Genomic DNA, 57401 nt, shown 5'->3' with positions numbered 1-57401 from the left:
AACGATTTACCACTATGATGAGCGTCTTGCGCCGTCATTACGACTATATTATTGTGGATACGCCGCCTATTGGTATGGTGGTAGACGCAACCTTGATTGCCAAAGTTTGCGATGCTAGCCTTTTAGTCGTATCGACAAATGAAGTCAAACGGAAAATGGTTCAGAAATCTAAAATGCAGTTGGAACAATCATCTACACCATTCCTTGGCGTGGTCTTAAATAAATACAATGTCCAAGCAGACAAATATGGTTTCTATGGTTCCTATGGACACTATGGGGATAATTTGAGTAAAGAATAGAAAAAAATAAAGGGATATTATGGAATTAACACGATCACAAAAAAGAATTATTCTGATGATAGCAGATGCTGTTTTAATATATTTTAGTGGTTTTGTGGCATACTTCTTTTTATCTGAATATGTTTTGCTGTCAGATTTGAGTTTTGTACAAACCTTAACAATGACAGTAGTGCTCTATTTTTTAATTGGAATCAAAACGAAACTTTTTTCGATTATCAATCGTTACACGGACTATAAAACTCTCAGCACGATCAGTCTAACCTTGGTAGGTGCTTACTTTATTGTTTTCTTAGTAGAACTTGCGCTATCCTTGCATACAAGCTATCGTTTTTTATTGCTTAGTTGCATGTTCTCTGTTTTATTTACTATGTCCATGCGTCTTGGCTGGAGAATGTGGTTTAGTTTTAAAAACGGAACAACCTATACAGAGGTTGAAGAAAGCAAAGTAAGTAGAACGCTGGTTGTCGGAGCAGGGGATGGTGGAAGCCTATTTATTAAAACGGCTTTAAAAGAGTCACCTGAGTTAAAGATTGTTGCTGTTGTAGATAGTGATACCAGTAAGCAAGGCTCGTTTTTGCACGGTGTCAAAGTTGTTGGTACGGATAAGCAAATCCCTGAAATTGTAGCAAATTATGAGATAAGTCAAATTGTCCTAGCAATTCCTTCTCTAAAACCAGATGAGTATGAACGACTTTTTTCTCTTTGTAAAAAGACAGGTGCTAAAGTTAGTGCCATGCCAAAATATGAAGAAGTGGTTACAGGAAAGCTAAAAGTACATAAATTACGGGAAATTGATATTGCTGATTTATTGGGAAGAAAAGAAGTTAGACTTGATCAAACGAGTTTGCAATCCAATATTGATGGTAAGACAATTTTGGTAACAGGAGCAGGAGGCTCAATTGGTTCAGAGCTTTGTCGTCAGATTGCTCGTTTTTCTCCTGCAAGGTTGCTACTTTTAGGTCATGGAGAAAATTCTATCTATTTAATTCATAAAGAATTACTTGCTCAATATGGAGATAAAGTCGAAATTGTGCCTCTTATCGCGGATATACAAGATCGAGAACGGATATTCCATATTATGCATGAGTATCAACCTGATCGTGTTTACCATGCGGCAGCTCATAAGCATGTCCCACTGATGGAATACAACCCAACTGAAGCAGTAAAAAACAATATTTATGGAACCAAAAATGTGGCTGAAGCTGCGAAAGCAGCTGGAGTTGCAAAATTTGTAATGGTTTCTACAGATAAGGCTGTGAATCCTCCAAACGTCATGGGAGCTACAAAACGTGTGGCAGAAATGATCGTTACGAGTTTGAATGAGGAAGGGAAGACCTTGTTTGCAGCGGTTCGCTTTGGGAATGTTTTAGGCAGTCGAGGTAGTGTAGTGCCTTTGTTCAAGGAGCAAATTGCGAACGGTGGTCCAATTACCGTCACAGATTTCCGAATGACACGGTATTTCATGACTATTCCTGAAGCAAGTCGTCTTGTTATTCAAGCGGGTGCGCTAATGCATGGAGGAGAAATTTTCGTGTTAGATATGGGTGAGCCAGTTAAAATTTTAGATTTAGCTAAAAAAATGATTACCTTGAGCGGTCATACGGAAGAGGAAATCCAAATTGTAGAAGCTGGAATTCGCCCAGGAGAGAAATTATATGAGGAATTGCTCTCTACCGAAGAGCGAGTTGACGAACAAATCTATGAAAAAATATTTGTAGGAAATGTTCAAGCTTTACCTAATTCAGAAGTAACAGCTTTTATTGCTTCTATTTCCAAATTAGATGGAGCAGAATTGAAAGCTAAATTAATAAAATTTGCGCAACAGTAGGAGTATAAATGATAAAGTTCGAAGATTTGCCAGTTCAGCTTAGAAATGAAGATGTAGAACGTTATTATAAATTGTTGAATAATAAACGAACATCATTGTTTTGTAAATTATTAATGGACCGTTTACTAGCTTTGGTACTTCTCATCCTATTTTCTCCTGTTATCTTGATAATTGGGATTTGGATAAAAATAGATAGTTCAGGCCCAGCTATTTATAAACAAGTCCGAATTACACAATATGGCAGAGAATTTAAAATTTGGAAGTTTCGAACTATGGTAGTGGGAGCGGATAAAAAAGGTTCTCTTGTAACTTCTCACAATGATAATCGCATTACTAAAATTGGAAAATTTATTCGGAAATATCGGATAGATGAACTGCCACAATTGGTTAATGTATTATTAGGAGATATGAGTTTTGTTGGTACCAGACCGGAAGTTCCTAAATATACCGATCAGTATACAGATGAAATGAAAGCAACTTTATTATTGCCAGCTGGGATAACCTCTCCAGCAAGCATTTCGTTCAAAGATGAAGATATTATAATCAATAGATGTGTCGAACGTGGTTTAACGGTTGATGACGCATATGTGAACGAAGTTTTACCCGCAAAAATGCACTATAATTTAGAGTATTTGAGACAGTTTAGTTTTATTAATGATCTAAAAATCATGATTCAGACAGTAGTGGAAGTAGTTAAATAGGAGAGTAATCCATTATGACAAAATATAATATCCCTTTTTCACCCCCAGATATTACAGAAGAAGAAATTGCTGAAGTTGCAGATACCTTACGTTCAGGTTGGATTACAACCGGACCTAAAACAAAAGAATTAGAAAGACGCTTATCAGAGTATACCCATACTAATCGTACGGTATGTTTAAACTCTGCTACAGCAGCTTTGGAGCTTATTCTGCGAGTTTTAGAAATTGGTGAAGGAGATGAAGTCATTGTTCCGGCGATGACTTATACAGCTTCCTGCAGTGTTATCACTCATGTAGGTGCGACTCCTGTTATGGTTGATATTCAAGAAAATTCTTTTGAAATGAATTATGACTTGCTTGAAGAAGCCATTACATCCAATACGAAAGCGATTATTCCTGTAGAGCTAGCAGGAATTATATGTGATTATGATAGAATTTTCGACATTGTTTTTGCAAAACAGCATCTATTTAAAGCGACTGGTAAGTTGCAAGATGTCTTTAATCGGATTGTAGTTATTTCTGACAGCGCTCATGCCTTAGGCGCAACGTACAAAAATGTTCCTGCTGGTAATATTGCTGATTTTTCATCATTTTCTTTTCATGCTGTAAAAAACTTTACAACAGCAGAAGGAGGCAGTGTCACATGGAAAGCACATCCTGGTATTGATGATGATGAATTGTATAAAGAATTTCAGATTTTATCACTTCATGGTCAGACCAAAGACGCATTAGCGAAAACTCAATTAGGAGCCTGGGAATATGACATTGTAAAACCGGCCTATAAGTGTAATATGACAGATATCATGGCTTCAATTGGGTTAGTACAATTAAAAAGATATCCTCAATTACTGGAACGAAGAAAAGCGATTGTTGCTCAATATGATAAGGCATTTGAAGGTACGCCTATTTCACCCCTGAAACATGAGGAGGCGTACTATCAGTCATCTAGACACTTGTATGTTACACATGTTGAAGGAATCAGTTTAGAAGAACGTAACTTGATTATTCAGAAGATGGCAGAAAAGGGTATTGCCTGTAATGTACACTATAAGCCACTTCCAATGTTAACAGCCTATACGGATTTAGGCTTTGATATCAAAGATTATCCAAATGCATATCGCTATTTTGAAAATGAAATTACATTACCTCTACACACTAAGCTCAGCGATGAGGAAGTTGAGTATATTATTAATGCATATAAAAATATAATATTTGAAATTTTAAGATAAGGAGGACATAGATGATAGATGGTTTAGTATCAATTATTACTCCTACATTTAACTCTGCTAATTTTATAGAAGAAACTATAGAATCGGTTTTGTCACAGACATATCACAATTGGGAAATGATAATTGTTGATGACTGTTCCAGTGATAATACAGAAGAAGTGGTAAATCAATATGTTATAAAAGACAACCGGATTAAGTATATAAAGTTGGATAAAAATTCTGGTGCAGCTGTTGCTAGGAACAAAGCAATGGCAGAAGCCAAAGGGGAGTATATGGCTTTTTTAGATTCAGATGATGTGTGGACTGCTGAAAAATTAAGTGAACAACTGTCCTTTATGCATGAGAATAGTATCTCTTTCTCTTGCACTGATTATGAACAGATTAGTGAATCAGGGGAAAAAACAGATAGAATTATTAAAACGCTTCCCAAAGCAAACTATAATAGAATTTTACTGGATTGTCCTGTTGGTAATTCTACAGTTATGTATAGTGTAAGGGAACTAGGAAAGTTTGAAGTACCCGATATAAGAAAAAGGAACGATGATGCACTTTGGCTTCAAATTCTGAAAAAAACAGAGTATATTTATGGTTTGAATCAAGTACTTATGCAGTATAGAATTCGAAACAATTCGATATCAAGCAACAAAATATCACTGATAAAGTATCATTGGGAATTATATAGAGAAATAGAGAGTTTAAGTAGAATAAGGAGTGCTTTTCATATTTTCTTATGGGGAGTAATCAAAATATTAAAAATAAAATGAGGAAATGTTGAGTGAAAATTCTCCAAATATATGATCATGCTGGTATTAGTTCAGGTATTGTATCAGTACTAGTGGCATGGCATAAATACAATATTCATAAGAATGTAGAATTTGATTTTTTGTTTACTAAAAAAATTTCACCTTCATATGAAAGTGAAATATTAAAATATGGAGGTAAAATCTTTTATATTAATGAAGGAGAAAAGAAACTATCTCCATTAAATTTTATATACAAAGTGAGAGGTTTTTTTAAAAAGTATAGTAATAGATATGATGGTGTTCATTTACACTCAGCGAATTTTGCTTTTCCATTTTTATATTATGCAAAAAAATATAAAGTTCCTTTACGAATTTTACATGTACATAGTGCAGTGTTAGGTAATAAAAAAATTAGCAGTATTCGCAATATACCATTAGTTTATTTAAATAAATTTTGGGCAAATAAATTTATTGCTTGCTCAACAAATGCAGCTAAAGTTTGGTTTGATTTGTTGAGAGTTCATGATTTCGATATATTACCTAATCCATTAGAAGTCGAAAAATATAGTGAAAATATAGAACTGAGAGAGAAGGTTCGTCATCAGTTAGGTATTGAAGATAGTACAATATTACTGGGTCATATTAGCAATATGACTCCTTTAAAGGAAGTTCCATTTGTTATTGATATATTACATGAGATGGTGAAAAATAATCATAACTATAAACTTGTTTTAATTGGTAAAGATTCTTTACCATCCGCGGTAAAAGAAAAAATAACTAAAAATAGTTTGGATGAACGGGTAATTAATTTAGGCGTAAGAAATGATTTAGATGTATTGATACATGCGATTGATGTATGTGTGATGCCGTCTAAATCAGAAGGATTTGGGATGGTTCCTTTAGAATGTCAAGCAGCAAATGTACCTGTAATTATATCTGATAATTTTCCTAAAGAAATAAATGTAACAAATAAAGTAAGTGTATTAGAGAATAACCTAGAAGTTTGGTGTACAGCTGTAAGTAAATTTGCATCTGAACGTTTTGTGCCAAATGATTTAAATGAATTAAAAATAAATTTTTCATTACAGACAATTGTTCCTCAATTGTATAGAATTTATGGCAATAAAATTAATGAGTAGAAAGAAATTAAGTTGAAACATAGATTTAAAATTGATATTACTTTTTGTCTTTTACAAATTTTAGTAATGCTACAGTACATTAATATAATATCTGATTTGCTTCCTCAATTTGTACAAGTAATTATTTTTATTTGTTGGTACGTTTCGGCAATTAGAATTAAAGGTTTTTTTCATAAAACTTTTAACTTAAGTATTTTGAGTTTAGGTATATTTTTATTAACGTTATTGAGAACGATTATTGCAGATCAAGTTAATTTGAATTACTATAGTCCTATGCAAGCAGTAATACAGAGATATCAGTTCCTTATCTTTCCTATTATATATATATATATAAAGGGGTTGCCTGCATACAAACAAAAAAGGTTAGTCCATTTGGCCTTACTGTCTATTTTAATAACGATTGGTGTATCTTTTTACTATATATTTAAAGTTGATCCTCAAGCTATTAGAAATACGCAACGAAGTATAAAATTAATAGGTGTAGGAGATTTTCAGCTTATGTATGCTTTGTCTTTTATGACTGGACCGTTATTAATGTTGATATTTAATAGATTTAAAAAAACTGATTTTAAAAGTGTTTTTGGTTTGTTTTTTATATTCAGTTCAGTAATGTTATGCTTGATTCTATGTAATTTAGTTACATCGGTTGTTGTGGCAATATTATCTATAGGAATTTCTGTTTTTATAAATAAAAGAGGGGCAATATTTCGTCTAGCTTTTCTTTCGATAAGTGGATTGTTATATGTATTGAGAGGTATTATATCAGATGAATTGTATGCACTGGCTAATAGAAATATATTTTATTGGAGTACTAATAACAAAATAGTAGCGATAGCTAATGTGTTAATTGGAAATTATGAGCATACTGATACACTATCCAGAAGAGAGATGTTAGCATCACAATCTATGGCGTCATTTTATAGTAGTCCGATTTTAGGGATTAATTTTAAAGATCATGTTTCAGGGCGTATAGGTGGTCATATGCAGTGGGCAGATGATTTAGCTAGATTTGGTATTTTAGGAAATTTAATAATAATTTTGAACTATGCGATTATTGCTATATATACAATAAATACTAGTAAAAATATGTTAGAGAAAAATTCAATGATAGCTACATGGATAATATTTACTATTTTAGGTTTTTTAAATCCATTATTGTCTGGTCCTATTCTGATGATGATTTTTGTTGTCATACCAATATTAAATGAGTATTGATAAAAAATTAGTAAGAGTGTATCCGTTTGAAAGGTAAAGTTATGAAAAAAGTTCTATTAATAAATCAGTTTAATAGTGATAATTTGGGTGATAATCTTCTAAGTAATATGCTTAGCAGATATCTTGAGAAGAAAAATATAGAAGTCAATAATATTGGTTATGCGTTAGATAAAGAGCAGAGAGTGAATTATAATGTTACTACCGTCACTAGTTATCAAAAATTCAAACGAAAAGCACCTAATTTTTTGAAATATCATTTTCTCTTTAAACGAAATCTTAAGAGGACACTTTCTCGCATTAATTTGGCTGACTATTCAGGAATTATCATAGGTGGAGGGCAGCTAATAAAACATAAAACAGTTTTTTCATATTGTTTTAATTTTTGGTCTAGTATAGCTCGAAAAAATAATATTCCATTATTTATTTATGGAGTAGGAGTGGATTCCAATTTGTCTCAGAGTGAAATCAATAGATATTCTAAAGGAATAAAATATGCGAGGTTTATTAATTGTCGTGATTTAGAAAGTCAACAAGCTTTTGAGGAGCTGTTTAACGTTAAAGCAGTAGTATCTCCTGATGTTGCATTTAGTCTTATCGTTCCAAATAAAAGAAAAGAGAATATAATGGTAGTTATGCCATATAATTACGAAGTTGCGAGACATTCTTTTGGTTATGAGATAACTGAAGATAATTACTATACTGACTTGTATGATAAAGTAAGGCAATTCTATAATAACGATTATAAAATAGTGCTGTCAGCAACTACAACGTCGGATGCTAGAGAATGTTTGAATTTTAAAAAATATTTAGAGACAAAAGAAATTTCGGTTGAACTATGCGAGGCACAAAAAATAGATGATTTAATTAATTTATTCAGTCGCTCAAAAGTAATACTAACGGGACGTATGCATGCAATGATTATGGGACTATGTAGTGACAATAAAATAATACCAATTGTAATTTCTCATAAAATTAGAACATTTGAAAAAGAATACTTAAATGATAATTATAATTATGAGCAAATTAAAGAGTATAGTGATTTAGGGATAGAGCAATTAATAAGTAAGTTGTAGGATAAAATATGAGTGATATAGATATTTCTATTGTTATTCCAACGTATAATAGAGAGAAATTTTTACAAGAAGCTATTGAGAGTATTATTCCACAGAGAAAAGTTAGTTTAGAATTAATTGTCATTGATGATGCTTCTACTGATGGGACGGAACGAGTCATAAAAGAAATGTCTCAGCGGCTTCCCTCTAATATTTGTATAGTTTATAAAAAAAATCATGCAAAACAATTTGCCCATATTTCTCGTTTTAAAGGATTATATATTGCTCGAGGAAGTGTAGTTGCTTTTATGGATGATGATGATTTTTATATTAATTCTAGTATTTTTGAATTAGTCAAAGAAGTATTTGAAACTAATAAGGATATAGGAGCGTTTATAGCTTCAACAATCCCATATTCTAATGGATGTTTTTTAAATAAAGTAGATTTAAATATAGAAGGACTAGTAAAGAAAGAGAAATATTTACAATATTTTGATTATAACTATCCGAAGCCTCAGTCAACCCTAAGTAGTTTTTTTAATACCGACTTATTAAAAAAATCGGGAATAGATAAATTCAAAATGGTTAATGATACCTGTATATATTTGAACGGCATTCTATCTGGCGATGTATATATATTTAATGAAGCGGTGGCTGCTTATCGTATTCACGATTCTAATATATCTAAAAAAGCGTTTCCAATAAGTTTCATTATTCAAACCTTGGAAGAAAAAAGGCGTATATATAAAAAAGTTGAAGCGGAACACTTGTTGATTGATTCAGCTGAATGGTATTTTAGAAATTTAAAAAAATCAGTTTATTATTTTATATACAGTTCGAATTATAATTTAAAGATAATGTTTTATCAATTTATGTGGCTGATTTTTAGAGGGAGAGGCGCTAGATTATTATTTTTAAAAGATTTTTTTAAAAGAGTTGTCTGATAAGAAAGTGAGAATGTTATTACTTTGAGAAGAAATTTTATATATAGTTCTCTCTATCAAGTGCTACTATTAATAATTCCTTTGTTAACTACACCTTATCTTTCAAGGGTGTTGGGGCCTCAAGCGCTTGGAGAATTTTCTTACCATAATTCAATAGCATATTATTATGTGATATTTATTATGCTTGGTCTTAATAATTATGGTAGTCGGGAAATTGCTAAGAATAGAGATGATATTACAAGGTGTAGTCGGGTTTTTTGGAATATATATAGCTTACAATTGATATTAGGGGTATTTATAAACTGTATTTACTTATTTTATATATTTTTTATATCTAATAATATTTTATTGAGTTCTCTCTTTTTTATGTATACATTGTCAGCATCTGTTGACATAAATTGGTTTTTTTGGGGAATTGAAGAATTTAAAAAAACAACTATAAGAAATATGCTTTCTAAGTTAATAGTTACAGCATCTATATTTATATTTGTTAAAAAATCATCTGATTTACCAATGTATACATTTTTACTTTGTAGTAATCTCCTACTTACCCAGATTATTTTATGGCCGGATGCGATACGCAAACTTTCATTCTATAAACCTAACTTGAAGGAAGTATTGAGTCATTTAAAACCAAATCTATTTCTTTTTGTAACAGTGCTAGCTGTGAGTATTTATAAAATAATGGCTAAAATTATGTTAGGGGCTATGAATTCTAATGAACAGTTGGGATTTTATGAATCGGCTGAAAGAATTATTCAAGTTCCGATGGCTTTTATTACTGCCTTGGGAAATGTTATGTTGCCCAAGGTTAGTAATCTTGTAAAAAAAGATGAGAAGCAAAGTAAAATCTTAATAGGAAAAAGTATCAGATTTGTAATGTTTCTTTCTTCTTCAATGAGTTTTGGAATTATGGGAGTATCAAAAGAGTTTGTTCCTATATTCTATGGAAAGGGATTTGAAATCTGTGTTATATTATTTTTGATTTTATTACCTAGTTGCTTATTTTTAGCTTTTTCAAATGTTTTTAGAACTCAGTATCTTTTGCCGCTTCAAAAGGATTCTATTTTAATTCAATCTGTAATGGTTGGAGCGTTAGTAAATGTTATAATTAATTATTTTTTGATTCCTTCTATAGGTGCAGTTGGTGCAGCGTTTGCTACTTTGGGAGCAGAAATTGCAGTAACAGTATTTCAGACTATTAGAGTGAATAAAGAATTTAAAATTCATAAATATATTTTAGAAGCTGTTTTAATTTCTATCACGGGACTACCGCTCTTCATGTTTTTATATAATATAGAGTGGCAAGGTATTTCTTTATTTTATAGTCTATGTGTAAAAATAGCTATAGGAATCTTTTATTATTCTTGTATTTTTTCGATGCTTTATAGAAGAAAATTTAAGAGAAAATAATATTGTATTGGTTTTATAGAAAAATAGAAAAAAGAAAATTATGAGAAAACAAATAGCAGTAGCAGGAACAGGTTATGTCGGTCTTTCAATAGCTGTATTATTGGCACAGCACCATCAGGTAACAGCTGTTGATATTATTCAAGAGAAGGTTGATTTGATTAATGCCAAGAAATCGCCCATACAAGATGATTATATTGAGCAGTATTTAGCCGAGAAAGAGTTGGGATTGGTAGCAACCGTAGATGCAGAGACTGCTTATAGAGACGCAGACTTTGTCGTCATTGCAGCTCCGACGAATTATGATCCGAAAAAGAATTTCTTTGATACATCTGCCGTAGAGTCAGTTATTGAAACAGTGCTGAAATATAATCCTGAGGCAATCATGGTGATTAAAAGTACGGTTCCTGTGGGCTATACAGAGTCAGTACGAAAGAAATTTCAGACTGAAAATATCTTGTTTAGCCCTGAGTTTTTGCGGGAGTCAAAAGCGCTTTATGATAATCTGTATCCGAGTCGAATTATTTTAGGAACAGATAAAAATAATGAGCGCTTGGTAAGTGCTGCCGAAACTTTCGCTGGACTGCTTCAAGAAGGGGCTTTAAAAGAAGATATTGATACATTGTATATGGGTTTTACAGAAGCTGAAGCAGTAAAGCTTTTTGCGAATACTTATCTTGCTTTGCGTGTTTCTTATTTTAATGAGCTGGATACTTATTCTGAGATGAAGGGGCTGGACACTCAAGCTATTATTGATGGAGTTTGTTTGGATCCACGGATTGGTTCTCACTATAACAATCCTTCCTTCGGTTATGGTGGCTATTGTCTTCCTAAAGATACCAAGCAACTTCTTGCAAATTACTCTGATGTTCCTCAGGATATGATGACAGCGATTGTACAAAGTAATCGTACAAGAAAAGATTATATTGCTGATCGAATTTTAGATCTTGCTGGTGCTTATGTTGGCAATGAGTCTTATGAACCAGCTAAGGAGCGAGATATTACTGTAGGTGTCTATCGTTTGACAATGAAAAGTGATTCAGATAATTTCAGGCAATCTTCTATTCAAGGTGTTATGAAACGTCTGAAAGCCAAGGGTGTCACCATTATTATTTATGAGCCAACGCTTGAGGATAGCGTTACTTTCTTTGGTAGTAAGGTAGTTAATGACTTCAAAAAATTTAAAGAACTTAGTCAAGTAATTATTGCTAATCGTTTTGATGAAAGCTTAGAAGATGTAAAAGAAAAAGTCTACACTAGGGATATTTTTAAGCGAGATTAAGATTATTCACATTGCTTGAAAAAAATCCCAACCCCCAAATGTCAAAAATATTCCCTGAAATGTCATTTTCTAGTGACTAACCCTACCTTTCAGCTCTAAAATGAGACAGGATAAGATTCTTGCCCCAAAACCTCTCCTTTTTGCGATAAACTAGTGTTAAAGCAAAAAGATTGGAGTTATAATGGAAATTCAAGAAATTTATAATCAGTTCAGAGATTACTATGGGGAGCTTGAGGATGAGTATGCTCATTGTCAAAAGGCTAGTATGGAGTGGGAAAGTCTGCATCTGCGTTATCTGATTTACTATTTGATGCGCTATGGTATTGGGGAGATGAAGTTTTTTAATGCCTATCACTATCGGGTGGCTTATCGCTGGTATTTGCAGTCCTTGATGCCGAGCTCGGCCTGATATTTAGAGAGTGGGACAGAAATCGGTAATTGGTTAGAATTCGATTTCGTCGTCCCACCTCCGCACAGTTGAGTAGGGCTGTAAAAGCTGATGAAATCAGCGTAGTAGAGCCCACTCAACCACTGCGTCTTGCTCGACAACCCAAAGACAATTGAGAGGCTAGGACTTTTGTCCCAGACTCTTTTTTATTCCCTTGGGGGGATAATTTATGATAAAATATAAGTAATACGGAGGTTGGCAAAATGGAGAAAAGATCTGGAACCAAGCGACAAGTAGCATTAAGCAACCGTGCCTTTATCCTTGCCCTGCTGGGAGCGGTATTTGTATCAGCGACTGCCATTTTATTCTTCCAAAGCATCATGGGGCTGCCTAAGGGAAGAGATAGGAATGTTGCTAAAGATGCTTCCAAGTCCTCCTCGGTAGCAGGAAAGAAGGATGACTCAAAAACGGTTCGCATTATGGCGAATGGCGACCTTTTGTACCACGATGGGCTTTATATGAGCGCTCAAAAGGTAGATGGCAGCTATGATTTTTCGGAAAATTTCACCTATGTCAAGGACTGGCTCCAGCAAGGCGACTTGGTCTTAGGGGATTTTGAAGGGACCATTCGTTCGGACTATCCTTTGGCAGGCTATCCGCTTTTCAATGCTCCAGAGGCTGTTGTTCCCGCCATCAAAGATGCTGGCTACCAAGTGGTGGATCTAGCCCATAATCACATCCTAGACTCAGGGCTGGAGGGAGTCTTTACGACTGCCAAAGCCTTTGAAGATCACGGGATTAGCCCAGTCGGTGTCTATATTCACAAAAATAGGGATAAATCGCCTATCCTGATCAAAGAAGTAAAAGGCATCAAGATTGCTATTCTGGCTTACTCCTATGGTTTTAATGGCTTGGAGTCCAATCTCAGACAGGAGGAGGTCGATCATCACCTGTCTACCTTTGATGAAGAGAAGATGAAGGCGGAGATTGAGCAGGCGGAGAAAGAAGCGGACATTACAGTAGTCATGCCACAGACGGGTGTCGAATACCAGCTGGAGCCAAATGAGGAGCAGATCGAGCTCTACCACAAGATGGTGGACTGGGGAGCGGACATCATTTTTGGCGGGCATCCGCACGTGGTGCAACCTTCAGAAGTCCTTGAAAAAGATGGTCAGAAGAAGCTGATTATCTACTCCATGGGGAATTTTATCTCTAACCAGCGGATTGAAACCATGGCTGGTGTGGACACGGCTGAATGGACCGAGCGTGGCGTCTTGATGGATGTGACCATTGAAAAGACGGACAAGGGGACCATTATCAAAACAGCTCAGGCACATCCAAGCTGGGTCAGCCGTGTGGAAAAGGGAACTTACTCACCAGAGGGTTACCCGCTTTACACTTATCAAACCCTTATCTTAGAAGATTTCATCGAGGGTGGAAAATATCGCAATCAGCTGGATCAGGCGACCAAAGATCGGATTGATACGGCCTATAAGGAAATGAAAGAGCATGTGCATCTGAATTGGAAATAAGCACAAAAAAGGACACTCCCTTTTGTTTCTTTACTTTTCTTTGATGAGAAACGAACTATTATAAAGCCTACGAGCAAAATAGTTTCGTTATCAAAGAATTTTATATATAATATAGGATACAAAAGGGGACAGGTATGTACAGCGTAATAGAAATGTATGGCGATTATGAGCCCTGGTGGTTTTTAGACGGTTGGGAGGACGATATCATTGAGAAAAGGTATTTCGATGATTATTATACTGCCCTCAAATACTATAAGAACCGCTGGCTAGAGATGTCTGAAGCATCGCCACTTTATAAAAGCCGCAGTGATCTTATGACGATTTTCTGGGATCCGGCCGATCAACGTTGGTGTGAGGAGTGCAATGAAGATATTCAGCAATACCACTCCCTGCTTTTGTTAGAAAATGAAAGCAAGATCCCCAAGAGCAAGTATCGTCCAGGCTACCGCAAGCAAAATGCTACTGAAAAACACCGTATTTGCAAAATTAAAGTGCGGGCTAGATAAGATAGAAGTCAAAGAATGAAGAAAATTTCTTCATTCTTTTTTTATTTTTTCTTATTTTGTGCGAATAGTAAGGTGAGGAGGACTTATGGTTCAAAAAATTGCAAAGGAAATGATTCAATTGGCCAGGCAGGAAGCAGCTCAAGATGTCTATCTGATTCCCAAGAGTTCCTGCTATGAGCTTTATATGCGGGTGGGAGATGAGCGGCGCTTCATTCAGACCTATGATTTTGATTTATTATCGTCAGTCATCAGCCATTTTAAGTTTGTCTCAGGCATGAATGTTGGAGAGAAGAGGCGCAGCCAGTTAGGGTCCTGCGATTATGATTGTGGAGAGGTCACAGTTTCGCTCCGTCTTTCGACCGTCGGCGATTACCGTGGCTATGAGAGCTTGGTGATTCGGCTCTTACACGATGAGGAGCGTGAGTTGCGTTTCTGGTTTGACAATCTGCCTGATCTTCGTAAAAAAGTAAATTCTCGCGGCCTTTATCTGTTTTCAGGGCCAGTTGGCAGTGGAAAGACGACGCTGATGCACCAGCTGGCTCAGATGAGATTTGGGCAGCAACAGGTCATGTCTATCGAAGACCCTGTGGAAATCAAGCAGGAAAATATGCTCCAGCTTCAATTGAATGAAACTATCGGGATGACCTATGACAGCCTCATCAAGCTATCTCTGCGTCACAGACCGGACCTCTTGATTATCGGTGAAATCCGAGACCAAGAAACGGCTCGTGCGGTGGTAAGGGCTAGTTTGACAGGGGCAACGGTCTTTTCAACTATCCATGCTAAGAGTATTCGCGGAGTCTATGAGCGGCTGTTAGAGCTGGGTGTCAGTGAGGATGAGCTGCGCATGGTATTACAGGGCGTTTGTTACCAGCGTTTAATCGGGGGAGGAGGTGTGATCGACTTTGTCAACCAAAACTATCAAAAGCACGAAGCCAGTCTCTGGAACCAGCAGATTGACCAGCTTTTTGCAGATGGACATATCACAGCTGATCAGAGGCAGGCGGAAAAAATTATCTACGCCTAAGCAAAAGAAAATTATCGAGCTGTTTCGTAATCTCTTCACCAGTGGTTTTCATTTGGCGGAGATTGTTGATTTTCTGCGGCGGAGTGCCCTTTTAGAGGAGGCCTATGTCGCGGAAATGCGTTCGGGTTTGGCTGCTGGCCAGTCATTTTCCCAGATTATGAAGCGTTTGGGCTTTTCCGATAATGTGGTCACCCAGCTATCTTTGTCTGAGTTGCACGGAAATCTAAATCTTAGTTTGGGTAAAATCGAAGATTATCTGGAAAATCTATCCAAGGTCCGTAAGAAATTGATTGAGGTGGGGACTTATCCCCTGATGCTGCTTGGGTTTCTAGTACTGATCATGCTGGGCTTGCGTAATTATCTCTTGCCTCAGCTGGACAGTCAAAATATGGCCACTCAGTTCATTCATTATCTACCGCAGATCTTTCTGGGAGGCGCTCTGGTGAATTGCTTGCTGATTTGCGGTGGCTGGCTCTATTATCGCAAGAGCTCTAAGATGAGATTTTTCAGCCGTTTGGCCAAGTTTCCTTTTGTTGGCACCTTAGTGCGGGCTTATCTGACGGCCTACTATGCGCGTGAATGGGGAAATATGATTGGGCAAGGATTGGAATTGAGTCAGATCTTTCTCATCATGCAGGACCAGCCTTCTCAGCTCTTTCAGGAGCTGGGACGAGACTTGGAGACGGCTCTGGGTGCAGGTCAGGGCTACGCCGAGAAGGTCAGCACCTATCCCTTCTTTAAGAAAGAGCTGGCCTTAATCATCGAATACGGCGAGGTCAAGTCCAAGTTGGGTGACGAATTGGAACTGTATGCCGAAAAGACTTGGGAGGAGTTTTTCCTGAGAATCAATCGGGCCATGAATTTGATTCAGCCTCTCGTTTTTGTCTTTGTCGCCCTTGTTATTGTTTTGCTTTATGCAGCCATGTTGCTGCCAATTTATCAGAATATGGAGATTCAATTATGAAAAAATTAAAAACTTTGAAAGTTAAAGCCTTCACTCTGGTGGAAATGTTAGTCGTCCTTTTAATCATCAGTGTCTTGATGCTCTTGTTTGTCCCAAATTTGACCAAGCAGAAGGATGCTGTTTCAGATACGGGCAATGCGGCTGTAGTCAAGGTGGTAGAAAGTCAGGCTGAGCTTTATGAATTGAAGAATGTTAATGAAAAAGCTACTCTAGGAAAATTAGTTGCCGATGGTCGGATTACCGATAAGCAGGTGGCATCCTATAAGGCTTACTATGGAAAAAACAGCAGTGAAGTTCGTGCAGTTGCGGATTAAGGCTTTTACGCTGTTAGAAAGTCTCCTGGCTTTATTTGTGGTCAGTTTCATTTTATTAGGTTTATCTGGCTCTGTCCAGGCTGGTTTCAATCAAGTACAGGAGCAGCTGTTTTTCATGGAATTTGAGTATCTTTATCAGGAGAGCCAAAAGCTAAGTGTGGCTGGACATGAAAAGATCAAATTGACCATTTCGGAGCGCAATATCTCCAACGGCTACCAGCAGGTGGAGTTTCCCAAGACTTTACAGGAACATGCTCCTCAGACCATTCAGTTTGACCAGGCTGGCGGGAATTCTTCGCTCAGCAAGATTGTTTTTCAAACGGAGGATAAAAAGGTTGTTTACCAGCTTTATATGGGCAATGGAAAATTTAAAAAGACGACGAATGAAGGCTAGCATTTTGCTGGAGGCTCTGGTGGCAATGGCGGTTTTTGCGGCTATTGCCAGCCTCCTGCTTGGCCAGATTAGTCAGTCGCGGCAGGAGCAGATTCGCTTATTGCAGGAGGAGGAAGTGCTGCGGGTTGCTCGGATGGCCATGCAGACGGGACAGGAAAATCTGACAGTCAACGGCATCACAGTCCGCCAGGTTAAAACAGACCAGCAATTAACCGTCTATCACCAAGAGGAGAAGGTGCTCAGTGTTAAAAAACGTTAAAATCAAAGCTTTTACACTTTTAGAGACTCTAGTCGCCCTGCTGGTCTTGAGCGGTGGTATATTGGTCTTTCAGTCGATGACCAAGCTTCTGGCTTTTGAACTGCGACATCAACAGGAAAATAAGCAGCAGGAATGGCTCTTATTTGTCGATCAGTTGGAGACGGAGCTATCGCGCAGCCAATTTGACCGAGTCGAAAACGACAAAATCTATGTCAAACAGGATGGCAAAAATATAGCTTTGGGCAAATCTCGGAGTGATGATTTCCGCAAGACGGATGCTTCGGGACGTGGCTATCAGCCCATGGTCTATGGGCTCAAGGCTGCTCCGATCAGTCAGGAGGGGAACCTTGTTCGCTTTCGCTTCCGGTTTGAAAATAATTTAGAAAGAGAGTACATCTATCGTGTTCAAGATAAAAGTTAAGGCAGGCATTTTGCTCTATGCCCTCTTCATGGCAGCGGTCTTCAGCTTGCTCTTGCAATTTTATCTGAATCGGCAGGTGGCCAATCAGCGCCTCTTTCAAGCCAATCGGGAGCGGACAGAAGCCTATGCCTTGGCTGTTTTGACCAAGGAGACTGCCACAGAGGAGAGCGGGCAATTAGTCTTCGACCAAGGGAGCACCCATTATCGCAGGCAGGGAAATATGCTGGAAGTCAGTAGCCAACTCGCCAATCAGAAGAGCTATTCTTTCTATTTTGAGAGCAAAAAGGAGCCAGAGAAGAAGGACAAAGAAGCTAAAGACTCCAAAGATACTAAAAAAACTAAAGCGCCCTCTCCTTCAACTGACAAGAGAAGCAACTAATATAAATGTAAAAGATTTGTAATCCGATAGCCCTTGGAAAGAGGGCTTCTTTTTGGTATCATAAGACAACGGAGGATGCCATGAAATTTGAAAAAATAGAACGAGCTTTTCATCTACTTTTAGAAAACGTGCAAAATATCCAAAATGTGCTGGGGACTAATTTTTATGATGCCTTGATTGAGCAGAATGGAATTTATCTGGACGGAGATACAGAATTACAAGAAATTCTGAAAAATAATGAGAAACTTCGTGCCCTGCATTTGACCAAGGAGGAGTGGCGTCGGGCTTATCAGTTTATTTTCATGAAGGCTTCTCAGACAGAGCCACTCCAAGCTAATCACCAGTTCACACCGGATTCGGTCGGCTTTTTGCTGAGTTTTTTGATTGACCAGTTGGCCCAAGACGAGAGAGTCGATTTGCTGGAGATCGGCAGTGGGACAGGCAATTTGGCGGAGACTCTGCTCAACCACACACAAAAAACCATGGATTATCTGGGCCTAGAAATTGACGACTTGCTGATTGATTTGTCTGCTAGCATTGCCGAAGTTATGAATTCTAAGGCACACTTTGCTCAAGGAGATGCGGTGCGGCCTCAGGTTCTGAAAGAAAGCGACTTGATTGTCAGTGATTTGCCGGTGGGCTATTATCCAGATGATGCCGTGGCGGCTCGTTATGAGGTTGCCAGTCCAGACGAGCATACTTACGCCCATCATCTCTTGATGGAACAATCGTTAAAATATTTGAAACCGGGGGGCTATGCTATCTTTCTCGCGCCAAATAATCTGCTGACGAGCCCTCAAAGTCATCTGCTGAAAAAATGGCTGCTTTCTAGTGCCCAGCTCTTGGCAATGATTTCCCTACCAGAGAAGATTTTCGCGAGCCGACAGAATGCTAAGACGATATTTGTCCTGAGAAAACAAGGCGAATCAGACATCCAGCCTTTTATCTACCCTTTGCAGGACTTGCAAAGTCAGGATGAAATCTTGAAGTTTCGTGAAAGTTTTCAAAACTGGGTCAAAGTTAGTGAAATTCGAACAAATTTCTGATATAATAGTTTGAAAACGCTTAAAGAGGTGACGAGATGTCAAAAACTATTTCTATCAATGCTGGAAGTTCGAGTGTAAAATGGCAACTTTATTCAATGCCAGAAGAAAAGGTGCTGGCTAAAGGTTTGATTGAGCGGATTGGTCTCAAGGACTCAATCTCTACAGTTAAATTTGATGGTCGTTCTGAACGCCAAACCTTAGATATTGCTGACCATACACAAGCTGTGAAAATTTTATTGGATGATTTGAAACGATTTGAAATTATTCAATCTTATGATGAAATCACAGGTGTTGGGCACCGTGTCGTAGCTGGAGGCGAGTATTTCAAGGAATCAGCTCTTGTGACGGACGATGTGTTGAAAAAGATTGAAGAGTTGTCTCTGCTAGCTCCTCTACACAATCCTGCCAATGCTGACGGTATCCGTGCTTTCAAGGAAATTCTTCCAGACATTACCAGTGTGGCTGTTTTTGATACATCTTTCCACACAACTATGCCAGAAAAGGCTTACCGCTATCCACTGCCAACTAAGTATTATACTGAAAATAAAGTTCGTAAATACGGAGCGCATGGAACTAGCCATGAGTATGTAGCCCACGAAGCTGCAAAACTTTTGGGTAAACCGATTGAAGAATTGAAACTCATCACTTGCCACATCGGAAACGGTGCTTCTATCACAGCAGTTGATAAGGGGCGTTCGGTGGATACTTCTATGGGCTTCACGCCTCTTGGTGGGGTTATGATGGGAACACGTACGGGTGACATTGATCCAGCGATTATTCCATACTTGATGCAGCATACAGATGACTTCAACACGCCAGAAGATATTAGTCGAATTTTGAATCGTGAATCTGGACTGTTGGGCGTTTCAGAGAAATCAAGTGATATGCGCGATATTCATGAAGCTATGCGTGCGGGTGATGAAAAGGCACTATTGGCAAATGAAATTTTTGTGGATCGCATTCAAAAATACATTGGTCAGTATTTAGCTGTTTTAAATGGAGCAGACGCCATTATCTTTACAGCTGGTATCGGTGAAAACTCTGTGACTATCCGTCGCATGGTTATCGAAGGGATCTCTTGGTTTGGCTGCGATGTTGATCCAGAGAAGAATTTCTTTGGTGCTACAGGAGATATTTCAACAGAAGCTGCTAAAGTCAGAGTTCTGGTCATCCCGACAGATGAAGAGTTAGTCATTGCGCGTGATGTAGAACGTTTTAAAAATCAATAATCAAAAAGCTCAGCTAGGCTGAGCTTTTTCTTGTGACTTTGTGATTATTCTTTGGTTAAATAGGATGATTCAAAGCGAGGTGGAGGTGCTAGTAGTCAAAGATGGACTGGGTAGCAATTTGGCATAAGGCATATGACCTATCAAGATAAGATTGCTGCTTGTTGATATCTGGCGTGCTAAGTTGCTAGATAGATGAGAAGAAAAAGACGATGTCCGGTAGGGAATCGTCTTTGAAGCTACTTATATTTTTTGGTAAAAAATCTGACTCTTCTAGAGGCTGCAGCTAGTTGAGTGTCTGGAGTGCTAGCCTTGGAGACTCGGCAATCAGGCAAGCTATCGATTTCTAGCCTTGCTTCTGTGCCGTTTGATTTCTGCTTCAAAACTCTCTGACGGTGCTTCCACGTTGATGGTTTCTAGGCTGAATGGATGAGTCAATGTTAGGCGATGGGCATGGAGCATGAGGCGACCTTGGGGTTGGGGATGGTAGAGAGGGTCACCGATGATGGGATGGCCGTGATGGGCGAGATGGACGCGGATTTGGTGAGTCCGTCCTGTTTTCAATTGACATTTGAGCAGAGTCGTGTTGCCAAAGTCCTTGAGTCGGGCTACATGAGTCTCGGCGTAGAGCCCCTTTTTCGGATCAACGAGGCGTTTCCGTCGGTCATGGCGGTCGCGTCCGATTTTATCTTTGTATACGATGGTCTTGCTGGGGAATTTCCCTTGGGCAAGGGCCCAATATTCGCGGGAGATTTCTTTGTTTTCCAAGAGGCGGTTGAGAATGGGGAGGACAAAGGGATTTTTGGCAAACAGGATAGCGCCGCTGGTTTCTTTGTCCAGTCGGTGGACGACATAGCAGGTTTGGCCGACATAGCTTGAAACATGATTGAGCAGAGCGACTTCCGTCGGCTCATTGGCATGGCTTTTCATGCCGTGGGGCTTATTGACGATGATGAGATGCTCGTCCTGATAAAGCTCCTCGACCAGATGAGGCTGGCCTGCAGGTAGTTCTTTTTCTGGATAGTCCTCTTTGTCAAAGGTCAGTTGAATGCTGTCGCCAGGCTTGACCAAAGTTTGCCAATGGATGGACTCACCGTTGACCAAGACATGTTTCTTGGTTCGGAGAAAGTGACGAATCTTACGAGGAATGAGCAGTTGGCCTTCTAGTAATTCTTTGATGGTCATTGAAGGTAGACTTGCGGGAATGGTAATAGTAAATTTCATGTTTTCATTGTAGCAAAAACTAGCCCATTTGGAAATGCTTCGTTGGAAAGAGGAAAGCAGATCTGCTATTTCCTTAAAGAAAGCTAAAAGGAGTAGAAAGTAGCGGAGTCGTGCCTTGTGTCTGCATGGATAAGGTGATAAAATATGTTTTATGAAGAAATTAAATGATATATTTGAAAAATTAGTCAATATGTTTAAAACGGATCATCCTCAGAAAAAAGTTGCTGAGGAGTTGGAAGGCGAGACACCTGAACCTAGCTATAGCCGCTCTGGTAAGAATCGTAAGAAGCCCCTGTCTCAGCATCCCTTCCGCCGCTTTTGGCGCAGGTTCCATCTGACCAAGATATTCTTGATTCTCGGCTTGACCTTTGGTCTAGTGGTTGGTGGCTATCTTTTTTATGTAGCCAAGACGACCAATGTCAAAGACTTGCAGAATGCTCTTAAAGCCACGACTTTGATTTATGATAAGGATGGAAATGAAGCGGGCAGCTTGTCTGGGCAAAAGGGCACCTATGTCGAATTGGAGGCCATCAGTCAGGACTTGCAGAATGCCGTGATTGCGACAGAAGACCGATCATTTTATAAGAATGGCGGGATTAACTACAGTCGCTTCTTCCTAGCTATTTTAACTGCGGGGCGTTCGGGCGGTGGATCGACTATCACGCAGCAGTTGGCCAAGAATGCCTATCTTTCTCAAGATCAGACCATTGAGCGCAAGGCCAAGGAATTTTTCCTAGCTTTGGAAATTAACAAAAAATACAGCAAGCAGGAAATCTTGACCATGTACCTCAATAACTCTTATTTTGGAAATGGGGTTTGGGGCGTGGAAGATGCCAGCAAGAAATATTTTGGTGTATCTGCCAGTCAGCTCAGCCTAGATCAATCAGCGGTCCTAGCTGGCATGCTCAAAGGACCAGAGCTATATAATCCCCTGTATTCAATTGAGAATGCGACCAATCGTCGTGACACCGTTCTTCAAAATATGGTAGCGGCAGGTTACATTGATCAGGCGACGGCGGATCAGGCTGCGACGATTGGTATTGGAGGTCAGCTAGTCGATGCCTACGAAGGTAAGTCAGAAGACTATCGCTACCCATCTTATTTTGATGCGGTTATCAATGAAGCGGTCAATGATTACGGTCTGACGGAGGAAGAAATCGTCAACAACGGCTATCGGATTTACACCGAATTGGACCAAAATTACCAAGCCAGCATGCAGGTCATCTATAGCAATGTCGATCTCTTCCCACTAGCTGAAGACGGGACGCGGGCCGAGTCAGGAAGCGTAGCACTGGATCCTAAGACGGGTGGTGTTCGGGCTCTGGTTGGCCGTGTCAACAGTGCTGATGGCTCTGCTTTTCGGACTTTCAACTATGCGACCCAGTCTGCTCGTAGCCCAGGCTCAACCATCAAGCCTTTGGTGGCCTACAGTCCAGCTATAGCAGCCGGCTGGTCAACGGATAAGGAACTAGATAATAGTCGGACAGTTTTTGGTGACTATAAGGTTAATAACTACGGCAATATCCAAAGTTCACCAACGGTTCCAATGTATCAAGCCTTGGCTGAATCCCTCAATATCCCCGCGGTTTCAACGGTGGATGAATTAGGCGTGAGCAAGACCTTTGAGTACGGCAAAAAGTTTGGCCTTAATATGGACAAGGTAGAACAGAATCTAGGTGTGGCTCTGGGAAGCGGAGTGACGACCAATCCGCTTCAGATGGCTCAAGCCTATTCAGTTTTTGCGAATGATGGAGTTATGAATGATGCCCATCTTATCACTAAGATAGAAAATGCCAGTGGTCAGGTTGTCAAAACCCACCGGCAGACTTCAACCCGCGTCCTCAACCGCTCGACTACGGAAAAGATGACCAGTATGATGCTGGGAACTTTCTCAAACGGGACGGGAGTCTATGCAGCTCCGTATGGCTATACAATGGCTGGAAAGACAGGAACGACAGAGACTGATTTTAACCCTGATTTGTCAGGAGACCAGTGGGTCATCGGCTACACACCAGATGTGGTTATCAGCCAATGGCTGGGCTTCCCTAAGACGGATGAAACTCACTATCTGACTGGAACCAGTGCCAATGAAGCTTCGGCTATTTTCCGCAATGTAGCCAATACGATCCTGCCTTATACGGAAGGAACTTCCTTCTCGGGTGAGAAAAATGCTTACGCGGAAAATGGAATTTCCCCAGTCGATACCTACGGAACTGGTCAAACGAATACGACTAGCGAAAATAAAGACTTCCTGAAAGATGTCCAAGAGCGGGCGCAAAACCTGGTAGATGATGCCAAGAAAGCTATCGATGAGTCTGGGATTACTGAAAAAGCCAAAAATCTATGGGATACCATTACTGGCTGGTTCCATTAATCGTCTAAACGGCTTGTCAAAGAAGTAGAAAACTGCTATAATAAGGGGAATGGAGGCGTCATGGCATTAAAAAAAGCGAGTCTAGCGTGTACAGTTTGTGGGTCACGAAACTACTCAATCAAACTTAGTAGCACTCCAAAACCTACGCGTCTAGAAGTGAATAAATATTGTAAACACTGCAGTAAATATACACTGCATAAAGAAACCAGATAGGAGATAGTTGTGAAATTCATTAAAGATGTTTTTGTTTTGCTACGAGATACAACTTGGCCTACCCGTAAAGAAAGATGGACCGATTTCCTTTCCGTAATGGAATACACAGCATTCTTTGCTGTTGTCATCTATATTTTTGATAAGGTAGTTGCCAGCGGTCTCTTCCGCATAATCAACATGTTTTCATAAGAAAGATGAGGCTGGGACAAAAGTCCTAGCCTCTCAATTGTCTTTGGATTATCGAGCAAGACGCAGTGGTTGAGTGGGCTCTACTAGGCTGATTTCATCAGCTTTTACAGCCCTACTCAACTGTGCGGAGGTGGGACGACGAAATCGAATTCTAACGAATTACCGATTTCTGTCCCACTCTCATTTGTCTGTAAAATATTTATCAAAATGCTTTGTAATTTTAGATTTTATGGTATAATAAGGCTAGATATCAAGCAGAAGCCTTAGGCTTTTTTATTTAGGAAAGGACAAAACATGGACAGTTTTGATAAAGGCTGGTTTGTACTGCAAACCTACTCAGGCTATGAAAATAAGGTAAAGGAAAATCTCTTGCAACGTGCTCAGACCTATAATATGCTGGAAAATATCCTGCGCGTGGAAATTCCGACTCAGACCGTGCAAGTCGAGAAAAACGGTAAGAGCAAGGAAGTCGAAGAAAACCGCTTCCCAGGTTATGTATTGGTTGAGATGGTTATGACGGACGAAGCTTGGTTTGTCGTGCGGAATACACCAAACGTAACTGGATTTGTAGGTTCACACGGAAACCGTTCGAAACCAACGCCGCTCTTGGAGGAAGAAATCCGTAGCATTCTGATTTCTATGGGACAAACGGTTCAAGAATTTGACTTGAATGTTAAAGTGGGCGATACAGTTCGCATCATTGACGGTGCTTTTGCTAACTATACTGGCAAAATCACGGAAATTGACAATAATAAGGTCAAGATGATTATCTCTATGTTTGGAAATGACACGGTTGCCGAAGTCAACCTCAGCCAAATTGCTGAATTATAATTTTGAAATGCACTAAAAGGAGCCGGAAAGCATTTTCCGCTCTTTTTTGCTAGCAGCGCTGAGGTGTTAGACAAAGACTGGTGCTTCTGGCATCTTTGCAACTCATTAAACTTGACCAATGACGTAAAAAAGACAAACAAAAAAAGCCTGAAAAATCAGGCTTTTAGGTTAGTATAAAGTCGGATTTAAACCGATAAAAAAGGCGGTAGACGGATTTGAACCGACGATCAAGCTTTTGCAGAGCCGTGCCTTACCACTTGGCTATACCGCCACAACTCTTACTATTCTACCTTAAAACGGCCTGTTCGTCAAGAGCTTGACCCGACTTAAGTGAGAATTTCTTGAAGGATGGCTAGCAGATGGGCTGAATCAAAGCGAGAAAATAGTGTCCAAAGACTTGTCAAAAGCGAGAAAATTTGATATGATAGTAGATGCCGTTTAAACGGCAAAAATACTCATTTTAGATGAATTGTGGAGCCGTTGCCGATTGGTAGCTCTGCGAGCTGAAATCTAAAAGAGGAAAAAAACAAAAAGGAGAATTTACTCATGGCAGTAATTTCAATGAAACAACTTCTTGAGGCTGGTGTTCACTTTGGTCACCAAACTCGTCGCTGGAACCCTAAGATGGCTAAGTACATCTTCACTGAGCGTAACGGTATCCACGTTATCGACCTTCAGCAAACTGTAAAATACGCAGATCAAGCTTATGACTTCATGCGTGATGCAGCTGCAAACGATGCAGTTATCTTGTTTGTTGGTACTAAAAAGCAAGCTGCTGAAGCTGTAAAAGAAGAAGCAGAACGTGCTGGTCAATACTACATCAACCACCGTTGGTTGGGTGGAACTCTTACAAACTGGACAACTATCCAAAAACGTGTTGCTCGTTTGAAAGAAATCAAACGTATGGAAGAAGAAGGAATCTTCGAAGTTCTTCCTAAGAAAGAAGTAGCACTTTTGAACAAACAACGTGCTCGTCTTGAAAAATTCTTGGGTGGTATCGAAGATATGCCTCGCATCCCAGATGTAATGTACATCGTTGACCCTCATAAAGAGCAAATCGCTGTTAAGGAAGCTAAGAAACTTGGTATTCCAGTAGTTGCGATGGTTGACACAAACACTGATCCAGACGATATCGATGTGATTATCCCTGCTAACGACGACGCAATCCGTGCCGTTAAATTGATCACTGCGAAAATGGCTGACGCTGTTATCGAAGGTCGTCAAGGTGAGGACGCTGTAGCGACTGTTGAAGCAGAATTTGCTGCAACTGAAACTCAAGCAGACTCAATCGAAGAAATCGTTGAAGTTGTAGAAGGCGACAACGCATAATTTTCATAAGTCAATTAACCTAAAGGGGCGGGGCTCAGCCCAGCCCCTTTATTTAAAAATAGTAAACATAGGAGAAGAAAAATGGCAGAAATTACAGCTAAGCTTGTAAAAGAATTGCGCGAAAAATCTGGTGCTGGTGTCATGGACGCTAAGAAAGCATTGGTTGAAACAGATGGTGACATCGAAAAAGCGATTGAATTGCTTCGCGAAAAAGGTATGGCAAAAGCAGCTAAGAAAGCTGACCGTGTTGCCGCTGAAGGTTTGACAGGCGTTTATGTGGATGGTAACGTTGCAGCTATCGTTGAAGTCAATGCAGAAACTGACTTTGTTGCGAAAAACGCTCAATTCGTTGAATTGGTAAATACTACTGCAAAAGTTATCGCAGAAGGCAAGCCAGCTAACAACGAAGAAGCGTTTGCATTGACAATGCCTTCAGGTGAAACTCTTGAAGCTGCATACGTATCTGCAACTGCAACTATCGGAGAAAAAATCTCATTCCGTCGTTTTGCTTTGGTTGAAAAGACTGATGCTCAACACTTCGGTGCTTACCAACACAATGGTGGCCGTATCGGTGTTGTTTCAGTGATTGACGGTGGCGATGACGCTCTTGCAAAACAAATTTCTATGCACATTGCTGCGATGAAACCAACTGTTCTTTCATACAAAGAATTGGATGAGCAATTTGTTAAAGATGAATTGGCACAATTGAACCACGCTATCGATCAAGACAATGAAAGCCGCGCTATGGTTGACAAGCCAGCACTTCCACACTTGAAATATGGTTCAAAAGCTCAGTTGACTGACGAAGTGATTGCACAAGCTGAAGCTGATATCAAAGCTGAATTGGCTGCAGAAGGCAAACCAGAAAAAATCTGGGACAAGATCATCCCAGGTAAAATGGATCGCTTCTTGCTTGACAACACTAAAGTTGACCAAGCTTATACACTTCTTGCACAAGTGTACATCATGGATGACAGCAAGACAGTTGAAGCTTACCTTGAATCAGTGAATGCTTCAGTAGTTGAGTTTGTTCGCTTTGAAGTTGGTGAAGGTATTGAAAAAGCAGCTAACGACTTCGAATCAGAAGTTGCAGCAACAATGGCAGCTGCTCTTGGCCAAAACTAATCTAAGTTTATAACAAAAAAAGATTGAAGAGAAATCATTTCTTTTCAATCTTTTTATTATGCTGGCCTGAATAGTTTTTCTTTTAAATTGAGAAGAACTGGCCTACGAGATAGGTAACAGTCATGGTCAAAAGTCCGATGGTGAGGTTACGGATCATGGCATTTTTAATGGGTGTCTGTCCCAATTTTGCACTGGTATAGCCAGTTCCCAAGAGGGAAAGAGCTACAACAAGGACGGTCGCTGGAATCCGATAGCTAGCCGGAAGCAAAACGATGGTCAACATGGGGAAAATTGCACCTATGGCAAAGGCTAGAAAGCTGGATATAGCTGCATACCAAGGATTAGTGAACTCTTCGACCTCAATGCCGTACTTTTCTTCCACCAAGGCCTTGAGCGGATCCTGCAAGAAGGCGCGATTGGTCAAGAGTTGGGCAGAAGTCTCGCACTCACCATTTTGGACGTAGGAGGCGTAGAGGGACTGTCTGGCGATATCGGGATTCTTTTCTAAGAGTTCTCGCACTCTAGCTACTGCAGCCTCCTCAGAGTCCTTCTGAGTGGAGACGGATACATACTCCCCGCCAGCCATAGAAAAGGCACCTGCAAAGACAGCAGCCAGACCAGACAGAAAGATAATCCAAACATCTTCTGTCGCACTGGCTACCCCGATGACCACCCCTGCGATAGAAATAATACCGTCGTTGGCTCCCAAAACCCCAGCCCGCAAAATATTCAGGCGGCCACTAAAATTTTTATCAATCTTATGTTCTTTCATTCTGAAACTTTTCTTTTTTCTTTTTATTTATAATTATTATAAATAAAAAACTGACGATAGCAAGTGAAAGTCGGAAAATGAGAAAAGTCCGACGATTTAAGGGAAAATTCCTATCAAAAAAGAGAGTGGGACAGAAATCGGTAATTCGTTAGAATTCGATTTCGTCGTCCCACCTCCGCACAGTTGAGTAGGGCTGTAAAAGCTGATGAAGTCAGCGTAGTAGAGCCCACTCAACCACTGCGTCTTGCTCAACAATCCAAAGACAATTGAGAGGCTAGGACTTTTGTCCCAGCCTCCTTTTTTCTAATCACTATAATGTTGCACCAAACTGCTTATTTTACCACGATATTAACTAGTTTATTCGGCACGCTAATGACTTTTACAACTTCTTTGCCAGCGATTTCAGACTTGATTTTCTCATCTGCCAGAGCGATTTCTTGCAGTTCCTCACGGCTCAGGTCCTTGGCTACAACTAACTTAGCACGAACCTTACCCTTGATTTGAACGACGATTTCGACTTCTGCTTCAACCAGCTTGCTTTCGTCATAAGTTGGCCAAGCTACATAGGAGATGCTCTCGTCTGTTTGGGCAACTGCCTGCCAGAGTTCTTCAGCCAAGTGCGGTGCAAAAGGTGCCAGCAATTGAATGAATCCTTTAGCATATTCGACATAGAGTTTTTCTTCCTTGTTGGCTGCATTGACAAAGATCATGAGTTGAGCAATAGCTGTGTTAAACTTGAGCTCCTCAATCTGCTCTGTGACAGACTTGACTGTTTCGTTGTATACCTTGTCGAGAGCACCATTGTTATCCGCAACGATTTCTTTGCTTGTAATCAAACGGTAGACACGATCTAGGAACTTGCGGCTACCTTCCAGACCTTCCTCGCTCCAAGCGATGGATGCATCCAACGGCCCCATGAACATTTCATAGACACGAAGTGTATCAGCACCGTATTGCTCCACCACATCGTCTGGGTTGACCACATTCTTCAGAGATTTAGACATCTTAGCAGGTGCCTGTTCCAGTTCTTCTCCCGTTTCGATATTGAAGAAAGAACCATCACGTTTTTCGACCTTGTCAGTCGCCACCAGAGCACCACGGCTATCACGGTAGCTTGTTCCCAAGATCATCCCTTGGTTAAAGAGTTTTTGGAAAGGCTCTTTTGTTGGAACGACACCGAGGTCATAAAGGAATTTGTGCCAGAAGCGAGCGTAGAGGAGGTGGAGCACGGCATGCTCTGCACCACCGATGTAAATGTCAACAGGAAGCCAGGCCTTGAGCAGCTCTTCGTCTGCTAATTTCTCATTATTGTGCGGGTCGATGTAACGCAGGTAATACCAGCTAGAACCTGCCCATTGAGGCATGGTGTTGGTTTCGCGGCGTCCTTTAACACCGTCTTCGCGAGTCACTTCCAGCCAGTCAGTCAGATTGGCCAGAGGGCTTTCACCGGTACCAGAAGGGCGGATGTCCTTGGTTACAGGCAGGACAAGCGGTAGTTCATTTTCAGGGACAGCCGTTGAAGTGCCGTCTTCCCAATGAATAATTGGAATCGGCTCACCCCAGTAGCGTTGACGGCTAAAGAGCCAGTCGCGCAGGCGATAAGTGACTTTTTCATTTCCGACACCTTCCGCTTCCAGCCAAGCAACCATCTTGTCAATAGCGGAAGCCTTGTCCAAACCATCTAGGAAGCCAGAGTTAATATGCGGACCGTCTTCTGTGTAAGCAGCTTCAGCAACATTGCCACCCTCTAGAACCGGAATAATCTCTAAATCAAACTGCTTAGCAAACTCCCAGTCGCGCTCATCATGCGCAGGAACGGCCATGATAGCCCCTGTTCCGTAGCTTGCAAGCACATAGTCGGCAATCCAGATTGGGATTTCCTTGCCATTGACAGGATTGATGGCATAAGCCCCTGTCCAGACACCGGTCTTCTCCTTAGCCAAATCAGTCCGAGCTAGATCTGATTTGAGGCTGGCTGCATGTTTGTAGTCTGCTACTGCTTGGGCTTGTTCGGCACTTGTAATAGCGTCAACAAGTGCATGCTCTGGAGCCAAAACAGCATAGGTCGCACCAAAAAGAGTGTCCGGACGAGTCGTAAAGACGGTGAAGTCCTTGTCTGTGTCCTTAATCTTGAAGGTTACATTGGCACCGGTTGATTTTCCAATCCAGTTGCGTTGCATGTCCTTGATAGACTCAGGCCAGTCCAGCTCCTCTAAGTCATTGAGCAAACGTTCTGCATAAGCTGTGATTTTCAGCATCCACTGACGCATAGGCTTGCGGACGACTGGATAACCACCGCGCTCAGAAGTGCCGTCTGGCAGGACTTCCTCATTGGCAATAGCCGTTCCCAGCTCTTCAACCCAGTTTACTGGCACTTCAGCTTCATAAGCCAAGCCTTTTTCGTAGAGCTTGGTGAAAATCCACTGGGTCCACTTGTAGTAGTTAGGATCAGTGGTGTTGACTTCCCGATCCCAGTCGTAAGAAAAACCAAGCGCATTGATTTGGCGTTTGAAGTTGGCAATGTTTTCTGCTGTAAAGTCAGCCGGGTCATTCCCTGTATCCATAGCGTACTGCTCAGCTGGCAGACCAAAGGCATCCCAGCCCATAGGATGAAGGACATTGTAGCCTTGCGCGCGCTTGTAGCGGCTGAGGATATCCGTCGCTGTGTAGCCTTCAGGGTGTCCTACGTGCAGACCAGCTCCTGATGGATAAGGGAACATATCCAGCGCATAAAAGTTAGGCTTGTCCTTGTCGGTACCTGTCTTGAATGTATGGTGCTCAGCCCAGTATTTCTGCCACTTGGGCTCGATTTCTTTGTGATTGTAAGTTGCCATAATCATCTACTCTCCAACGATCTTTTCTGTGTTCTAAACACGTTTCTATCTATTATACCATTTTCAAGGGATTTTGAAAGCAACCGACGAAAGAGAATGAAGAAAATCTTTGTGGATCGACCTTGACTTATTTTTAAAAATAGATAGAATGAAAGCAAGTTTAAAAAAGTGAGGTTGAGGATGACAAGAAAGATTTTATTTCAGATTATTGAGCCTCATCAAAAGGAAAATGCTATTGAAAAAGCCTATGATGTGCTTATGTTCCTGACCATTATTGTCAGCCTGATCCCCCTGACCACCAAAAGTCACACCGGAATCTTCATGTGGTTGGATTTTGTGTCAACGATTATTTTTATTATTGACTACATCCTTCGGCTTCTAACGGCTGATTATAAATTGGGAAAGGGGAAGCTTTCTTTTTTCCTCTATCCTTTTACCTTTCTGGCTCTGGCTGATTTGCTCTGCCTTTTGCCTTCTCTCTTTTTGTTAAATAATAGTTTGCGGCTCTTTAAGATTTTGCGCATGCTTCGTATCTTGCGGGTCTTTAAGTTTATTCGCTATTCTAAAAATATCCAAATACTGACCAATGTCCTAAAAAAGCAGAAGGACAGTTTGATGATCGTGGGCCTTTTGGCTCTCGGCTATATCTTCATCTCTGCCCTTATCATTTTTAATGTAGAACCCAGCACGTTTCCTAATTTTTTTGACGCCCTCTACTGGGCAACCATCTCCTTGACGACGGTTGGTTATGGTGATATCTATGCAGTTTCAACGACTGGAAAAATTATTACCATGATTTCTTCCTTTTTAGGAATCGCCATTGTGGCTCTGCCCGCTGGTATCATCACAGCTGGCTATATGAAAGAAATCAAAGAACTATAAAAACCTGTTCGGGAAGGCTCTAATGGCCTTCCTGAGCAGGTTTTTTGTTTAATTAAATATTATTGAAGTCCTTTACCAAATCACTACGCGCTCTTCTGGGCTGCGCCACATGCCGTCTCCCTCTTGGACATCAAAGGTCGTAAAGAAGTCGTCAAAGTTAGGTAGCTGGACATTGGTCCGAAGTTTAGCGGGCGCATGGACATCGACGCTGGCTAAGAGCTTCATGTACTCTTCGCGTCCCTTCATCCGCCAGATGCGGGCAAAGTTGGTGAAGAATTCCTCTGCAGAGAAGTCAACTTCTTTCTTGGCTGCTTCGAGAGCCGCTGCAATACCGCCCAAGTCCGCTACGTTTTCTGAAACGGTCAGCTTGCCATTGACCTTGGCACCGTAGGAATCTAGACCCTCGAACTGGTCAATGACTTTCTGAGTCCGCTCAGTAAAGGCTTGGTAGTCATGCTCTGTCCACCAGTTGTTGAGGCTACCGTTTTCATCAAAGGAAGCGCCGTTGGTATCAAAGGCATGAGAGATTTCATGGGCAATAACCGCTCCGATACCGCCATAATTGGCTGAAGAAGATTGGTGCAGGTCATAGAAAGGTGCCTGCAGGATAGCCGCTGGAAAGACAATCAGGTTTTTCTGAGGATTGTAGTAGGCATTGACCATATGGGCTGGCATTCCCCATTCTTTGTAATCCACTGGCTGGTTCCACTTGCTCCAACCATACTTAATTTCCACTTGTCGCAGTTTTTGGGCATTTTCGAAGAGGCTGAGATTTTCGTCCACAATTTTGTCTGCATAGCGCTCAGGCAGCTCCTCTGGGTAGCCGATATAAGGCTTGATGACATTGAGTTTTACAATGGACTTGTCCCGAGTTTCTGGTGTCAGCCAGTCATTGCTTGCGAGTCGCTCCTTGTAGACTTGGATCATGTTGGCTACTTTTTGCTCGACATCGGCCTTGGCTTCAGGGGAGAATTTTTGTCCAGCATACCAGAGCCCGATGGCTTGATTGAAAGGCGCTTGAGCTAGGTAAAAGGCAGCTTTTTTCTTGTCTTGAGCTTGAGGTGTTCCAGATAGGGCGCGACGATAAGCACCTGCTAGGATACGGATTTCGTCAGTCAAGTAGGCTTCAGCTGATGCGATAGCGTTAAAGATAAGCACGGCCTTGAGCAGGGGCCAAGTCTCTTCGCAGTAGAATTGGTCGGCAGCCTGCCAGAAACGCTCCTCTGGTACGATAATCTTGTCAGGAATTTGCCCGATGAGTTGGGTGAAGATGGCATCTAAAGGTAGATTCGGTGCTAAGGCCTTAAAGTCTTCCCACTTGTAAGGGTGGTAGAGCTTGGCATATTCTGAACTTTCCTCCCGTGATAGTACGACTTTGGCGATTCGAGCATCCAGTTCTAAAACCTTATCCAGCAAATCTTGGATTTCTTCTGCTGAAAATTCGAATTTTTGCAGCAAAGCTTCGGAAGACTCACGCCATTTTTTCAAGAGCTTGTCCTTTTGAGGATGCCCATCGGCATAGTAGGTTGTGTCTGGGAGAATAGTACCTGGTGCATCTGCCCAGAGGACATTGATACGGGCGTCCATAAAGTCAGGCGCCACACCAAAAGGAAAGAAATTGGGCTTACCAGCCAGTTCAAACTCGGCAATCTTTGTGGTAAATTCTGCAAAGGAGTTGAGTGCTTGGTATTCCGCAATCAAAGGCAAAACAGGCTTGACACCGAGTTCTTCCCGCTTGTCATAGTCAGCAGCTAAACGATGGTACTTGATAAAGTTTTGCAAAATACCATCATCAGGAACTTCCTCACCCCGCAGCCATTGATCGGTAGTGGAGAGCATCAGCTTTTCAATCTCATCTGACAAATCTGTGAAGCCGCCGGTTACAGGCTTGTCATCTGGGATAACCGCTGTTTTGGCCCATTCACCATTAATGGCATCATAAAAATCATCTTGTAAACGTGTCATCTTGTTCTCACTTTCATGCTTTTGATATAACCTTATCAAAATTAGCTCCTTTTTTCAAATATTTCCTATATTGATTTTAAGGATTTTTTAAAAATTAACTTGACTTAATTTTCATTTTAATGTATATTAAAACAAAAGAGGTATAACAATGATTGAAATGAAAAATTTAAGTGTCAGCTATCAAGGACAGCTGGCCTTAGAACCAACTTCTTTGACAATAAAAGGACCGACTATCACAGGGATTATCGGACCAAACGGGGCTGGAAAGTCAACTCTCATAAAAGGTATGTTAGGAATTGTTGAGAGTGAGGGGCAGACCTTTCTGGACAGAAAACCCATGAAGCAAGAATTAAGCAAGATTGCTTATGTAGAGCAGAAAATTCACATTGATTATAATTTTCCTATCAAGGTCAAGGAGTGTGTGTCTCTGGGTTTGTATCCTAAGATCAAGCTCTTTCAACGCCTCAAAGCGTCTGACTGGGAAAAGGTTGCTCGGGCTTTGAAAATCGTTGGTTTAGAAGATTTTGCTGAGCGGCAGATTAGCCAGTTGTCTGGTGGGCAATTTCAACGGGTCTTGATTGCCCGTTGCTTGGTTCAGGAGGCGGACTATATTTTCCTAGATGAGCCTTTTGTTGGGATTGACTCGGTCAGCGAAGAGATTATTATGAAAACACTCCGTCAGCTAAGAAAAGACGGGAAGACGATTTTGATTGTCCACCATGACTTGGGCAAGGTGGTTGCTTATTTTGATCAGGTCTTGCTACTTAACAAAAAAGTCGTCGCTTTCGGATCAACCGAGAGTACCTTCACCAAAGAAAATATGCAGAAGACCTACGGCTCTCAGCTCTTTATGAATGGAGGTGCCTAGGATGATTCAGGAATTTATTCAAGGCTTACATGACTTTCATTTCCTGCAAAATGCTTTGATTACAGCCATTGTGATTGGAGTGGTGGCCGGTGCCGTCGGATGCTTTATCATTCTGCGGGGCATGTCACTCATGGGGGATGCCATCTCTCACGCGGTGCTGCCCGGTGTGGCTCTGTCTTATATTTTGGGGATTAATTTCTTCATCGGTGCCATTACCTTTGGCTTACTAGCTTCTATTATTATCACCTACATCAAGGGCAATTCCATTATCAAGAGTGACACGGCTATCGGGATTACTTTTTCTTCCTTCTTGGCTCTGGGGGTCATTTTGATTAGTGTTGCCAAGAGTTCTACCGATCTTTTCCATATCCTCTTTGGGAATATCTTGGCGGTGCAAGACCTCGATATGTGGATTAGTATTGGTGTGGGCATCTTGGTGTTGCTGGTCATTGCTATTTTCTTCAAGCAACTTTTGTTGACTTCCTTTGATCCGCTTTTAGCCAAGGCTATGGGAATGAAGGTTAATTTTTACCACTATTTGCTGATGATTCTTTTGACTCTGGTTTCTGTCACAGCCATGCAAAGCGTTGGAACGATTCTGATCGTGGCCATGCTGATTACACCAGCTGCAACGGCTTATCTCTATGCAAATAGTCTAAAAACCATGATTCTGCTGTCCTCTGGATTAGGTGCTATAGCTTCTGTACTAGGTCTCTTCATCGGCTATAGCTTTAATGTCGCGGCAGGTTCCAGTATTGTTCTGACTTCAGCTCTTATCTTTCTTATCTCATTCTTTATCGCTCCTAAGCAGCGGTATTTAAAACTAAAAAATCGACCTAAACTAAAATAAATTTAATGGAGGAATCCCATGAAAAAATTAGGTTTTTTATCACTGCTTTTATTAGCAGTCTGCACTCTTTTTGCCTGCTCTGGTCAAAAGAATTCGTCTGGTGGGTCGTCCAAGCTCAAGGTTGTTGCGACCAATTCCATTATCGCTGATATTACTAAAAATATAGCTGGCGATAAAATAGATTTGCATAGCATCGTGCCTGTTGGACAAGACCCACATGAATACGAGCCTCTGCCTGAAGATGTCAAAAAGACTTCCCAAGCGGATCTGATCTTCTACAATGGGATCAACTTGGAAACAGGCGGTAATGCTTGGTTCACAAAATTGGTAGAAAATGCTAAGAAGAAAGAAAACAAGGACTATTATGCTGTCAGCGAAGGCGTGGACGTGATTTACTTGGAAGGCCAAAGTGAAAAAGGCAAAGAAGACCCACATGCTTGGCTCAACTTGGAAAATGGGATCATCTATGCTCAAAACATTGCTAAGCGTTTGAGCGAAAAAGACCCAGCTAACAAAGAAACTTACGAGAAAAATCTTAAAGCTTATGTGGAAAAGCTAAGCGCTTTGGACAAGGAAGCCAAAGAGAAATTCAACAACATTCCTGAAGAAAAGAAAATGATTGTAACCAGCGAAGGTTGCTTCAAATACTTCTCTAAGGCCTACAATGTGCCATCTGCCTATATTTGGGAAATCAACACTGAAGAAGAAGGGACTCCAGACCAAATTAAAACTTTGGTTGAAAAACTACGCAAGACGAAAGTGCCATCTCTCTTTGTGGAATCAAGTGTAGACGACCGTCCGATGAAGACTGTTTCTAAAGACACTAATATCCCAATCTACGCTAAAATCTTCACTGACTCTGTTGCAGAAGAAGGCGAAGAAGGCGATAGCTATTACAGCATGATGAAATACAACTTAGAAAAGATCGCAGAAGGTCTGTCTAAATAAGACCGAAAAATTCGCTAGATGTACATTGATTCTCAGTTTTCTAATATAAAAGGCGGCATCCAAATTCGGGTGCCGTCTTTTCAGACAAATTACTCGAAAAAAATCCATATTAGCAGTAAAATAATCTTAGAAAATATGAATGGAGACTTTTAATGACAACCTTTCTCGGAAATCCTGTAACCTTTACAGGTCAGCAACTGCAAGTTGGCGACACAGCCCACGATTTTAGCCTGACGGCTACTGACCTTTCAAAGAAAACTCTGGCTGACTTTGCTGGCAAAAAGAAAGTCCTCAGCATCGTACCGTCTATCGATACTGGCGTTTGCTCAACCCAGACTCGTCGTTTCAATCAAGAACTCTCTGACTTGGATAATACCGTTGTTATCACGGTTTCAGTTGACTTGCCTTTCGCCCAAGGCAAATGGTGTGCTGCTGAAGGCATCGAAAATGCTGTCATGCTATCAGACTACTTTGACCATTCTTTTGGTTGCGACTATGCCGTCCTCATCAATGAATGGCATCTGTTAGCTCGTGCAGTCCTAGTTTTGGATGAAAAAAACACTGTGACCTACGCTGAATATGTTGATAACATCAACACCGAGCCAGATTATGATGCAGCCATTGCAGCAGTCAAAAGTCTGTAAAGAATTATACTTTTCCAAAAAATGCACTCAATTCTCCCTAAGAGTTGAGTGTATTTTTGTCTTCTTGGCTAAAAAATTTGGAAAATACAAAAAGACAAACATCAATTTTGACGTTTGTCTACGATTGAAAGAGTCTGGATAGCTCTTTCACTTATTCTGTAGTTAATTCTTTCTGGGCTTCCTTGCCTTGGTCCAACAGGGCTTGGATAATCTTTTGATCACGCAGTTTGACAGAGTTGTTGATGGTTTCTGCAGATTGGATGACGGCCGCTTCTAGCAGAGCGCGTTTTTCCCGTCCTTTATCAATGGCTTCGATAATGCCTTGGTTTTGTGCAACGAGGCTTTCTGCTAGCTTAGTGACAGACTCAACAGCGATAGTAGGGCTTTGGGAAATCCGTTCCAGCTGAGGGATGACTTCCTTGCTGGTCTCAGCGAGCATTTGCAGGGCAGCGTTATTCGCATTAGAGATGGCGTCAGCTACTTGACCAGATTTCATCGATTGCTGGAGAATGCCTAACTGGGCGATAGACAGTTTCATAGTTGGAATGGTATTGCGACGGAGCATTCCAAGTTTTTGGCGCATATCAGAGGAAACCTTGACCAGATTACGCATTTGGGGAGTCGTCGCCCAAGCTACATAGAGACGGCTGACATATTCAGTGTGTTGCTGCTCTAAGGTATTGACTACCTCTGTCATTCGGGCTAATTCTTGCGATTTGACTTGATAGTCAACGGTTGTCATATCTAGCTGAGCAACTTCAGCCTGCAGCTTGAGCGCTCGTTTGCCGGATTCCTGCTGAGACGCTTCGATAAAGGAAATGACTCCGACGAGATTTTCAATAGATTTGGTATTGTCCTCAATCAGCATTTCAGCAGAAACAATATTGCGAGCCAGAACATCTTCTTGTTTGACGACTGTTGCAGCCATGCCGTCCATTTTCTGCTCAATATTTTGTGAGTCGAAATAGAATTCTTGAAGAGTGTTTTTGCTTTGTTTGAAGAGTTTTTCCAGGAAATTAGGCTTCTTGTCTAGTTCCGCTACTTGAGCATCCTTGTATTTTGCGACAAAGCCATTGAGTTCCTTGTTGGTATTTTTTAAAAGCTCATCTACCTGGGGAATTTGTAATTTTTTCTGCTCGGCTAAGATACGATTGACAGTACCGTTGACCTCTTCTACAGCAGATTGGCCAAAGTCCAGCAAAGCATTTTGGTCTGACACGAAATTATCCACCAGCTGCGGAGCTTTAGCCGTAATCGCACTCTGTTGCTCAGGAGTCAGTTTTTCCAGAAAAGTTAGCTGGCCATTTCCTTGAGTCGTGTTAGCTTCGATGATTTCTGTTGTTTTATCGCTTTTGCTGATGGCATTGTTAGCAATTTTATCAATATCAAAATTAAATTCTTGGCTCATAGTTTCTCCTTTGGTTTATCTAGCTTAAAAGCCAGTATCTTTTTGCTTTTCTTTGTCTAAGATACGCAGGCTAATGTCAAAATCCCTCAAATCAGCTTCATTTAACTGGCGCAGCGCTTCGTCTAGGTCCAAGTCAAACTGCTCTATAGCTGCTTTGGCCTTGGCTAGCCGCTCCTCAGCATTGTAAAAATCTTTGGGAGAGGCTTTGATTTTGAGGTAACCTTCTAAAATATCTTCGTAGTGCTCCATCTGGGACTGATGAATGGCAGTCAGCTCTTCCTTATTATTGCTTTCGGATTGAGAGATTTTTTGCAGAATGGCCTCGTGGTCAATCTGAATATTGCGAACTGTAGCGACCAATTCTGGGGCTAGCTCTTCTAGACTCGTTTTCTTAGGCTGCGCTTCCTTTTGCCTTTTCTCTCGTTCAATCTTTTGCAGTTGTTTATCAATTTCCTCGGTTACAGTAGTAATTTTAGTCTGAATGCGCTGGTAGACAGAGGCAGGAATTTCATCTCGCAATTCCTTAGCAACGTTTTTGATATAGGTGAGTTGGGGAAGAATTTGCAGAGCTAAATCATGGTAATCTTCCTTCTTGCCGTATTCTTGGTAGCTTTCTAATTCTTTAATACGGCGGTCAGCCTGCCCAATTTCTGCTTTTAAATCTTCAATACGGCCAATGCTGGCTTGTTTAGCTTCAATACGAACTCTTTTCTGCTTTTGGTAGCGATAGATTCCGTAGCCAATACCTCCCAAAATAGCAATGGGGATCAGATAGCTGGCTACCACTCCAGAACCAAATATAATTGCAAGTATCCAAATCCAGCTAAACCATTCCGGCTGCTGGTTAGAATTATTCTTTCTTCTCGACATAAACCTTTCTCTTTCTTCTCAATGTGATATCTCTATTTTAACATAAAAGCTAGTTTTTGAAGGAGAAAGATTGATGTATTCAGACGAACTTTTAGATTTGATGAGAGTATTTGCCTCATCAAGAAAGAGCTTTGCTTCCTTTCCTAAAAGCAAGTGTAAGAGTTCTTTTTTATCACAAGTGGGCAAGCAAAAATCGCAGGGTATTCCTTGCGATTCTTATTGCTTAGTCCATTTCTGGGAAAAGTTTGGCCAGTATTTTAGGGGTGATACTTTGCCCCGACCCCTCAGCACAATAGGTGTGCATATACATAGAGGGGTTGAAGTTGAGCTCGATGCAGGTGCAGTTGGGATTTTCCTTGGTGGAAATAGCAGAGCTGTCAGGGATGATCAGGTCAACGCCACAAGCCCAGGCTCCCATAGCCTTTGCCATGTCAGCAGCAAGTTCCTTATAAGACGGGTGCATACTTTCAGTCACATCAATCGAGTCTCCGCCAGTAGAAATGTTGGAATTGCGCCGCAAGTCAACTTTGACACCAGCAGGCAGGATATCGTCTGGTCCATAGCCTTGCTGGTCCAGCATGAGCAACTCAATGTCTCCTAGTTCAATGATCTCGAGCGGAGAACGATGATCTCGGCCCCGCAGCGGATTATCATTTTTGATGGCAACCAATTCTCTCACGGTGTGTTGACCGTCTCCAACAACATTGGCCGCCACGCGCAAGAGAACCGCCTCACACTGACCGTCTAAGACAAAGAAACGGTACTCTGTTCCAGCGATGAATTCCTCCACCAAGACGGCTGCGTCTTCTGAAAAAGCAATCTCCAAAGCCTTGCGATAAGCTTCCAGGCTAGCTGGTTCTTGGAAGATAGAGATGCCTAGTCCGAAGTTGGTTGACTTGGGTTTGACAACAATTTGTCGGTTTTTAATCAAAGGATAGTAGGCCAGACCCTCTTCGAGAGAAGAAAATTCTGCTCCAGCTGGAACGGGAAAGTCAGCTGCAGCCAAAATCTTTTTGGTGACCGTTTTATTGGCCATAGCCAGAGGGATGACATAGTTATCCTTGGAGGTCATGTTGCCGTTCTTGACATACTCTACATGCTGACCATGCCAAAGTTTGAGAAATTGGTCATTTTCATCTAGAATTTCGAGATGGAGGCCTTTCTGGAGAGCGTCAAACATAAGCATTTGAGTGGAAAGCTCCATCTTTTCATAGCCCTTGAGGGCGTAGGGTGCAGTCCAGGCGTAATCTCGATATTCCCGCGCTTTTGCAAGTCCAAAATCTAAGAGGGAATTCTTCTCAATATGAGGCAATAATTGGCCTGCCAGAGTCAGCTTGGGCTCGGCCAGCGTAGCTCTGACTTGTGCTAGCAATTGACGGTAGGCGTCAGAGAGATTGAAATGCTGAATCACATTTTCCATAGCTTGGAGAATAGCAGAGCTGTCGGCCTCTGGAGGTAGAGGCGTCAAGGGGTGAGCTAGAGCAACAGCATCGTTGAGAGCATAGGCGGCTTGTAGCTGTGCATCGCTATCTGTCAGGTCATCCAGCCACAAGAGAGCCAAGAGAAAGAGATGGACTGTGTCCAAGGTTTCTTGACTGATGCCCAAGACATCAAATGGATTGAGGTCGAAACAGCGCAGTTCCAAGTAAGTAATGCCTTGTTCTAGGTAATCTCGATTTCGTTTTTGCCCGCGAAAGCGCACGGGTGAGTAAAATTCCTTTTCTGCACTGAGGTCGCCAGACTTGACATAGGACTCGATGTCTGAGACATAGCTTTCCAGCGAGCTAAATGACACATGGACATGCTCCTCATTAACATAGCCATGATGGCTATTGCGGAGTGAACGGACATAAGCCTCAACTGGCTTGTCGTAAAAGCCAGCTTCTGCCAGTGGAGCCGCACCATAAAGATAGGTCAAGAACCAGCGGAAACGGAGGAAATTACGAGCTAATTTGAGATAGAGAGCATTTTTGAAATCTTTGAGGGAGGTGAAGTCACTAGCCTCAAAAAGGGCCGTCATCAAATCTTTTCCTAGTTCGATATTGTAATGAATGCCGGAAATGGTCTGGAGGCGTTTGCCGTATTTTTCCGCTAAACCTTGACGATAACGGAGCTCGTAGGCATTTTCGAGGTGAGCAATCTCAATCTCGTCTTCTCGGAGCTGGAGTGGCATGGACAAGGGCCACATGAGTTCTTCTCGCGAGATGGAGCGTCCAGTCACATCAGTAATGGCACCTAGCAGGCGACGAGCCTCCTGAGTTGAAGAGGCAATGGGCGTAATCAATTCGAGCTGTTGCTCGCTAAAATCCGTCTGGATATAGGGATGAAAACTCCGAGAGCCCAAAGAGCTGGGATGGGGAGTTGATGCCAGTGTCCCTGCCTCTGTCACGCGTAGGGATTCTCTTTCCAGTCCAAAAGTCGCCTGTAAGATCGGGCTGGCAGGGTCTAGCTTTTCGAGTAAACGATCAATAGTCATCATGTTTTTCCGTCCTTAGTATAGTACTTTCAGTCTATTATAAAACAGGCCAGAAAACAACTATTCACTACGTTTTTGATGAATTTCCGAACTTTTATTTCCATTTGTTGGATATATTTCGTGAAAATGGAAAAATCTAAAAAGAATTATTCGCTTTCAAATGTGAAAATCCAAATTTAAAAGATACCTGATCTTGAAAAAAATTCAAAATTTTCTTATAATAAGGTGTAAGATACGTTTGCAGGTGAAACTCCTGCCTTGTAGATTAAGAAAGGAAGAGCTCTCGTAGCTCAGACGAAATTATGACATCAGTTGTTGTTGTAGGAACCCAATGGGGAGATGAAGGAAAAGGGAAAATTACGGATTTCCTTTCGGCCAATGCTGAAGTGATTGCCCGCTACCAAGGCGGTGATAATGCTGGACATACGATTGTGATTGACGGGAAAAAATATAAATTGCACTTGATTCCGTCAGGAATTTTCTTCCCAGAAAAAATCTCAGTGATCGGAAATGGGATGGTGGTCAATCCTAAATCTCTGGTCAAGGAGTTGGCTTATCTGCACCAAGAAGGTGTTACCACAGATAATTTGCGTATTTCAGACCGTGCCCATGTCATTCTGCCTTACCATATCGAGCTGGATCGCCTGCAAGAGGAAGCTAAAGGCGACAATAAAATTGGTACGACGATCAAGGGAATTGGACCTGCTTACATGGACAAGGCTGCGCGTGTTGGTATCCGTATCGCAGACCTCTTGGATAAAGACATTTTCAGAGAGCGCTTGGAGCGGAATCTTGCTGAGAAAAACCGCCTCTTTGAGAAATTGTACGATAGCCAAGCCATGAACATTGACGATATTTTCGAAGAATACTATGAATACGGTCAGCAAATCAAACAGTATGTGACTGACACATCTGTCATCCTTAATGACGCTCTGGATCAAGGCAAGCGTGTCCTCTTTGAAGGGGCTCAAGGCGTCATGCTGGATATTGACCAAGGTACCTATCCGTTTGTAACTTCGTCTAACCCAGTTGCTGGTGGGGTGACGATTGGTTCAGGTGTTGGTCCAAGCAAGATTGATAAGGTAGTTGGTGTCTGCAAGGCATATACGAGCCGTGTCGGTGATGGACCATTCCCAACAGAGCTTTTTGATGAAGTGGGCGAACGCATTCGCGAAGTGGGTCATGAATACGGTACAACGACTGGCCGTCCACGTCGTGTGGGCTGGTTTGACTCCGTTGTGATGCGCCACAGCCGCCGCGTATCAGGCATTACCAATCTTTCCCTCAACTCTATTGACGTTTTGAGTGGTCTGGATATAGTCAAAATCTGCGTGGCCTATGACTTGGATGGGGAGCGAATCGATCATTATCCAGCTAGTCTGGAGCAGCTCAAGCGTTGCAAGCCAATCTATGAAGAATTGCCAGGTTGGTCAGAAGACATCACTGGTGTTCGTAGCCTAGAAGACCTACCAGAAAATGCCCGCAATTATGTTCGCCGTGTCAGCGAACTGGTTGGAGTCCGCATTTCGACCTTCTCAGTCGGACCAGGTCGCGAGCAAACCAATATCTTGGAAAGTGTTTGGTCTAGTTTATAAGCAAATGAAGACAGAGGCTGGGACAAAAGTCCTAGCCTCTCAATTGTCTTTGGAATGTCGAGCAAGACGCAGTGGTTGAGTGGGCTCTACTACGCTGATTTCATCAGCTTTTACAGCCCTACTCAACTGTGCGGAGGTGAGACGACGAAATCGAATTCTAACGAATTACCGATTTCTGTCCCACTCTCTTTTTGAAAGCAGAAAGAGGAAAAAATGTATCAAACGATTTTATTTGACCTAGACGGCACCTTGACCAATTCAGAACTAGGGATTACCAACTCGGTGGCCTACGCCTTAGGAAAATATGGGATTCAAGTACCAGACAAGAAAGCATTGAGAGTTTTTATCGGTCCGCCCTTGCAGGAGTCTTTTGAGCGCTTTTATGGATTTTCTAAGGAAGAATGTTTAAAGGCCATTGACTACTATCATGAGTACTTTTCCGAAAAAGGCCTTTATGAAAATGAGGTCTATCCAGGCATCCCTGACTTGCTGGCTTCTCTCAAGCAGGCTAGCAAACAGTTAATTGTAGCTACGTCAAAACCTGAAGAATTTTCCATTCAAATTCTCAAGCATTTTGGTTTGTATGATTATTTTGACTTTGTAGCTGGTGCGACCATGGATAGAAAACGTAGTAAAAAAAGCGATGTTATCCAGTATGCCTTAGAGCAAAATCAGATTACAGATTTGGCGCATACCATCATGATTGGAGACAGGGAGCATGATGTGCTTGGCGCTCAAGCGCAAAAGCTTGATTCTATCGGCGTCCTTTATGGCTTTGGTAGCAGGGAAGAATTGGAAGAAGCCGGAGCCACTTATATTGCCCAAGAAGTTAGCGATATTGCTAAAATCATCAATATTCAAAAAGCTTAAGCTTTATTTAAGATAGGCCAGCTATACTAGAAGCATAAACAAAGACCTCCTAACTTTGTTTAAACCTCCTAAACTTTTTCATAATAATCTCCCATAAGAGTCGCCCAATCAGCGGCTTTTTTTGGTGAGTCCTAAGCTGCCTATGGTATAATGAACAAAGAAACTAAAAGGAAGAGGGAAGAGATGGACTACACGATAGAGGAAAAAGAAATGTTTATGAGGGAGGCGCTGAAGGAGGCAGAAATTGCCCTCGCCAATGATGAAATACCGATTGGTTGTGTCTTGGTCAAGGATGGCCAGATTATCGGACGCGGGCATAATGCGCGTGAGGAGCTGCAGCGGGCGGTCATGCATGCGGAAATCATGGCGCTCGAGGAGGCCAATCAGCGGGAAAATAGCTGGCGCTTGCTAGATACGACGCTTTTTGTCACGATTGAGCCCTGCGTCATGTGTAGCGGAGCTATCGGTCTGGCTCGCATTCCCAAGGTGATCTATGGGGCGAAAAACCAGAAATTCGGTGCTGGGGGTAGTCTCTACGATATTCTGACGGATGAGCGGTTGAATCATCGCGTAGAGGTTGAAAGCGGCCTTTTAGAAGAAGAATGTGCGGCGATTATGCAGAACTTTTTCAGAAATCGCAGGAAAAAGTAAAGAAAATTAGCCAAAAAAGAAAGTTTGTGTTATACTAATTAATGGAGCAACAGTTCTGCGTGAAGCGGGTCAGGGGAGGAATCCAGCAGCCCTAAGCGATTTGAACTGTGTGCTCTTTTCTATTGCCCTTGATGAATCAAGCCTAAAAGGCGCAGATGAATATTGGAGCAGTGAATCTAGTTTGAACGGACCTGAAATGAATTCAGCTGACATCCAATCTTAAGAAGCATATTGGTTTTCTTGTCAATCAAAACTGTTCTTCTCAATAGGCCTAAGATTTGTTGACTTGCGCAAACGATTGCTATCAGTTATGTCCTAGGGTTAGCTTATTTAGAAAAATAGTATAGAATAAAAAATGTAAACGTTTTAAAATAGTAAAAGTACTTGCTTATTTTTTCTTAAAGCGTTATCATAAAAGAAAAGAACAATTGGAGGATAAACATGACACATATTAAATTTGACTATTCAAAGGTACTGGATAAGTTTGTAGCACCACATGAATTAGATTATATGCAGCCTCAAGTGACTGCAGCAGATAATGCTCTACGAAATGGAACAGGTCCTGGAGCAGAAATGACAGGCTGGTTGAATTTGCCTGAAGAATATGATAAAGATGAATTTGCTCGTATTCAAAAGGCGGCTGCTAAAATCCAATCTGATAGTGAAGTGTTAATCGTCATCGGTATTGGAGGATCTTATTTAGGGGCACGTGCAGCGATTGATTTCTTGAATAATTCTTTTGTAAATCTACAAAGCAAGGAAGAACGTAAGGCACCTCAAATCCTCTATGCTGGTAATTCTATCTCTTCAAGCTATTTGGCTGATTTGGTAGATTATGTATCAGACAAAGATTTCTCTGTCAACGTTATTTCTAAGTCAGGAACAACTACAGAGCCTGCTATTGCTTTCCGTGTCTTCAAAGAACTCTTGGTTAAGAAGTATGGTCAGGAAGAAGCAAATAAACGGATTTATGCAACTACAGACCGCGCTAAAGGTGCAGTTAAGGTTGAAGCAGATGCTAATGGCTGGGATACTTTTGTAGTGCCTGATAGTGTTGGTGGTCGTTTTACAGTATTGACAGCAGTGGGACTCTTGCCAATCGCAGCTGCAGGGGCTGATATCAGCAAGTTGATGGAAGGAGCAAATGCTGCTCGCAAGGCTTATGCTTCTGATAAGTTGGCTGAAAATGAAGCATATCAATATGCAGTTGTACGCAATATCTTGTACCGTAAAGGTTATCTGACAGAAGTTCTAGCTAACTACGAACCATCTTTGCAATACTTCTCAGAATGGTGGAAGCAACTGGCTGGTGAGTCAGAAGGTAAAGACCAAAAAGGTATCTACCCAACTTCAGCCAACTTCTCAACAGACCTGCACTCTTTGGGGCAATTTATTCAAGAAGGAACTCGTATCCTCTTTGAAACAGTTATTCGTGTAGATAAGCCTCGCAAAAATGTGTTGATTCCTGAATTAGCAGAAGACTTGGATGGCCTTGGCTATCTGCAAGGAAAAGATGTTGACTTTGTCAATAAGAAAGCAACAGATGGAGTGCTGTTAGCTCACACAGACGGCGGAGTGCCAAATATGTTTGTGACCCTGCCTGAGCAAGATGAGTTCACTTTGGGCTATACTATTTACTTCTTTGAGTTAGCTATTGCTCTTTCTGGCTACCTGAATGGTATCAATCCATTTGATCAGCCTGGAGTTGAGGCTTATAAGAAAAACATGTTTGCTCTTCTTGGGAAACCAGGCTTTGAAGAGCTGGGTGCTGAGTTGAATGCACGCCTTTGATTCTCATATGCTTTGAGTTCATTCAGGATATAAAAAGATCCACAGGTTCATTTCTTGTGGATTTTTTAGTACAAGCCTCTTAATTAGTTTATTATTTTTTTGAACAGTGTAAAAAAGAGTGTCTTAATTCTTTTATGAAAGCGCTGTATAATTGCCTTGTAAATAAAATTTGAGAGGTATCAAAATGAATGATTGGTTAGACATTAAAGGCAAAACAGTTCTTGTGACGGGTGCGTCATCTGGGATTGGTAAGGCAATCGTCGAAGAATTGTTGGAATTAGGAGTCAATGTAGCGAATTTTGATCTTAGCGACAACGATTTACGTCACCCGAATCTATTATTTGTAAAAGTTGATGTAACTTCTCGCTCTGAAGTAGAAGAGGGTGTTGCCAAAATAGTTGAAAGATTTGGCAATATTGATGCGGTAGTCAATAATGCAGGGATTAATGTTCCTAGATTATTAATTGATGCAGAAAATCCTAAAGGTCCTTACGAGTTAGACGATGAAACGTTTGAAAAAGTAACAATGATTAACCAAAAAGGTCTGTATTTGGTTAGTCAGGCAGTAGGCCGGATTCTGGTTCAAAACGGAAAAGGTGTAATTGTGAACATGGCTTCAGAAGCAGGCTTGGAAGGTTCTGAAGGACAAAGTGCCTATGCTGCAACGAAAGCGGCAGTCTATAGTTACACTCGTTCATGGGCGAAAGAGCTTGGTAAACATGGTGTACGTGTGGTTGGAATTGCTCCAGGAATTATGGAAGCTACGGGACTTCGAACTCTTTCTTATGAGGAAGCTCTTGCTTATACTCGTGGAAAGACGGTAGAAGATATTCGAGCTGGTTATGCTTCAACTTCAACGACTCCATTGGGACGGAGTGGGAAACTACGGGAAGTAGCTGATCTTGTAGCGTTCTATATTTCAGACCGTTCTAGCTATATAACAGGTGTCACTACAAATATTGCCGGAGGTAAAACTCGCGGTTAAAACAATGAAGGTAGGGAAGAGAGTTGACCTTAGTAAATCGGTGGTATAATATTTTAGATAAAATGGTCTCGCAGCCAACTTATTCCTTGGTAGATATGCGCTCAGAACTGGATATTAGCTTGCAAACCTTGCAAAAGAGTATCCAACAATTAAATGATGTTTTGGCTCCTAATATCCAGATTATCGCACAAGATGATCAGTTAATGTTAGAAGTATATGACTATACAGAGTTGGAAAGGATTTTATCTGGTAGTTTAAAACAGGAGAGTGACTTCAATTCTTCCAGTAAAAGAATTGCCTATTTGCTAAAACGTTTAATTGAGTCAACCTCCCCTCTTCTTATTGACGACTTGGCTGAGGAAGTAGGTGTTAGTAGAAGTACCCTTAATAAGGATTTGAAACAAGTAAAATCTTTGGCAGAGAGTTACTCTATCACTATTTCAGGAAAGCCCAACCGTGGGCTGGAGGTCTTGGGGAGCGAGCTGAATTTGCGCTTGCTCTATATTCACCAAGTGGCTCCTTACTTTGAAGGAAGGACACTCACTGAGGCAACATCTTCTTTTCTGGAGACGCTAGTTCAGGACTATAAAATCCCTAAAGAAACACAGGAACTCCTTCGAAAGACCATTTCAATTATGGTGGAGCGTATTCATACATCTAGAGTGTTGAATTGTCCTATTCCTTACTATAGGAATGATTTAACAGAGACACATTTGGCTGAGAAATTAATCTATCATATTGAGATGACTTATAAGATTTCCCTCAGTCAGTTTGAGATAGACTTTTTGTGTTTTCCGTTTAATGTCCGTTTTATTGACACTTTAAGCAAGCCGTCTTATCAATCTGAACAGCTTTCAAACATTTTTCAAGGGATTGTCAAGAAAGTCAAAGAGACAATGTTGGTTCACTTTGATGATGAAGAATTATTTGAAGAAATCAAATCTCATCTAGGCCCCTTAATCAATCGACTGATTTTCCATGTGCAAGCTAATGATATATTTCATGGCGAGGTTCAAACTCAATATCCTTTTGCTTTTGAAATGGCAAAAATAGCTGGAGAAGAACTATCTGTAATTTTTGGTTCTGAATTGGAATTATCTGAAATCGGATATCTGGCTTTGTATTTTGAAATGATTTTAAGAAAGCAAAATTCTGCTGTTAAGGGTTCTCGCAAGCAGATAGCTGTAGTTTGCACAACAGGAAGAGGAACTGCTGCGATGATTATTCAGCAACTCAGGCGAGTCCTTGGAAATGATATAGACATTACCCAACATTCTGAAGAGGATTTTAATGTAGAGCTGAACCAGGAATATTTTGCAATTTTTACGACGGTGCCTCTGAAATATAAAAATTCCAAATCTCCAGTCATTCAGGTTAATCATCTTTTTGATGATCAATGGCTGCAGGAAGAATGGCAGAGGGCCAATGCTTTTCATCAAAAAAATCTAGAAACAGTCAGCTTGCGCTTTCTTCGGTTGAGCCCCCAAAAAACCTATCAGCAATACTTGCTAAATATGGTTGCAGAGTTAGAGAAGCTTCAGATGATTGATGAAGGGTTTAGAAATCGGATAATTGATAGGGAGAAAAAGCAATCAACCATTTTTGGTGGAGGAATTGCCTTCCCCCATACAATTAACCAGGGTTATGCAAAGACTATTTTAATGTTCGGAAAACTAGAAGAGCCTTATCAAAAAGAAGATGAATGGATTGAATTTATCTTTCTAGTCGCCATTCCCTCAGAAATTGAAAGAAAAATGGAAAGTGAATTGCTGGAATTGTATGACGATATTTTTCGAATTGCAGGAGAGCCTTCTCTAAAAGAAGCATTGAGGGCTGTAGAAACAGAGACAGAGTTTCTATCATTTTCTAAGAGTAAAGGAGTATTTTAATGAGTTCGCTAATAATTTTCGCTGTATTTGTCATGGCAGCTTATGTATTTCAAATGTTCCTCGGCTGGCAGCAACTTAAAGACTTCAATAAGACCTATACGATGCTCCGAAAACTGGGGCGCGTAGCGATTGGCAGGGAGTCCGGAAGAATCAAATCCGGTACGATTGTCATGTTCGCGGTTGATGAAAACGGTCGGGTTCTTAAAGCTAGCAAAATGCAAGGAGTCACAATCTTAGCACGTTTTCAAAATATGGACGATTATGTTGGAGAAGACATCCATTATTTTGACAAGTATAATCCTCTTGTGAGAAAAGAAAATAAGTTGATGCAATCAGCCATAGAAGATGCTAGAAAAGTCTATCTTTGGCATGAGGCAGGTATTGAGAAAGAGACAAGTTCATCTGATTCTTTTCTGGGATTCGGCTTTTATGCGAATTACTTACAATTATCTATTAAACAGTTATTTAAAAAAAATAAGAAAGGGAGTTCCTTATGAATCACATTACAAATTTTGCAGAGAGTTTTATGAAACTCTTCCAATTAGGTGGAGAAACCTTTATTAGCTGGATGACAAATATTGTACCGCTTGTCTTAATGCTATTGATTGCAATGAATACACTTATCGCTTTCTTGGGAGAAGAGAAGGTCAATTCCCTGGCTAAGATTTCTGCCAAAAATCCTGTTAGCCGGTATATGATTTTACCTTTCATTTCAGCCTTTATGCTGGGGAATCCGATGTCAATCAGTATGGGACGTTTCTTACCAGAATATTATAAACCTAGTTTTGTAGCAGCTCAGATGCAGTTCTGCCACACTTCAAATGGTGTATTTCCGCATATCAATCCTGGGGAATTGTTTGTATGGATGGGAATTGCAACAGGAATTCAAACTTTAGGTTTAAGTCAAATGGACTTAGCCATTCGTTACATGCTTGTTGGGCTTGTCATGAACTTTGTAGGCGGTTGGGTGACCGATTTTACAACTGCTTATGTAGCAAAACAGCAAGGTGTTACCTTGAGTAAAACATTTGATTGATAGAAAGAGTGAAATTATGTCATATAAGAGTATAAAAGTTGTTAAAGGAAATGGCGGCTTCGGAGGACCTTTGGTCATTACACCTAGTGAGGCTAAGCACAAATTTATCTATATCACTGGCGGCGGAGAAAAGCCAGATATTGTAGATAAAATTGCTGATTTGACCGGTATGGAAGCTGTTAACGGGTTTAAAACTTCTATCCCTGATGAGGAAATTGCTTTAGCAATCGTGGATTGTGGCGGTACTCTTCGCTGCGGTATTTATCCTAAAAAGGGGATCCCTACAATCAATATCGTCGCTACAGGGAAAAGTGGCCCTCTAGCTCAATATATCACTGAGGAAATCTATGTGTCAGCAGTTGGCCTTAATCAAATTTCTGCTGCTAATGAAGATGAAAAAGAGACAACTGTGGTAACAGAAAAGCCAACTTACGATACTACTAAAAAAATTACAGAGCAAAAAGCTGAAACAAGTATTGTAGCACGAATTGGGATGGGCGCTGGGAAGGTCGTTGCGACTTTCAACCAGGCTGCTCGTGAAGCCATCCAAACAATGCTCAACACAATCATTCCTTTCATGGCCTTTGTTTCCTTGCTGATTGGGGTTATTCAAGGTTCCGGTGTTGGAAATTGGCTGGCAAAATTAATGGTTCCCCTAGCAGGGAACATCTGGGGACTCATTTTGATTGGCTTTATCTGTTCCTTGCCATTCCTATCTCCTTTGTTAGGCCCCGGAGCTGTTATCAGTCAGATTATTGGAACCTTAATTGGAGTTGAAATCGGCAAAGGGAATATTCCGCCCCAAATGGCTCTGCCAGCTATATTTGCTATCAACACTCAAAACGGTTGTGATTTCATTCCTGTAGCACTCGGTCTATCTGAAGCCAAGTCTGAAACAGTTGAGGTTGGTGTCCCTTCTGTGCTTTATTCACGCTTCCTCAATGGTGTTCCGCGGGTGCTAGTAGCTTGGATAGCTAGTATTGGTCTTTATCAGTAGACCTTTGATAGATGCACGTAAACATAGCAACTATTATGTTAAACTTATCTATAAGCATAAGTTTATGACAGATTTGAGAAAGGATGAATAGGAATTAGATGAAGAAAATTTTTGAAGCTAAAGTAATTCAAGTGGGGCCTGAAGCTCAGAATATGATTCAAGATGCCAATATGCTCATTTTGTTTGGAGAAGAAGCTCCGGAAGACTTAGCAGAGTATTGTTTTAAAATCGATAACAAAAATCTTCTAGGTGCAATACTAGAAGGTGGAAAGCTAGTCGTAGATAGTCAGGAATATTCGATTACTGCCGTAGGAAATGTAGTAGAAAAAAATTTAACTGGACTGGGCCATATCACGATTTCTTTTGATGGTTCAAAAGAGGGCAGCCTGCCGGGCACTCTCCATGTTGCAGCAGACCAAGCAGTAGTAATTGAAAAGAGCTCTACCATTCAGATTTTCGAAACTGCTTGACCATAATAAAATTTCAAATCAAGCAATTTAGAAAAATAAAAGTCTAAAACTAGGCACAACCTCCCTTCTAGGAGGTTTTTTGCTATTTTAAAAAATAGATTTTATCATGTTTTGTTAGTTAGCTCGCTATCTAGCTTGTCTTTTACTTACTTATCTATTCAGCAGCAGTTTTCCTTTCCCTGATTATATGTTACAATCAGAGAAGATGCAGTAGCAATGTGATAGACTTTTATCTAGAAAGTTGAGCTGGCTGCTATTTGGACGGTTCTAGAAAAACAGAAGACCAAGATTGGAAAGGAGTCCTGATGAAGTTATTATTGGCTGAAAAAGTGAAACAAAAATAGTCATAAATAGTTATTTTCATGGGCACGGACGAGAGTTCGTGCCTTTTTGCTTGTATGCTTTCAAGCTAAGCCAGTTCAAAATATGATATACTGGAATAAAGTTATATTAGCATGACAAGTTTCATGGTGCAGACAATCGCTGGATGTTACCCCCAGTATGAATGGTATAGAAAAGAGAATAGTAGCATTCAGCGGTAGGAATTGTTAACGGTTAATAGGGTCGTCTTTTCAATGATAGAAGAGTCAATAGATGAGGAGGAGTTATGGGAAAGAGAAATCTGGAAGCTTTGAGGCAGAAACATCAATCAAAATTCAAGAAGGCCCAAACGAAAAAGCCAGCAAATAGCCAATCATCCTTTCTATCCAAATGGAAAACCAAGGAAGACCAATACATCAAACCGTCTGCTAAATTGCAAGAAGCGCAGAGAGGGGCAGAAGAAAATCAACCTCGTCCTTCAGGTTCGTCTCCATCAAAAGTGGTATTTCCAATAGAGAGCTCAAGCAATGAGCTATCTGACATTTCTTCGATAGAGGACAAAACCGGCTATGGGGCTAAACCAAGTTCTCAAGACCAGCCGGTGTTTTCTGAGCAATTAGAAGGAGCTCAGCAGGTGAAGGAGCCTCTGTCGCTTCTATCACAGAATTTGTTGGAATTAAAGCAGAGAGAGCTGAAGCGCCTTATTTCTAGCTTAGAATCACTGAAAGCTAAAAAACAAAACCAAGTCCTTCGTGGAAATCAAGCTAGCCAGCCGATGTCAGGCCTTGTAACTGAAGCAAAGCAGACCAAGCTTTCTCCGCGAATAAGCTCCAATGAGCTTGCTAGAGAGACAGATAAAGTAGAGTTTAGGAAGAAAAAACGAGGAATCTTTTCTAAGATAAGGGTGATGCTACTTTCTAGTTTGGGGATTATAGCCTCAATGTATAGCATAGTAGAGCAGTGGAAAAAGAATGATGATATAAAACGCATGGAAGAAGCTGCAGCTATTTCTCGTATGTTAGACTCATATGGAAAGGATCAAGATTTAAAATCTGATAATCGTCCAGAATGGATTGCTAAGAAAGAGGAGTATCAGTTTCATATCACCTATGATGATATCACTTCTTTATTCTCAGACTTCACTTCATCGGTTCCAAATCTGACAAAGGTCGACGAGGTGGTTGCAAAGTTAGGGAAAGCTGAGTCTGGTAGGGAAACGAACCAAGATGACCTAATCAAGACAATAGATTTAAACTATTCACAAGCAGGGACGGAAGCGAAAGTTAACCTCTCTTTTAAGAGCTATCTTGGTCCTTCTGAAACTCTTAAGTTGGAATCCCTAAAATGTACGCATCTCAGTAGTGCGCAACTGCCTAACCGAAATGCTCAGCTCACTCGTCAAGATCTTTCTGGTATAGAGAAAGGAAAGACCTATCAAGAGATTGTCAGTCAGTTGGGACTTCCAGAGCGCCTCGATTGGCATGGGGGAATCTTGAGCTATACCACTTTATCAATTTCTTATCGTTTGGAGGATGGTCAAGAGGTTAGTTTTTCTTTTGAAAAAGATGACACTCAGAGCTATCGATTGAAAGACAGCTCAGGTTTGGCAAGCGAAGCGGGAGATGCAGGTGCTCGGTAGCGCTTTCCTAGCAGGAGCATCAGCTGTTTGTAGAAAGGGAATGAGCAATCAAGTATTTAGTTGATAGGTGAAAAGGTGAAAGATAGAAATTTAGAAGCATTGAGGCGGGAGCATAAATCCAAGTTTAAAGCCAGAAACATTTCGTCGGTCAAGAATCAGCGGGAAAGGGGAGGAGCTGCCCTCGAACAGACAAAGGAAGAAGCAAGGAAAGAAACGCAAGGAGAGAAGCAGTTTGGAGTTAAAACTGGTTGGAAATCGAGTAGGCTCAGAACAAGAAAGAAGGGGAATGTTAAGTCTCTAGTTGCTGCTTTGGCGAGTCTGGTCTTGCTATCATTAGCCCTTCTTTTACTCTATCGTTTTCTTTCAAATATGAGCACTCGTGACAGAAGTATTGACCAAATAAGCTGGGAATCGAGCCAAGAAAATATAGCTTCTGCTTACGTTGCAGACTCTTCGTCTAGCGAATGGGAAGCTTCGGAGCAAGAGGAGTCGGCATCATCGGCTTCTAGTGCTGACAAGGAGCCAGAAAATATGACTTGGACTTTCGAGGATGTCCTATCTCTGCACGTTTCTTCGCCTGGGCAGGGGGCGAGTGAGCAACTGTCTCCGACAGCAGAGGAAATTGCTGAACAATATGGAAAAGCAAGTTCGGGAAGTGTGGCTAAAGATGGAGAAGAAAAGGCTCTCTACCTTTTTTATCTCTCATCAGGTGGAGGGCAAATCGTCAAGCTCTATTTCAATCTTATCGGAGATCAGTATCGGCTGAATACAATTCGAGGGGAAGGTTTGACTAGCCAGTCTCAATTAAGCCATTCGGATTTATGGACTGAGGAGGATTTTCAGGATTTTACTGTGGATAAATCAGCACCAAGTAAAAATTTACAAGCAGTATTGGAACGATTTGGTGTGCCACAAGTTATCAATAAGTCGGCGGACTATAAGAATCAAACGACAGTTTACATCAAATATAAACTCAAAGATGAAAGATATCTCTATTTAGAGTTTGTCTTAAGTCCAACAGGTGACTATGAGTTGACTCGGAAGAGTGTTTATTGATAGGACGTGCTTGGTGCTAGAGCTTGGCTTATTTAGCAGAAGTTGTTTTTAGAGGAAAGACAGGAATTACTAGAAAAACAAGAGGAACTTAGGTTCCTTGGAGGAGATGAGGATGGGAAAAGGAAGAAAAGTCCAAAGAGAATGGGGAAAAAGGTCAAGTTTAGACCAAAAAAAGCAGAGAGCCTTCTCTAATGATGGCTCTCGAGAGTCGGGTTTTGAGTTTTCAAGTAAAGAAAAGCGGCGAACAGAGTCAGCAGTCAATCCTAATGGCCAGTTTTTAGCAAAGTCTTGGCTATCACGTTATGCTTCACTCTTACTGATTGCCGCAGGTCTAGTGGGACTGATTAGCTTCTTGATGATGTATATGCGACCAACTTTTAAGTCAGAAGGAAATCAATCGGCTGTATCGTCTGTTAATACTGTTCCGACAGAATCAGAAAATAAGATAGAGATCCTGACGGAGGGGAATTCAGCTTTTATTGAAAAGAATCGAGAGGTCGATTTTCAATTCGAAGAGATTTTAGAATTGATTAAAACCATGAACGAACCTAATGTGTCTCCAGAGGATATTGTTGAGAAGTATGGGAAAGCTAGCTCTGGGAGTGTGGATAATCGCGTGGAAGATAGTCAACTGGTGCTGCTTTCATACAAGCTAACAGGAAGAAAAGGAGTTGTTAATATGCATCTTAGGAGTACTGGAGGAGGAATGGAGCTCTCTACGGTATCTGCCGATTTCCTCCAGAATGCTGAGGCATCGATTACGAAGACAGTTGATGATTATCGGTCGCTCATTCCCAAAAGTGATCGAGAAGGAATGGAAGTCAAGCAAGCCATAGAAGAACTGGGGATGCCTAAGAATATTTATGCTCATAAACCAGTTAAGGGCAAAGTTGATTCACTTCTTCTTGAATATTCAACCACGGACAATATGACAGTTTCTTTGTTTTTTTACGAAGTGAATGGAACTTACCGCCTCACCAGTATGATGACAAGTACAGTCTGAGAGCCTAGACTGGAGAGCGTGGAATTTTTTCTTAAACAGACAAGGATAGAAAGATGGGAAAAAGAGATTTAGAAAAATTACGAAGGGAACATAAGGGAAAATTTAGTAGAACTAGGGCACCCTTAAAACGAGAGTCTAAGGAAGGGTCTGGTTTGCTAGCTGAAACAAATCTCAAGGAAGGCACAAGACAAGAACCAAAGTCAACTTTTAAGAGAACCGCAAAGTTTAAACACAAATCACCATTCTTCAAGCTAGTGAGTGCTCTAGCCCTGATAGGTCTTGTTATCGGCTTACTTGTCTTAATCGGGAATTGGACCAATTCTTACAGAAAGAATCCGTTAGTAAGAACAGAAGCAAAATATTCTTCTTCAAATGCCGAAGTTTTGGAATGGGAACCAAGGGATTTTATAAAGTATAAGATTGAAGAGGACGAGGATAAAAATATTACAGTGTCCAATTTTGTTCGTCAACATGGTTTAGCTAAAAGCAGCGATGAAACGGTGATTGGCAAGAAGGATAAATTATTATCACTGATCTATGATTTGAAGGGAGGAGGCTTTGCCGTCCTTCAATTCTGGGATTTTGGTTCAGGTCTATATCTTACTAGCATAGCTTATAATATTTATCAAAATGAGGATTTGACAGGGGAACGGCTTTCCTTCCTTAAGGGAATGACGTTGAATGAAGAAAATGGCATCACTGATCTAGAAGTGATAGAACATTTGGAACTTCCCAACAACTACTACAAAGCAGTGGTGAAAGGATATTACAGTATGTCTATGGGCTATAGGGCAGAGGATAGAACCTTCTTCCATTTAAACTTTGTCAAGGGCAAGGACGGACAATTTCATTTGAATAAAGTTCAAGAGACTAAATAGCATACTAGCTGCTAATAAAGTCTTAACTGTATAGCCAAATTGTGTTATAATAGAAAAATAAAAGAGATAGAGAGTGGGACAGAAATCGGTAATTCGTTAGAATTCGATTTCGTCGTCCCA

55 protein-coding genes, 1 tRNA gene and 1 other RNA gene are annotated in these 57401 nt (G+C 40.9%); 49 read left to right on the top strand and 8 right to left on the bottom strand.

The annotated features are described in order from the left end of the window. From RWS39_RS02665 to RWS39_RS02555, 23 genes are all read left to right on the top strand, one after another. Nucleotides 1–299 (top strand): polysaccharide biosynthesis tyrosine autokinase (locus tag RWS39_RS02665; protein ID WP_314480157.1); only part of this gene is annotated, 299 nt, incomplete at its 5' end. 19 nt (nt 300–318) lie between these two features. After that, a complete protein-coding gene (locus RWS39_RS02660; RefSeq protein WP_048791597.1) occupies nt 319–2127 on the top strand; it encodes a polysaccharide biosynthesis protein in 1809 nt (602 codons plus the stop codon). A gap of 8 nt (nt 2128–2135) precedes the next feature. Continuing rightward, nucleotides 2136–2828: a sugar transferase gene (locus RWS39_RS02655; protein WP_048791598.1), complete on the top strand. Its 693-nt coding sequence runs from the start codon at nt 2136–2138 to the stop codon at nt 2826–2828. Nucleotides 2829–2842: 14 nt separating this feature from the next. Then, on the top strand, nt 2843–4057 hold the full coding sequence (locus tag RWS39_RS02650) for a DegT/DnrJ/EryC1/StrS family aminotransferase (protein ID WP_048791599.1): 1215 nt from the start codon (nt 2843–2845) through the stop codon (nt 4055–4057). Between the two features lie 11 nt (nt 4058–4068). Then, nucleotides 4069–4821: a glycosyltransferase family 2 protein gene (locus tag RWS39_RS02645; protein WP_048791600.1), complete on the top strand. Its 753-nt coding sequence runs from the start codon at nt 4069–4071 to the stop codon at nt 4819–4821. A gap of 11 nt (nt 4822–4832) precedes the next feature. Further along, nucleotides 4833–5939, top strand: a complete 1107-nt coding sequence (locus RWS39_RS02640; protein WP_048791601.1) for a glycosyltransferase — start codon at nt 4833–4835, stop codon at nt 5937–5939. 12 nt (nt 5940–5951) lie between these two features. Beyond that, nucleotides 5952–7154 (top strand): hypothetical protein, encoded by a 1203-nt coding sequence (locus RWS39_RS02635; protein WP_048791602.1) that lies wholly within the window; start codon nt 5952–5954, stop codon nt 7152–7154. Between the two features lie 41 nt (nt 7155–7195). Continuing rightward, entirely contained in the window at nt 7196–8227 is a 1032-nt protein-coding gene (locus RWS39_RS02630) for a polysaccharide pyruvyl transferase family protein (protein ID WP_048791603.1), read from the top strand. A gap of 8 nt (nt 8228–8235) precedes the next feature. After that, nucleotides 8236–9150, top strand: coding sequence for a glycosyltransferase family 2 protein (locus RWS39_RS02625; RefSeq protein WP_048791604.1), 915 nt, complete (start codon nt 8236–8238; stop codon nt 9148–9150). A gap of 24 nt (nt 9151–9174) precedes the next feature. Further along, a complete protein-coding gene (locus RWS39_RS02620; RefSeq protein WP_161800487.1) occupies nt 9175–10563 on the top strand; it encodes a flippase in 1389 nt (462 codons plus the stop codon). A 40-nt stretch (nt 10564–10603) separates the two neighbouring features. Next, nucleotides 10604–11842, top strand: a complete 1239-nt coding sequence (locus RWS39_RS02615; protein ID WP_314480147.1) for a nucleotide sugar dehydrogenase — start codon at nt 10604–10606, stop codon at nt 11840–11842. 181 nt (nt 11843–12023) lie between these two features. Beyond that, nucleotides 12024–12251, top strand: coding sequence for a sigma(X)-activator ComW (comW, locus tag RWS39_RS02610; protein WP_314480145.1), 228 nt, complete (start codon nt 12024–12026; stop codon nt 12249–12251). Nucleotides 12252–12493: 242 nt separating this feature from the next. Continuing rightward, the gene (locus RWS39_RS02605) at nt 12494–13762 is read left to right on the top strand and encodes a CapA family protein (RefSeq protein ID WP_048791607.1); all 1269 of its coding nucleotides are present in this window, start codon (nt 12494–12496) and stop codon (nt 13760–13762) included. A gap of 134 nt (nt 13763–13896) precedes the next feature. Then, nucleotides 13897–14268, top strand: coding sequence for a DUF1033 family protein (locus tag RWS39_RS02600; protein ID WP_048791608.1), 372 nt, complete (start codon nt 13897–13899; stop codon nt 14266–14268). Between the two features lie 85 nt (nt 14269–14353). Continuing rightward, on the top strand, nt 14354–15295 hold the full coding sequence (gene comGA, locus RWS39_RS02595) for a competence type IV pilus ATPase ComGA (RefSeq protein ID WP_048791609.1): 942 nt from the start codon (nt 14354–14356) through the stop codon (nt 15293–15295). Further along, nucleotides 15243–16259, top strand: a complete 1017-nt coding sequence (gene comGB, locus RWS39_RS02590; protein WP_048791610.1) for a competence type IV pilus assembly protein ComGB — start codon at nt 15243–15245, stop codon at nt 16257–16259. Before comGA ends, comGB begins: the two co-directional genes overlap by 53 nt. Further along, nucleotides 16256–16573: a competence type IV pilus major pilin ComGC gene (comGC, locus tag RWS39_RS02585; RefSeq protein ID WP_048791611.1), complete on the top strand. Its 318-nt coding sequence runs from the start codon at nt 16256–16258 to the stop codon at nt 16571–16573. Before comGB ends, comGC begins: the two co-directional genes overlap by 4 nt. Continuing rightward, the gene (comGD, locus tag RWS39_RS02580) at nt 16533–16967 is read left to right on the top strand and encodes a competence type IV pilus minor pilin ComGD (protein WP_314480137.1); all 435 of its coding nucleotides are present in this window, start codon (nt 16533–16535) and stop codon (nt 16965–16967) included. The genes comGC and comGD overlap by 41 nt, the downstream gene beginning before the upstream one ends. Then, the gene (gene comGE / locus RWS39_RS02575) at nt 16933–17226 is read left to right on the top strand and encodes a competence type IV pilus minor pilin ComGE (protein WP_185760525.1); all 294 of its coding nucleotides are present in this window, start codon (nt 16933–16935) and stop codon (nt 17224–17226) included. The genes comGD and comGE overlap by 35 nt, the downstream gene beginning before the upstream one ends. Further along, the gene (gene comGF, locus RWS39_RS02570; RefSeq protein WP_125382903.1) at nt 17210–17647 is read left to right on the top strand and encodes a competence type IV pilus minor pilin ComGF; all 438 of its coding nucleotides are present in this window, start codon (nt 17210–17212) and stop codon (nt 17645–17647) included. The genes comGE and comGF overlap by 17 nt, the downstream gene beginning before the upstream one ends. Then, nucleotides 17628–18026, top strand: coding sequence for a competence type IV pilus minor pilin ComGG (gene comGG / locus RWS39_RS02565; protein ID WP_125370861.1), 399 nt, complete (start codon nt 17628–17630; stop codon nt 18024–18026). The genes comGF and comGG overlap by 20 nt, the downstream gene beginning before the upstream one ends. A gap of 80 nt (nt 18027–18106) precedes the next feature. After that, nucleotides 18107–19072, top strand: coding sequence for a class I SAM-dependent methyltransferase (locus tag RWS39_RS02560; protein ID WP_314480129.1), 966 nt, complete (start codon nt 18107–18109; stop codon nt 19070–19072). A 35-nt stretch (nt 19073–19107) separates the two neighbouring features. Beyond that, a complete protein-coding gene (locus tag RWS39_RS02555; protein ID WP_314480125.1) occupies nt 19108–20301 on the top strand; it encodes an acetate kinase in 1194 nt (397 codons plus the stop codon). Nucleotides 20302–20634: 333 nt separating this feature from the next. On the opposite strand, the gene RWS39_RS02550 is transcribed toward RWS39_RS02555, so the two are convergent. Further along, nucleotides 20635–21522 (bottom strand): RluA family pseudouridine synthase, encoded by an 888-nt coding sequence (locus RWS39_RS02550; protein WP_125372650.1) that lies wholly within the window; start codon nt 21520–21522, stop codon nt 20635–20637. A 151-nt stretch (nt 21523–21673) separates the two neighbouring features. On the opposite strand from RWS39_RS02550, the gene pbp2a reads away from it, so the two are divergent. From pbp2a to nusG, 4 genes are all read left to right on the top strand, one after another. Further along, nucleotides 21674–23896: a penicillin-binding protein PBP2A gene (gene pbp2a, locus RWS39_RS02545; protein WP_314480120.1), complete on the top strand. Its 2223-nt coding sequence runs from the start codon at nt 21674–21676 to the stop codon at nt 23894–23896. Between the two features lie 60 nt (nt 23897–23956). Further along, nucleotides 23957–24109 (top strand): 50S ribosomal protein L33, encoded by a 153-nt coding sequence (rpmG, locus tag RWS39_RS02540; protein ID WP_015605910.1) that lies wholly within the window; start codon nt 23957–23959, stop codon nt 24107–24109. A 9-nt stretch (nt 24110–24118) separates the two neighbouring features. Next, nucleotides 24119–24298, top strand: a complete 180-nt coding sequence (gene secE, locus RWS39_RS02535) for a preprotein translocase subunit SecE (RefSeq protein ID WP_005592084.1) — start codon at nt 24119–24121, stop codon at nt 24296–24298. Between the two features lie 294 nt (nt 24299–24592). Next, on the top strand, nt 24593–25129 hold the full coding sequence (nusG, locus tag RWS39_RS02530; protein ID WP_314480117.1) for a transcription termination/antitermination protein NusG: 537 nt from the start codon (nt 24593–24595) through the stop codon (nt 25127–25129). A gap of 200 nt (nt 25130–25329) precedes the next feature. Here nusG and RWS39_RS02525 read toward each other — a convergent pair. Beyond that, nucleotides 25330–25400: transfer RNA gene (locus tag RWS39_RS02525), tRNA-Cys, on the bottom strand. 275 nt (nt 25401–25675) lie between these two features. On the opposite strand from RWS39_RS02525, the gene rpsB reads away from it, so the two are divergent. Both rpsB and tsf read left to right on the top strand, forming a co-directional pair. Further along, nucleotides 25676–26458: a 30S ribosomal protein S2 gene (rpsB, locus tag RWS39_RS02520; RefSeq protein ID WP_015605907.1), complete on the top strand. Its 783-nt coding sequence runs from the start codon at nt 25676–25678 to the stop codon at nt 26456–26458. A gap of 81 nt (nt 26459–26539) precedes the next feature. Beyond that, nucleotides 26540–27583: a translation elongation factor Ts gene (gene tsf / locus RWS39_RS02515; RefSeq protein WP_125387218.1), complete on the top strand. Its 1044-nt coding sequence runs from the start codon at nt 26540–26542 to the stop codon at nt 27581–27583. 82 nt (nt 27584–27665) lie between these two features. Here tsf and RWS39_RS02510 read toward each other — a convergent pair whose 3' ends face one another. After that, entirely contained in the window at nt 27666–28355 is a 690-nt protein-coding gene (locus tag RWS39_RS02510; RefSeq protein WP_314480111.1) for a VIT1/CCC1 transporter family protein, read from the bottom strand. Nucleotides 28356–28687: 332 nt separating this feature from the next. After that, on the bottom strand, nt 28688–31189 hold the full coding sequence (gene leuS / locus RWS39_RS02505) for a leucine--tRNA ligase (RefSeq protein WP_314480108.1): 2502 nt from the start codon (nt 31187–31189) through the stop codon (nt 28688–28690). A 180-nt stretch (nt 31190–31369) separates the two neighbouring features. Between leuS and RWS39_RS02500 the strand changes: the two genes are divergently transcribed. Then, nucleotides 31370–32071, top strand: a complete 702-nt coding sequence (locus tag RWS39_RS02500; protein WP_314480105.1) for an ion transporter — start codon at nt 31370–31372, stop codon at nt 32069–32071. Nucleotides 32072–32143: 72 nt separating this feature from the next. Here RWS39_RS02500 and RWS39_RS02495 read toward each other — a convergent pair whose 3' ends face one another. Next, complete coding sequence (locus tag RWS39_RS02495; RefSeq protein ID WP_314480102.1) at nt 32144–34036, bottom strand: M13 family metallopeptidase; 1893 nt, start codon at nt 34034–34036, stop codon at nt 32144–32146. Between the two features lie 148 nt (nt 34037–34184). On the opposite strand from RWS39_RS02495, the gene RWS39_RS02490 reads away from it, so the two are divergent. The 4 genes from RWS39_RS02490 (at nt 34185) to tpx (ending at nt 37346) form a co-directional block, all read left to right on the top strand. Next, the gene (locus RWS39_RS02490) at nt 34185–34904 is read left to right on the top strand and encodes a metal ABC transporter ATP-binding protein (protein WP_149518617.1); all 720 of its coding nucleotides are present in this window, start codon (nt 34185–34187) and stop codon (nt 34902–34904) included. A 1-nt stretch (nt 34905) separates the two neighbouring features. Next, nucleotides 34906–35754 (top strand): metal ABC transporter permease, encoded by an 849-nt coding sequence (locus RWS39_RS02485; RefSeq protein WP_314480096.1) that lies wholly within the window; start codon nt 34906–34908, stop codon nt 35752–35754. A gap of 18 nt (nt 35755–35772) precedes the next feature. Further along, complete coding sequence (gene scbA / locus RWS39_RS02480) at nt 35773–36702, top strand: metal ABC transporter substrate-binding lipoprotein/adhesin ScbA (RefSeq protein WP_314480094.1); 930 nt, start codon at nt 35773–35775, stop codon at nt 36700–36702. Between the two features lie 152 nt (nt 36703–36854). After that, on the top strand, nt 36855–37346 hold the full coding sequence (gene tpx / locus RWS39_RS02475) for a thiol peroxidase (RefSeq protein ID WP_314480093.1): 492 nt from the start codon (nt 36855–36857) through the stop codon (nt 37344–37346). 151 nt (nt 37347–37497) lie between these two features. Here the strand turns inward: tpx and RWS39_RS02470 are convergent, their stop codons facing one another. The 3 genes from RWS39_RS02470 to gshAB form a co-directional block, all read right to left on the bottom strand. Further along, on the bottom strand, nt 37498–38754 hold the full coding sequence (locus tag RWS39_RS02470; RefSeq protein ID WP_314480092.1) for a toxic anion resistance protein: 1257 nt from the start codon (nt 38752–38754) through the stop codon (nt 37498–37500). Between the two features lie 24 nt (nt 38755–38778). Beyond that, on the bottom strand, nt 38779–39624 hold the full coding sequence (locus RWS39_RS02465; protein WP_314480090.1) for a hypothetical protein: 846 nt from the start codon (nt 39622–39624) through the stop codon (nt 38779–38781). Nucleotides 39625–39847: 223 nt separating this feature from the next. Continuing rightward, the gene (gene gshAB / locus RWS39_RS02460) at nt 39848–42100 is read right to left on the bottom strand and encodes a bifunctional glutamate--cysteine ligase GshA/glutathione synthetase GshB (RefSeq protein WP_314480161.1); all 2253 of its coding nucleotides are present in this window, start codon (nt 42098–42100) and stop codon (nt 39848–39850) included. A gap of 302 nt (nt 42101–42402) precedes the next feature. Here gshAB and RWS39_RS02455 point away from each other — a divergent pair, with 302 nt between their 5' ends. The 15 genes from RWS39_RS02455 (at nt 42403) to RWS39_RS02385 (ending at nt 57281) form a co-directional block, all read left to right on the top strand. Beyond that, entirely contained in the window at nt 42403–43695 is a 1293-nt protein-coding gene (locus RWS39_RS02455) for an adenylosuccinate synthase (protein ID WP_314480087.1), read from the top strand. 213 nt (nt 43696–43908) lie between these two features. After that, the gene (locus RWS39_RS02450; RefSeq protein WP_048766050.1) at nt 43909–44565 is read left to right on the top strand and encodes an HAD family hydrolase; all 657 of its coding nucleotides are present in this window, start codon (nt 43909–43911) and stop codon (nt 44563–44565) included. A 183-nt stretch (nt 44566–44748) separates the two neighbouring features. Then, entirely contained in the window at nt 44749–45216 is a 468-nt protein-coding gene (gene tadA, locus RWS39_RS02445) for a tRNA adenosine(34) deaminase TadA (RefSeq protein ID WP_185761365.1), read from the top strand. 32 nt (nt 45217–45248) lie between these two features. Then, nucleotides 45249–45347: signal recognition particle sRNA small type (ffs, locus tag RWS39_RS02440), an RNA gene on the top strand. Nucleotides 45348–45657: 310 nt separating this feature from the next. Continuing rightward, complete coding sequence (locus tag RWS39_RS02435; RefSeq protein ID WP_002917809.1) at nt 45658–47007, top strand: glucose-6-phosphate isomerase; 1350 nt, start codon at nt 45658–45660, stop codon at nt 47005–47007. 184 nt (nt 47008–47191) lie between these two features. After that, nucleotides 47192–47992: an SDR family oxidoreductase gene (locus RWS39_RS02430; protein WP_048766056.1), complete on the top strand. Its 801-nt coding sequence runs from the start codon at nt 47192–47194 to the stop codon at nt 47990–47992. Between the two features lie 62 nt (nt 47993–48054). Continuing rightward, the gene (locus tag RWS39_RS02425) at nt 48055–49881 is read left to right on the top strand and encodes a BglG family transcription antiterminator (protein ID WP_080978303.1); all 1827 of its coding nucleotides are present in this window, start codon (nt 48055–48057) and stop codon (nt 49879–49881) included. Next, nucleotides 49881–50378: a transcriptional regulator GutM gene (locus tag RWS39_RS02420; RefSeq protein WP_048766061.1), complete on the top strand. Its 498-nt coding sequence runs from the start codon at nt 49881–49883 to the stop codon at nt 50376–50378. Before RWS39_RS02425 ends, RWS39_RS02420 begins: the two co-directional genes overlap by 1 nt. Continuing rightward, the gene (gene srlA, locus RWS39_RS02415) at nt 50375–50917 is read left to right on the top strand and encodes a PTS glucitol/sorbitol transporter subunit IIC (RefSeq protein WP_048766064.1); all 543 of its coding nucleotides are present in this window, start codon (nt 50375–50377) and stop codon (nt 50915–50917) included. Before RWS39_RS02420 ends, srlA begins: the two co-directional genes overlap by 4 nt. Before the next feature lie 16 nt (nt 50918–50933). Continuing rightward, nucleotides 50934–51914, top strand: a complete 981-nt coding sequence (gene srlE, locus RWS39_RS02410) for a PTS glucitol/sorbitol transporter subunit IIB (protein WP_048766067.1) — start codon at nt 50934–50936, stop codon at nt 51912–51914. Between the two features lie 98 nt (nt 51915–52012). Beyond that, nucleotides 52013–52384, top strand: coding sequence for a PTS glucitol/sorbitol transporter subunit IIA (locus RWS39_RS02405; protein ID WP_048766068.1), 372 nt, complete (start codon nt 52013–52015; stop codon nt 52382–52384). 607 nt (nt 52385–52991) lie between these two features. Next, the gene (locus RWS39_RS02400) at nt 52992–54344 is read left to right on the top strand and encodes a hypothetical protein (protein WP_048791911.1); all 1353 of its coding nucleotides are present in this window, start codon (nt 52992–52994) and stop codon (nt 54342–54344) included. A gap of 75 nt (nt 54345–54419) precedes the next feature. After that, a complete protein-coding gene (locus tag RWS39_RS02395) occupies nt 54420–55400 on the top strand; it encodes a hypothetical protein (RefSeq protein WP_048791912.1) in 981 nt (326 codons plus the stop codon). Nucleotides 55401–55512: 112 nt separating this feature from the next. Further along, nucleotides 55513–56403, top strand: coding sequence for a hypothetical protein (locus RWS39_RS02390; protein ID WP_314480070.1), 891 nt, complete (start codon nt 55513–55515; stop codon nt 56401–56403). 53 nt (nt 56404–56456) lie between these two features. Continuing rightward, complete coding sequence (locus tag RWS39_RS02385; RefSeq protein ID WP_005591571.1) at nt 56457–57281, top strand: hypothetical protein; 825 nt, start codon at nt 56457–56459, stop codon at nt 57279–57281. Nucleotides 57282–57401 lie beyond the last annotated feature (120 nt).

This window comes from Streptococcus cristatus (assembly GCF_963529205.1).
GTDB classification, from domain to species: domain Bacteria; phylum Bacillota; class Bacilli; order Lactobacillales; family Streptococcaceae; genus Streptococcus; species Streptococcus cristatus_O.
Note: the sequence above shows the minus strand (reverse complement) of the source record. Positions and strands in the feature narration are given on the sequence as shown.

Bases quoted from the DNA above. Each gene is read 5' to 3' on its own strand.
- RWS39_RS02660 (WP_048791597.1), top strand. From the start codon at position 319: ATGGAATTAACACGATCACAAAAAAGAATTATTCTGATGATAGCAGAT.
- RWS39_RS02655 (WP_048791598.1), top strand. From the start codon at position 2,136: ATGATAAAGTTCGAAGATTTGCCAGTTCAGCTTAGAAATGAAGATGTA.
- RWS39_RS02650 (WP_048791599.1), top strand. From the start codon at position 2,843: ATGACAAAATATAATATCCCTTTTTCACCCCCAGATATTACAGAAGAA.
- RWS39_RS02645 (WP_048791600.1), top strand. From the start codon at position 4,069: ATGATAGATGGTTTAGTATCAATTATTACTCCTACATTTAACTCTGCT.
- RWS39_RS02630 (WP_048791603.1), top strand. From the start codon at position 7,196: ATGAAAAAAGTTCTATTAATAAATCAGTTTAATAGTGATAATTTGGGT.
- RWS39_RS02625 (WP_048791604.1), top strand. From the start codon at position 8,236: ATGAGTGATATAGATATTTCTATTGTTATTCCAACGTATAATAGAGAG.
- RWS39_RS02615 (WP_314480147.1), top strand. From the start codon at position 10,604: ATGAGAAAACAAATAGCAGTAGCAGGAACAGGTTATGTCGGTCTTTCA.
- comW (WP_314480145.1), top strand. From the start codon at position 12,024: ATGGAAATTCAAGAAATTTATAATCAGTTCAGAGATTACTATGGGGAG.
- RWS39_RS02605 (WP_048791607.1), top strand. From the start codon at position 12,494: ATGGAGAAAAGATCTGGAACCAAGCGACAAGTAGCATTAAGCAACCGT.
- RWS39_RS02600 (WP_048791608.1), top strand. From the start codon at position 13,897: ATGTACAGCGTAATAGAAATGTATGGCGATTATGAGCCCTGGTGGTTT.
- comGA (WP_048791609.1), top strand. From the start codon at position 14,354: ATGGTTCAAAAAATTGCAAAGGAAATGATTCAATTGGCCAGGCAGGAA.
- comGB (WP_048791610.1), top strand. From the start codon at position 15,243: ATGGACATATCACAGCTGATCAGAGGCAGGCGGAAAAAATTATCTACG.
- comGC (WP_048791611.1), top strand. From the start codon at position 16,256: ATGAAAAAATTAAAAACTTTGAAAGTTAAAGCCTTCACTCTGGTGGAA.
- comGD (WP_314480137.1), top strand. From the start codon at position 16,533: ATGGAAAAAACAGCAGTGAAGTTCGTGCAGTTGCGGATTAAGGCTTTT.
- comGE (WP_185760525.1), top strand. From the start codon at position 16,933: ATGGAAAATTTAAAAAGACGACGAATGAAGGCTAGCATTTTGCTGGAG.
- RWS39_RS02560 (WP_314480129.1), top strand. From the start codon at position 18,107: ATGAAATTTGAAAAAATAGAACGAGCTTTTCATCTACTTTTAGAAAAC.
- RWS39_RS02555 (WP_314480125.1), top strand. From the start codon at position 19,108: ATGTCAAAAACTATTTCTATCAATGCTGGAAGTTCGAGTGTAAAATGG.
- RWS39_RS02550 (WP_125372650.1), bottom strand. From the start codon at position 21,522: ATGAAATTTACTATTACCATTCCCGCAAGTCTACCTTCAATGACCATC.
- pbp2a (WP_314480120.1), top strand. From the start codon at position 21,674: ATGAAGAAATTAAATGATATATTTGAAAAATTAGTCAATATGTTTAAA.
- rpmG (WP_015605910.1), top strand. From the start codon at position 23,957: ATGGCATTAAAAAAAGCGAGTCTAGCGTGTACAGTTTGTGGGTCACGA.
- nusG (WP_314480117.1), top strand. From the start codon at position 24,593: ATGGACAGTTTTGATAAAGGCTGGTTTGTACTGCAAACCTACTCAGGC.
- rpsB (WP_015605907.1), top strand. From the start codon at position 25,676: ATGGCAGTAATTTCAATGAAACAACTTCTTGAGGCTGGTGTTCACTTT.
- tsf (WP_125387218.1), top strand. From the start codon at position 26,540: ATGGCAGAAATTACAGCTAAGCTTGTAAAAGAATTGCGCGAAAAATCT.
- RWS39_RS02510 (WP_314480111.1), bottom strand. From the start codon at position 28,355: ATGAAAGAACATAAGATTGATAAAAATTTTAGTGGCCGCCTGAATATT.
- leuS (WP_314480108.1), bottom strand. From the start codon at position 31,189: ATGGCAACTTACAATCACAAAGAAATCGAGCCCAAGTGGCAGAAATAC.
- RWS39_RS02500 (WP_314480105.1), top strand. From the start codon at position 31,370: ATGACAAGAAAGATTTTATTTCAGATTATTGAGCCTCATCAAAAGGAA.
- RWS39_RS02495 (WP_314480102.1), bottom strand. From the start codon at position 34,036: ATGACACGTTTACAAGATGATTTTTATGATGCCATTAATGGTGAATGG.
- RWS39_RS02490 (WP_149518617.1), top strand. From the start codon at position 34,185: ATGATTGAAATGAAAAATTTAAGTGTCAGCTATCAAGGACAGCTGGCC.
- RWS39_RS02485 (WP_314480096.1), top strand. From the start codon at position 34,906: ATGATTCAGGAATTTATTCAAGGCTTACATGACTTTCATTTCCTGCAA.
- scbA (WP_314480094.1), top strand. From the start codon at position 35,773: ATGAAAAAATTAGGTTTTTTATCACTGCTTTTATTAGCAGTCTGCACT.
- tpx (WP_314480093.1), top strand. From the start codon at position 36,855: ATGACAACCTTTCTCGGAAATCCTGTAACCTTTACAGGTCAGCAACTG.
- RWS39_RS02470 (WP_314480092.1), bottom strand. From the start codon at position 38,754: ATGAGCCAAGAATTTAATTTTGATATTGATAAAATTGCTAACAATGCC.
- RWS39_RS02465 (WP_314480090.1), bottom strand. From the start codon at position 39,624: ATGTCGAGAAGAAAGAATAATTCTAACCAGCAGCCGGAATGGTTTAGC.
- gshAB (WP_314480161.1), bottom strand. From the start codon at position 42,100: ATGACTATTGATCGTTTACTCGAAAAGCTAGACCCTGCCAGCCCGATC.
- RWS39_RS02455 (WP_314480087.1), top strand. From the start codon at position 42,403: ATGACATCAGTTGTTGTTGTAGGAACCCAATGGGGAGATGAAGGAAAA.
- RWS39_RS02450 (WP_048766050.1), top strand. From the start codon at position 43,909: ATGTATCAAACGATTTTATTTGACCTAGACGGCACCTTGACCAATTCA.
- tadA (WP_185761365.1), top strand. From the start codon at position 44,749: ATGGACTACACGATAGAGGAAAAAGAAATGTTTATGAGGGAGGCGCTG.
- RWS39_RS02435 (WP_002917809.1), top strand. From the start codon at position 45,658: ATGACACATATTAAATTTGACTATTCAAAGGTACTGGATAAGTTTGTA.
- RWS39_RS02430 (WP_048766056.1), top strand. From the start codon at position 47,192: ATGAATGATTGGTTAGACATTAAAGGCAAAACAGTTCTTGTGACGGGT.
- RWS39_RS02425 (WP_080978303.1), top strand. From the start codon at position 48,055: ATGGTCTCGCAGCCAACTTATTCCTTGGTAGATATGCGCTCAGAACTG.
- RWS39_RS02420 (WP_048766061.1), top strand. From the start codon at position 49,881: ATGAGTTCGCTAATAATTTTCGCTGTATTTGTCATGGCAGCTTATGTA.
- srlA (WP_048766064.1), top strand. From the start codon at position 50,375: ATGAATCACATTACAAATTTTGCAGAGAGTTTTATGAAACTCTTCCAA.
- srlE (WP_048766067.1), top strand. From the start codon at position 50,934: ATGTCATATAAGAGTATAAAAGTTGTTAAAGGAAATGGCGGCTTCGGA.
- RWS39_RS02405 (WP_048766068.1), top strand. From the start codon at position 52,013: ATGAAGAAAATTTTTGAAGCTAAAGTAATTCAAGTGGGGCCTGAAGCT.
- RWS39_RS02400 (WP_048791911.1), top strand. From the start codon at position 52,992: ATGGGAAAGAGAAATCTGGAAGCTTTGAGGCAGAAACATCAATCAAAA.
- RWS39_RS02390 (WP_314480070.1), top strand. From the start codon at position 55,513: ATGGGAAAAGGAAGAAAAGTCCAAAGAGAATGGGGAAAAAGGTCAAGT.
- RWS39_RS02385 (WP_005591571.1), top strand. From the start codon at position 56,457: ATGGGAAAAAGAGATTTAGAAAAATTACGAAGGGAACATAAGGGAAAA.